The sequence below is a fragment of the Polaromonas sp. P1_F4 genome (assembly GCF_056405675.1).
The window spans coordinates 54,476-109,562 of sequence record NZ_JBFUBP010000007.1 but is presented as its reverse complement, the minus strand read 5'-3'; the positions used below and the strand labels follow the sequence as shown (position 1 = coordinate 109,562).

The window sequence follows — 55,087 nt, the reverse complement described above, 5'->3', positions numbered from 1 at the left end:
GTGATCAGCACGCCGATGCCGCGCGATTTGAGGAAGCCGATGATGCGCTGGATTTCGATCACGGCAATGGGGTCGATACCGGCAAAGGGCTCATCCAGCAGGATGAAGCGCGGCTGGGTTGCCAGCGCCCGCGCGATTTCGACCCGGCGGCGTTCACCGCCGGAAAGCGCCGGCGCCGGTGAATTGCGCAAATGATCTACCCGCAAATCCTGCAGCAGCGCGTCGAGCCGCGACTCGATGTCTGCGCGCCCAAGCGGTTTTCCGGCTTTATTGAGCTGCAGCTCCAGCACAGCACGCACGTTTTCTTCCACCGTGAGCTTGCGGAAAATCGACGCTTCCTGCGGCAGGTAGCTCAGGCCCAGGCGGGCACGCAGGTGAATCGGCATGTGCTCGACCGATTCGCCGTCAATGGAAATTTCGCCTGCATCGGCGCGCACCAGGCCCACGATCATGTAGAACGAGGTCGTTTTGCCGGCACCGTTGGGGCCCAGCAGGCCCACGACTTCGCCTTTTTGCACGGACAGCGAAACGTCCTGCACCACCTTGCGGCTGCCGTACGATTTTTGCAGACCTTGCGCAACAAGGCGACTGGGGGTCAAGGCAGGAGCGGCCGGGGCCGCTGAAGTGTCAGTCACCACATCCATCTGTGCAGGTCTTTCTAGTTCTTTTCATTGCCCAGCGTCGTGCTGGGGCGCAGAACCGGGGCGGGGCCTGCGGGCGGCGCCGCGACGGGTGTCGAGGCTGTCGCGCGGGGTGACAGCATGGCGCGAACCCGCCCCGTGGGGTTGCTGGCCGTGCGGTTTTGCGCCCCCCCATCCACGGTGAAGACGTCGGTGTTGTTGTCGTAAACGATCAGGCTGCCGGTGGTTTCGTCCACCAGGGTGGCGCCGTTGTAGCGGCGCACCACCGCCCGCTTGATGAACTTCACCAGGTCGGCACGGCTGTCATATTCAATGCGTTCGCCTTCGCCTTCGATGTATTCGTCTACGCCGTCACGCTTTTTCCGGTAAAACGCCAGCTTGCCGGGCGCCGCGACGGACACCGCCTGCTGGTAGCCCTCGGGATCCTGCATGACGTCAACGCGCTCGCCGCGCACGATGGTCGTGCCCTTGGTAATCACCACATTGCCGGTAAAAACGCTGGTTTGCTTCAGGTCGTCATAACGCAGGGCATCTGCCTCCGCGTTCATGGGTTTGTCCCGATCAGCTTTTTCGGCAGCGGCCGGGAAAGCCGACCCCAGCGCCAGGATGACCGGCAGGATGAGGGAAAAAATGGGGTGTTTCATAAGGCACGAATCTTGCTGCTTGGTGTTGGGTCATTGTAGCCACGCCAGCTGCGGGAATGGCTTACTCCGAAAAAGTAGGGGCATAAAAGCCATAAAAAAACCCGCCGTGCAAAGGGCGGGTTTTGGAAAAGCAGGCGCCGACCTGGCTTTGCCGGGCCTTACTTTTTGGCGTTGCGGGACTGCCCAACCAGGTAATCGGTAACCTGCAGCGCCCGTGCCATGGTCTGGGTCAGGGAGCCTGTGGTGTAGTAACGTCCTGCGATACCCAGTGCGGGAACGCCGTCAACCTTGTACAGGTCCTGAAGTTGCGTCGCTTTGCGTGCTTTGGTCGTCACCGAAAAGGAGTTGTACATCTCCGCAAACTTGGCCTTGTTGAGGCCCTGTTTTTCAGCCCAGGCAATCACCGCATCGGCGGTATTGAGCGGCTGTTTTTCTACGTGAATGGCGTTAAACACCTTTTTATGCAGTTCTTCGACCTTGCCCATGGCCTCGAGCACGTAATAAAGGCGCTGCTGGGGTTCAAAGTCTGGACGGAAGGACACGGGCACGCGCCTGAGCGTGACGTCTTTCGGCAACTGCTTGGCCCAGGCTTCGAGCTGGGGCTCAAAGGCGTGGCAGTGCGGGCAGCTGTACCAGAAGAACTCCACGACTTCAACCCGGCCTGCGGGTGCCTCGGTCGGAACGGGCTTGTCCAGTGTCAGGTAATCAACACCTTCCTTGAAGGCGTTGGCCTGGGCGCGTGCCGCGGTAGACAGCGTCGTGCCGCCCAAGGTAGCAGCAGCCATGGAGGCGGCAGAAAGCGAAAACTCACGGCGTTGCATCAAATTTTTCTCCTGAATGACGGTAATACTCGTACGGGTTGGTACAGCGGCCGCTGAAAAAGTTCAGTCGCCCCGCAAAGTGTCAGCGCTGGACCCTGACCAGGGCCGTTTCTATCGAGTTGTTGTCCAGGCGCTCCTTGGCTTTGTCGGCGTCTTCCTTTTTGTCGAAAGGCCCGAGGCGTACGCGGTAGACGGTGCGGCCGGCTTGTTCGCGCTCGGTCACTTTGGCCTGCATGCCCAGCAGCAACAGCTTGGCGCGTTGCTGTTCGGCGTCTTCCGGCGTGCGAAAGGCACCGGCCTGAATGAAATAGCTGAAGGGATCCGCTCCTGGAGCGGACGACAGGCCTTCGACCTTGGCCTTTGCCAGATCGCCCAGCGGATCGGCAGGCGCTGCTGGTTTGGCCACTTTGGCCGGCGCCGAAGCGGCGGCCTTGGGGGCGGGCCCGGCGGAGGGGTCGGGTACCGGAACACCAGGCACTTCAACTGCGGCCGGAGGCGGCGGCTTGGGCTGGTTCTTGCCGGCCAGCGGGGCGTTCGGGTTCCAGTCCTTGTTTTTCTTGGCTTCCGCAGCGTCGCTGTCGGGGTTGCGTGCCTGGCTCTTGTTCATGAACGGAACCGGCACCTTGGTGATGTAAACCGCCACCGCCAGCGCCGCGCCCAATCCGATCAGCGCGCCAATGATCAACCCCAGCAGGGTTCCGCCTCGTTGTGTATTCATACCTTGCCCACGTTCATTGCCTTGTCCTGAAATTCGCATGGTTTACATCTTGCGCGGGGCGCTCACGCCCAGCACTGCGAGGCCATTGTGCAACACCTGAGCGGTCGCGGCGACCAGCGCCAGGCGGGCAAGCTTCACAGCTTCGTCGTCCACCAGGATGCGCTCGGCATCGTAATAGCTGTGATAGCTTGCCGCCAGTTCCCGCAGGTAAAAAGCCACATCGTGTGGTGCAAATCCGTCAGCCGCATTGGTCAGCATGTCGGGGTACTTGGCCAGCAGCAGCATCAATGACTGCGCCTGCGGGCTCTCCAGCGCCGAGAGGTCGACAGCTTTGAGGCTTGCTTCGTCGCCACCCTGGCCGGCCCAGGTGGTGAGGATGGAGCAAATGCGCGCATGCGCGTACTGCACGTAGTACACCGGATTTTCGTTGTTCTTGGCCAGCGCCAGGTCGATGTCGAAGATGTATTCGGTGTCGGGCTTGCGGCTGAGCAGAAAGAAACGCACCGCGTCGGCGCTGGTCCATTCGATCAGGTCGCGCAGGGTGACATAGCTGCCGGCGCGCTTGGAGATCTTGACCTCTTCGCCGTTGCGCACCACGCGCACCATGGTGTGCAGGACGTAGTCGGGGTAGCCTTGCGGAATGCCTTCGCCAGCGGCCTGCAAGCCGGCGCGCACGCGGGCGATGGTGCCGTGGTGGTCCATGCCCTGAATGTTGATGGCCTTGCCGAAGCCGCGCTCCCATTTGGCGAGGTGGTAGGCCACGTCCGGTACAAAGTAGGTGTAGCTGCCGTCGCTCTTTTTCATCACGCGGTCTTTGTCGTCGCCGTAATCAGTCGACTTCAGCCACAGCGCGCCGTCCTGCTCGTAGGTCTTGCCGGCGTCCTTCAGCCTGGTCACGGCGCTGTCGACACGGCCCGAGCTGTACAGGCTGGACTCGAGGTAGTAGTTGTCGAACCTGACCGAGAAAGCCTTGAGATCCAGGTCCTGCTCGTGGCGCAGGTAGGCCACGGCGAACTGGCGGATCGAATCGATGTCTTCCACGTTGCCCGAAGCGGTGTATTCGCGGTCGTCAGACTTGACGGTCTTTTTGGCCAGGAAGTCAGCGGCGATGTCGGCGATGTAGTCGCCGTTGTAGGCCGGCTCAGGCCAGCCGGCATCACCGGGTTTGATGCCTTTGGCTCGTGCCTGCGTGCTGGTGGCCAGGGTCTGGATCTGCACGCCCGCGTCGTTGTAATAGAACTCGCGCCAGACTTTCGCGCCCTGAGTGGCGAACAGGTTGCAGATCGCATCGCCCAGCGCGGCCTGCCGGCCGTGGCCCACATGCAGAGGGCCGGTCGGGTTGGCCGAGACGAACTCGACGATCATCTTGCGTGCCGGGTCGGCCGGCTGCACGCCGAACTGCGCGCCGGCGGCCAGCACTTCGCGCACGGTCTCCTGCTTGGCGGCGGGCTTGAGGCGGATGTTGATGAAACCGGGGCCGGCGATTTCGATGGCGTCTACCCAGCGCTCAAACGCGGGCTTCTTGAGCAGGTTGGCGCGCAGGTTCTCGGCCACCTGGCGCGGGTTGAGCTTGAGCGGCTTGGCCAGTTGCATGGCAGCCGTGCAGGCGAAGTCGCCATGGGCCGCCACTTTGGGGGATTCAAAGGCAGCTTTGTCGCCTGCGCCGGGGGAAAGTTCTTCCAGCCCCGCAGCCAGGGCCGCGAGCAGGTCTTTTTTAATCGAGAGCATGGGCTGATTTTACGTTTAAGCCATGCGCCGTCCGGAGCCGGTAAATGCCCGGTCATCGAATTTGCCCGGCACGGCGTTATGTGTTGGAATTCCAGCCGGAACTCAAACCTGATTCCCCAACCCAATGGAGCCACCATGAAAAAGCTGTTATCCCTGATCGCCGCCGTTTTTGCCGTCTCGATGGCCTTGTCTCCGGTGGCTCACGCCGCGGACGCTCCAGCCAAAACCGCGCAGCAAACCAAAATGGGTGCCTGCAACAAGGACGCTGAAGGCAAGAAGGGCGACGAACGCAAGGCATTCATGAAAGAGTGTCTCAGCGCCAAGAAAGAAGCGCCAACGCAGCAAACCAAAATGAAAACCTGCAACGTCGACGCCAAGGGCAAAAAAGGCGACGAACGCAAAGCCTTCATGAAAGAGTGCCTGAGCAAGTAGCCAGTCGCATCAAACAGAACCAGCCCGCCATGGATGTTATGGCGGGCTTTTTTTGCGCCAAACTTCTTTGCGAATGCTATTAATTCAGTAGCTGCTTGCGCCCGTCCACAAAGCGCAAGCGGCACTTTTTTCTCATAAACGCACCGTCACACCTGCAGTAGCTGCTCTTGCGCCGCCTGCTTGACCGCTTGCGTCAATCGCTGTGCCGCAGCGGGTTCACGTGCCCAGTGCTGCCAGTACAGCCGCACGTCGACCGTGCTGCCCGGCAGCACCTCCTGCAGCGGCGGCTTACGGGCGCGCGCGGCCAGCAACAGGTCGGGCACCATGCCCCAGCCCATGCCAAGCTCCAGCGCAAGCTCGAACGCATCCACCGCCGGCACGAAGTGGCGCGGGTACAGCGCGTCGCGCAGCCCGAAATGCTGTTCAAGAAAAGTATCCTGCAGCGCGTCCTTGCGGTTGAAGATCACGGCAGGGCTGGCCAGCAGGCGATGGGCCAGCCGGTTCGGTGCGGCCTTGCCACCCGCCGCGGGCTCGTTCCACTGCGCCACCAGTGCGGGCGAGGCCATGCAGCGGTAACGCATCACGCCCAGCGGTTCAGCCACGCAGCCCCTCATGGCCTGCGCCAATGCAGTCACGCAGCCCGTGACATCTCCGCTTTTCAGGGCTTCGTGGGTGTGGTCCTGATCGTCCACCACGACATCGAGCAGCAGGCCGTGAGTGTGCAGGGCTGAGGCCACGCCCGGCAAGAACCACGTGCTCAGGGAGTCGGCGTTCACCGCCACGCTGAGGCTTTGCAGGCGCGCGGGCTTTCCCCCGCCCTGCAGCCCGGCCAGCAGGTCGCCTTCCATGAGGCGAACCTGCCGGGTGTGCCCGAGCAAAGCCTGGCCGGCCGACGTGGCGCGTACCTGTTTGCCGCGCACCAGGAGCCGCTGCCCCAGTGCGTTTTCAAGTGACTTGATGCGCAGGGACACGGCAGCCAGCGTCAGGCTCAGGGCCTTGGCGGCTTCGCCGAAACTGCCGTGCTCGATCACGGCGGCCAGTGCTTCGAGTTGTCGGGCGTCGAGCATGTTGTTAGGCGCCTATTAAATCAATTAATAATTGACTAAAGCTAGTTTTAGTTAATTCTATTTAACTATTATGAGCCCTGGCACACACTTGCGGCCATGAACCCGCTCACCGCCCCCGCTTTTCTGACCGGCATGGTCCTCAGTCTCTCGCTCATCATGGCCATAGGCCCGCAGAACGCCCACGTGATCCGCATGGGCCTGCTGCGCCAGCATCTCTGGCTCACCGTCGCCGTCTGTGTGCTGACCGATGTGGCCCTGATCGCCGCAGGCGTTGCTGGCCTCGCGCAACTGGGCGGTCTTTCCGACAAGCTGCTGGGCGCCATGACCGGCGCGGGCGCGCTGGTGCTGCTGGTGTATGGCGCCCAGGCCATGCGGCGTTTTCTGCAGCCTGCGCACGCGTCTGCCCGGAACCCCGATATGGCCGGCGCAGAGGCCATGCCGCGCCGCAAGGCCATCGGGCTGGCACTGGCGCTGTCGTGGCTCAACCCCCATGCATGGCTGGACACAGCCGTGGTCATCGGCACCGCATCACTGGCTTACGCCCGGCCGGACAACGCCGTGTTCGGCCTGGGCGCCATCACGGGTTCATTGCTGTGGTTTACCGGCCTGGGTGTGGCGCTGTGGTGCGTGGGGCGCAGGCTCAACACGCCAGCCATATGGCGCGCCATGGACCTATTGGTGGCGCTGATGATGTGGGGCACCGCCTTCTGGCTGGTGCATGGCCTGTTTTCAGCCTGACGCCGGCTGCAGCACTGGCGTGCGCCTAACCAAAGCCGCGGGCCAGAAAGACGGCGGCCAGCGGAATGAAGGGCAGTATGTGCGCCTGCACCATCACCAGCCGCCGCGCTTGTTTGACTTCCAGTGCATCGGGCAGGGCGCCGCTGGCGCGCAGCTCGCGGCGCCAGCGCAAAAACATCATGGTGGGCTTGATGGAAATCAGCCCGATCGCCAGGAACATGACGAGCTTGACGTACAGCAAGGGGTTGTGGGCGTACCAGGCTGCGCCCTTGCTGCCCAGAAACACGCGCGCCAGGCCGGTCAGGAACACCGCGCCGGCCGAGATGCCGTAGACCATGTCGATCTTGCCGAGTCTCTCGATCACGGCGGCGTTCAGCCACTCGGTGCGGCACAGTGCCGCCTCACTCGCCAGAAAAACCACCATGGTGAGAATCGCCAGCAGGTGGGCATAGGCCAAAAGAGATTCGAGAACCATCGTCGGGATCCTTTCCAGTCAGGGTTTTGTGGTGGTGGTGGCTGGCGACGAGCACCAGAACTCCGGTTGGCTGTAATGGTGCTTCAGAAAATCCAGCCAAAGGCGAACCCGCAGCGGCAAGTGCTTGCGTTGCGGAAATACGGCGTAAATACCGTTGGGCGGCGCGGCAAAATCCTCCAGCACCGCCACTAGCTGGCCGGCGGCAATTTCCGCCTCGACCTCCCAGGTGCTGCGCCAGGCAATGCCATAGCCTCCGAGGCACCAGTCATGCAGGACCTGGCCGTCCGAGCAGTCGAGCGGCCCGCCCGGCTTGAGGTGGATTACTTCCCCTTCGACCCGAAACGCCCAGCCCCGCGTTTGCGAGGCGTCGCTGGACAGCGTCAGGCAGTCAAATTTCGCCAGCTCGCTGGGGTGCTGGGGCGTGCCGTGGCGAGCCAGGTAGGCCGGCGTGGCGACGCACAGGCGGCGGTTGTCGGCCATGCGCACACTCACCAGCGAAGAGTCCGGCATGTCGCCGACGCGCACTGCGCAATCAAAACCCTCGCCGGCCAGGTCGACCACCCGATCGCTCAGGTTCAGCGAGATCGTGACATCGGCATGTACTTCGCGAAAGCGTGTGACCAGTGGCGCCACATGGCGGCGGCCAAAGCCGGCAGGCGCTGTGATGCGCAAGTGCCCGCTGGCCTTGACGCCGCCGGCCGACACGCTGGCTTCGGCGTTGGCAAAATCAATCAGCAGGCGTTGGCAGTCTTCAAGAAAGGCGCTGCCTTCATGTGTCAATGTGATGCGCCGGGTGGTGCGCACCAACAGCTTGACGCCCAGGCGGCCTTCCAGCGCATCAAGCCTGCGCCCCATGATGGCCGGCGCCACGCCTTCGGCGTTCGCGGCAGCGGTCAGGCTGCCGCGCGTCGCAACCGACACGAAGGATTCAAGCTGCTTGAGTTTGTCCATGCTGGATTATGTCCATGAACGTCTGAAATCAGACGTTTTTAGCATTGATTCCAACACTTCCCGCTCCAAGGCGCACGGTGCACGCGCCTTCCTGCACTTTTTTAATAACTCAGCCGGGCCACCGACCGCAAGACGTCCGGTGTGGTGGTCGGCAGGCCAAAAAACTCGAGGTAGGCCGGGATCTGCTCGAACAGCATGTCGGACCCCACTTGCACCGTACAGCCACGCGCCTTGGCCGCCGCCAGAAACGCGGTCATTTCCGACTTCATGACCACTTCGCCCACGAAGCTGGAGGCGGCGATGCGCGAGACATCCATGGGCAGCGGATCGCCTTCGTTCATGCCCATGGGCGTGGCATTGACGACGAGGTCGTAGCCTGCCGGGTCACTGGACCCGGTGGAGAGTTCCAGTGCCGCGTAGTGCTGACGCAGCCGCCCTGCCAGGGCCTGCGCTGAGTCTGCATTGACGTCGCACAATCCCAGCGCGCGCGCGCCAGCCTTGGCCAGTGAAGCGGCAATGGCCGAGCCCACGCCGCCGCTGCCGACGACCAGGGCACGTTTGCCGCGCGGATCAAAGCCCTTGCGCTGCACGCCGCGCACAAAACCTTCCCCATCGAACATGTCACCCACGAGCTTGCCGTTCGCGTCACGCTTGACGGCATTGCAGGCGCCGGCGATGCGTACCGTGGTTGTGGCTTCGTCCAGCAAATCGACTGTCGTGACCTTGTGCGGCATGGTGATCAGCGCGCCGCGGAAATTCTCCAGGCAAGACACCGACCGCAGAAAGGCCGGGTAGTCTTCGGCTTTGCAACCCATGGGCACGACCACCGCGTTCACCCCTGCCTGTTCAAAGTAGGGGTTGTAGATCATCGGCGCCTTGAACGAATGTGTCGGGTAGCCGATGTGGGCGATGAGTTCGGTATGGCCGTTGATCATGGAACTTCCAGAAATTTGCAGTTAAACCGCTGTTGAAAATAACGCCGAAGGATCAGTGCTGACGGTCATTCACCGGCAACAAAGATGCCTTTGGCGATCAATACAGGCCAGGGGTGCCACCGCCGTCCACAGCGATGGCCGTACCTTGAATGTGGCGGGCACTCTCCGAACACAGGAATATCGCAAGTGCGGCGACATCCTCGGGCGTACCCAGCCGGCTGAGTCCTTCGCGCGCGATTTGTGCCTGTCGTTCTTCTTCGACGGGCTTTCCACTTGCGGCTGCACGCTGCTGAAACAGTTGCGCTACACGGCCTGTTTCAGTCAAGCCCGGAAGAATGGCGTTGACATTGACGCCGTCCCGCTTTCCAAGCCCGGACAGGCCCTTGGTGAAGTTGTGCATCGCAGCGTTGACCGACCCACCGATCAGGAAGCCCGGGTCGGGCGTACGGGCAGCGCCGCCAATGATGTTGACAACGTGCCCGCCCGCAGTTTTCAACATCGGCCAGAACAGGCGGCACAGGTTCACGCAGCCGAAGAACTTCAATGCAAAGCCGTCATGCCATGCGTCCTCCGGAAGGTCCAGAAACGCACCGGCGCGCGTGGCACCCGCGGAATTGACCAACACGTCACAGCGCCCAAATTTTTCGGCCACCAGGGTGAACACCGCTTTGCAACCTTCTGCGCCTCGAAGATCCGCAGCACATATCTGAGGGCGGATTGCTCCGGCACTGGCAATCGCGTCCGCGGCAGTCTTCAGGTTCTCAATGGAGGATGCTGCCAAAACGGTTTGCGCACCGCGTGCGGCAAACGCAGCGGCGATGCCATGGCCAATGCCGCGGCTGGCACCACTTATAACGATGACTTTTCCAGCGAACTCCTGCGACATGGCCGCTCTCTTTCTGATGATTTACGAAACCCTTGCAGCGTTGATCGCCGAAACAGCCGCGCGCAATGCCAGAAGGTAGCTGTCTGCGCCAAAGCCGCAGATCTGCCCCTTGACGATTTCGGCGAACACCGACACATGGCGGAAAGGCTCGCGGGCGTGGATGTTCGACATGTGGAGCTCGACAACCGGCACGGTGAGGATGGCCAGCGCGTCGCGGATGCCGTAGCTGTAATGCGTCCAGGCACCGGCGTTGATCAGCACGGCATCGACCTTGTCGGTAAATGCCTGGTGGATCCGTTCGCACATGTCACATTCGCTGTTGGTCTGGAAATGTTCCACCTCGGCGCCGAGCTCCCGACCCAAAGCCTGCAGGCTGATATTGATTTCATCCAGCGTGATGGTGCCGTACTGCGCCGGGTCGCGTTTGCCGAACATGTTGTGGTTGATGCCGTGAAGCATGAGCACTTTCATGGTGATTTCTTTCCTGGTTGTTGACGTTGTTTGTCGTGGTTTGATTTGTAGGTGGGAGGGTCGAGCTGCTTAAACAACGGGCAACTCGATCACCTGGCCGGTCTGGGCGGCCTGGGCAATGGCCTCGGTGATGCGCAGGTTCAGCAGGCCGTCGCGGGCGCTGACCAGCGGCGGTGCTTCACCACGAATGACGGCGCCGAAGTGCTCCAGCTGGTGCTTGAGCGGATCGTCGCGCACCATGTCGGCCACGCTCTCGTCAAATGGCTTCCACCAGGAACGGTCTTCCGGCCTGGGGTAGGTTTTCAGGCGCATGGTCGGAACCGACAGGCTTCCGTTGGTGCCGGAAATGACGTAACAGTCTTCGTCGCCATAGCTTGGGTAGGCCTTGTTTTCCTGGGAGGTTTGCTCCCAGCTGCGCGCGCAGGCGGCGGTATCCGACAGCATGAAGCTGCCCAGCGCGCCGCTGGCAAAGCGCAGGTTGATGGCCACCGTGTCTTCCACCGGAAAGCCGCGCGTGGCGTTCGAGGAGAAAGCCTGCACGGCCACAATGTCGCCGCACAACATACGCAGGTTATGCACCTCGTGAATCATGTTCAGGAGGATGGGGCCACCGCCGATCTCGCGGCGCCATGGCGCGTCTTCATAGTAGCGGTCGGGCTTGAAGAATGCGGCGCTGCCCATCACGGCGACCAGCTTGCCGAGTTTTCCCGAATCAACGATTTCTTTCGCTTTGGCCATGATGGGGCTGTGCGCGCGATGGTGGCCGATCAGTACCTTGGCGCCCGTTTCAGCGACCGCCTTGACCAGTTGTTCACCTTCGGCAAGCGTGGGCGCGATGGGCTTTTCCAGCAGGATGGGCACACCGGCCTTGATGCACTGCAGGGCCTGCGGCACGTGCAGCTGGTTCGGCGTTGCAAGGATCACGCCGTCGGGGCGGTCCTTGCTGAGCAGCTCATCCAGCGATGGGTACAGCGGAACGCCCGCCCTGGCGGCGATAGCCTTTGCCGCCGGCGCAGGATCGACAATGGCCGAAAGGATGCAGGTTGGGCTCTCTTGAGCCACATCCATGTGGGCGAGACCGATGTAGCCGGCCCCTGCGACAGCGATGCGGATTTTGCTCATGAAGGAAAGATACCCGGAACCGGAATGAAAGAACAGGCCGGCCCGGCGCTCCGGTGCGCTGGGCCGGCCGGGGCGTGAAATCTTATTTGCGCAGTTTGGCGAGCTCTGCCTGCAGTGCGCCGACCACATCGGCACCCACGATGGCCGAGTGCTTCTCGATCACGGGCTTCATCTTCTCGCGGAATTTGGCCATTTCTGCGGGGCTGAATTCGCTGACCTGCATGCCGTTCTTCTTCAGGTTTTCGAGCGCGGTGCCGGACTGTTCACGCGAGGCCTTGCGCTGGTACGCAGCAGCTTCGGCGGCCGCATCCGAGAATATTTTTTTCTCATCATTGCTCAGGGTGTCCCACAGCTTTTTGCTGACGATGACGGTTTGCGGGTTGTACTGGTGGTTGGTCACCGCCAGGTACTTTTGCACTTCGTAGAACTTGTTCGCGTTGATGACCGTGAACGGGTTTTCATGGCCGTCAATGGCTTTTTGTTCCATCGCGGCATAAACCTCGGGAAAAGCCATGGGCGTCGGGTTGGCGCCCAGGGCGGTCACCCAGTCGATGTTGATGGCATTGGGAATCACGCGCAGTTTCAGGCCGGCAATGTCGTCCACCTTGGTGATGAGGCGCTTGCTGTTGGTGATGTTGCGAAAGCCGAGTTCCCAGTAGGCCAGCCCATGGATGTTTTTGGCATCGAGCTTGGTGAGCATCATTTTCCCGAAGGGCCCGTCCACCACGGCATCGGCTTCCTGCGAGCTTGCAAACATGAACGGAAAATCGAAAACGGCAAATTCCTTGGCCTGGCTGGCCAGGATGCCGGAATTCATCACCACCATTTCAAGCGTGCCGCCTTGCAGCGCGGAGATGTTCGGCGCGTCACCGCCCAGCACACCGCCGGGGAAGAGGTTGACCTTGATCTTGCCGCCCGATTTCGCTGCCACGGTTTCAGCGAATTTTTTCATGCCCAGCACAATCGGATGGCCATCCGGGTTCTGCGTGGCGAACTTGACGGTGCGTTCCTTGATGTCCTGGGCTGAGGCCATGCCGAAGGCCGCCAGGGCGACGGTGGCGAGGACGGATTTGATAAACAGGCGTTTCATGGTTGTCTCCGGTTTTTTGAGGGGATGAGGTGTCACGGTACGCTTTGACGTGGCTGCCGGCCGTGGCGTACCCAGCACGCCCGGCAGCGCGGAAAATTGTCAGCCGCCGTAGAACCAGCGCGCCGGAATGATGACGATTTGCGGGAAAGCCACCATCAGGAACATGATGGCGAACTGGGCCCACATGAAGGGCAACACGCCCTTGGTGACTTCGTCCATGCTCACCTTGCCCACCCCGGCCACCGTGTTCAGCACCGTGCCCACCGGCGGGGTGATCAGCCCGATGGCGTTGTTGATGATGAACAGCACGCCAAAGTACACAGGGTCAATGCCGGCGGCCTTGACGACCGGCATGAGCACCGGCGTCAGCAGCAAGATGGTGGGTGTCATGTCCAGCGCGGTTCCCACCACCATCACCAGCACCATGATTGCCAGCATCAGCAACTTCGGGCTGTCCAGAAGCGGCTGCAGCAGGGCAACCACCTGGCCTGGAATCTGCGCCACCGTGATCAGCCAGGCCGACACCATGGCCGCAGCCACCAGGAACATCACGATCGCGCTGGTCTTGGCGGCGCCTACGAACAGCGGGTAGAGCTTCCTCAGCGTGAGTTCCTTGTAGACGAGTACGGAAACCAGCGTTGCGTACACCGCGGCAACCACAGCGGCCTCGGTCGGCGTGAAGATGCCGAACTTCAGGCCGAACACCACAATCAGCGGCAGCACCAGCGCCCAGGTCGACTCCTTCAACGCCACCAGGACTTCTGCACGGCTCTTGCGCGGCGGGGCTTTCACCACTTCCTTGCGCACCAGCCACCACCAGGTGAGCCAGAGCGACAACCCCAGCAAGAGACCGGGAAAGATGCCGGCCAGGAACAATTTGGAAATTGACACATTGGCTGCCACACCGAAGATGACAAAGGCAATAGAAGGCGGGATGACCGGCGCGATGATGCCCGCCGACGCGATCAGCCCTGCGGAGCGCGCCTTGTCATGGCCGGCGGCCACCATCATGGGCAGTAAAAGCGACGCCAGCGCAGCCGCATCGGCCACTGCAGAGCCCGACAGCGCCGCCATGATGACTGCCGCCACAATCGTGACATAGCCCAGGCCGCCCTTGATGTGGCCGACCAGGGCCATGGCGAGGTTGACGATGCGGCGCGACAGGCCACCTGCGTTCATGACCTCGCCGGCGAGCATGAAAAAGGGCACGGCCAGCAGCGGAAAGCTGTCGGCGCCGTTCACGACGTTCTGTGCCAGGATCTGCGCGTCAAACATGTCGAGGTGCCACATCAGCGCCGCGCCGCACAGCAGCAATGAAAACGCGATCGGGATGCCCAGCGCCATGGCGGCAAGCAGCGATCCGAGGAATATAGCGATGGTCATGCCGGACCCCCTTCATGTGGCTGGTCTTCGGATTCCCTGATCATCATCAGCTCGCCGTCTCCGGTCTTGCCGCTGAGCAGCCTGACCAGGTCGCGCAGCAGCAACAGGCCGCCGAGCACGGCGAACACCATGCCCGAGCCGTAGAACCAGCTCATGGACACTTCCATCACGGCACTGGTGGTGGTCCAGTTGATCTTGACCTGCTCCCACGCACCGCGGAACATCAGCCAGCAGGCAAAAATCATCAGCAGGTAACCGATGCCCAGGCATATCTTCTTGCCCCTGGGGCCCAGGCGCCCCACCAGCATGTCGGTGCCCAGATGCCCGCGCTCGTTGATCGCCACCACGGCACCGAGAAAGGTCAGCCAGACGAACAGCCAGCGAGACAGCTCCTCTGACAGATTGATGCCCGAGTTGAAGCCATAGCGCAACACCACGTTGCCGAACACCAGCACCACCATCAGCGCCAGGAACAGCGCAATCACGCCATCCAGCACCCGGCAAAACCGGTTTATCCATTTGTCCATGTTGTCTCCTTTTTTATGCGTGGCCGCGCGCGCGGCCGTCCGGCGCCAAGCCTGTTGAGGATTGCCTTAACCCATAATGTACGAACTAGTTAGTTTTAATCGAATCGGTAGAAACCCGACATGCCGGCCCCCCGGCCGGCGCGATCCGGAAGTTACTTGCGCACGAAGCGCACGATCATTTCGATGATGCTGTCGCGCCGCGCCGTCATGGCGCGTCCCGACTGTGTGTCGCTCTTGAAGATTAGCCCGAAGGTGTGCTGGTTGGAGACATTGAAGAATGTCAGCGCAGAAATCGACGCATGGATGTCGATCGGGTCCAGGCCCGTACGGAATATGCCCGCCGCCACGCCGCGCTCGTAAAGCTTGCGGATGGCATCGATGGCCGGCACATTGAGCTGCTGGATGATTTTGCTTTGCGCCAGGTAGGTGCCGCGCTCCATGTTCTCGGACATCACCAGCCGGATATAGCCCGGGTTGCTGTGGTGATGGTCGAAGGTAAAGCCCACCAGGCGGCGCAGCGCATCTTCCGGCAGCAGGTCTTCCAGGTGCAGTTCCGCCTCGATGCTGCGCATGCGCCGGTACGACTCCTCCAGTACGGCGAGGTACAGCCCCTCCTTGCTGCCGAAGTAGTAATAGATCATGCGCTTGCTGGTCCGGGTGGCCGCCGCGATCTCGTCGATGCGTGCGCCGCTCAGGCCCTTCTCGGCGAATTCCGCTGTGGCCACTTCGAGGATGCCGGCCATCGTGCGCGCCGGATCGTTGGTGCGCGTGGCCGTTTGCACAACCGGGGCCCTGCTTTTGCGCGTACGCACCTTGGCCGAAGCTGCTTGCGAATGTACTGTTTCGTCCATTCGCGCAGTATAGGGGGCAGGCTGAGGTCATGTCATACCAGCGCAATGGTGATGCGTTCAATCGCAGCGCGTGTATCGGGCCGTACGCCGCGCCACCATGCAAAGGCTTCGGCCGCTTGCTCTACCAGCATGCCCACGCCATCGGCCAGCCGCCGGGTTCCCGCGTTTTGCGCCAGGCGCAAAAACGGCGTGAGCCCTTTTCCGTACGCCAGTTCGTAGGCCAGGCAGCCGGGGGCGAACACGCTTGCCGGCACCGGGGGCAGTTCGGCGCGCAGGCTTGCCGAGGTGGCATTGAACACCATGTCAAAGGTCTGCCCCGCCAGATCCTGATAGCCGCAGCCGCGGACGTTTGCCTGGGCCGCGCCCATGGCCTGCAGTTCAAGTGCCCTGGCAACCGTGCGGTTGGCAATCACCAGTTCGGCCGGGGCCTGCGCCAGAAACGGCAGCAACGCGCCCCGGGCCGCTCCGCCGGCGCCCAGCAGCAGCACGCGTTTGCCTTGCAGCTGGCAGCCCAGGTTGTGCGTGACGTCGCGCACCAGGCCAACGCCGTCGAAGTTTTCGGCAACCACGCGTGTGCCTTCAAACTTCATGGCATTGGCCGCCCCCGCGAGCTGCGCCCGTTCCGAGCGTTCGGTGGCATAGGCAAAGGCGTCGAGCTTGAATGGCGCGGTAATGTTCATGCCTTTGCCGCCCAGGGCGCGGAAGGCATCAACGGCGCCGGTGAACCCGCCTGGCGGCCCTTCGATGGCCGTGTATTCCATGTCCTGCCCGCAAGCCTGCGCGAACATGCCGTGGATCAGCGGCGATTTGCTGAACCCTATCGGGTTGCCGATGACGGCATAGCGGTCGGTCATGGCTGCGCCTCTGCATACAGCACGCCGTCGCGCTCCATCGCGTCAATGTCGGCGGCGCTATAACCAACGCTCGCGGCGATCTCGCGGTTGTGTTGGCCCATGCCGGGTGCAACGCAGGCAGGTGAGGTGTCGCACTCCGAAAACCTGAAAGGCAGGTTGGGCAGGCGGATCTTGCCCAGCACTGGGTGGTCCTGCTCAATCACCATGTTGCGCGCCTGAATTTGCGGATCGTTCAGCACTTCCTCGATGTTCTGCACCTTGGCGCAGGGCACGTCAATCGCATCCAGCGCAGCCAGGCACTCGGCCACAGTACGGCCCGCTACCCAGGCTTTCGCCAGGGCCAGTATTTCGGTACGGTTTTCGTTGCGCCCTGCGGCGCTGTGAAAGCGCGCGTCAAGCGCCAGCGCTTCGCCGCCTATCAGCAAGGCAAAACGCTTCCAGGCGTCGTCGACCTGCGCGGCAATCACGAGGTAACCGTTGCTGGCGGCAAATACGCCGTACAACGTGCTTTGCGGCATGTCGTGCCCGGTTTGCTGCGGAATTTCCTTGCCGCCCGAGAGGGTGTAACACTGCACCGCATAGTCGTGCATGGACACCAGGCAGTCGTACAGGGACAAGTCAATATGCTGGCCCCTGCCCGACTTGATGCGGCCCAGCAGTGCGGCACATACCGCCGCCACGCCATGGATGCCGGTGTACATGTCGCCCAATGAAACGCGCAGCAGCGGCGGTGCGCTGCCGGGCTCGCCGACCATGGCCATGATGCCGCTTTTGGCCTCGGCAATCAGGCCGAAGCCGGCACGGTGCGCGTCCGGGCCGGTATGGCCGTAGGCGGAGATCGAGCAGTACACCAGGCCAGGGTTGCGCCGGGACAGCTCTTCGTAGCCCAGGCCGAGTTTTTTCAATGCGCCGGGGCGGTAGTTCTCGACGAACACGTCAGCTGTGTCGGTGAGCTTGTGCATCATTTCCAGGCCGCGCGGGTCCTTGAGGTTGATGCACAAGCCCTTCTTGCCCATGTTCTGCTGCAAAAAGTAGCCGCTTTGTCCCTTGATGAAGTAAGCGTGGGCGCGTCCCGCATCCCCGTCCCTGGGCCGCTCGACCTTGATGACGTCTGCACCCATCGCTGCCAGGCAGCGCGACAAATAAGGCCCGGCCAGGAAATGGCTGTAATCGACGACGCGGATGCCCGCCAGCGGCAGCGCTTGGGTAGTTTTATTCATAAAAACCTGAATTCATCTTTGTATATCGGGCGCAAGAAGCTATGTTTTTGATAGCAAATCATTTTTCAGATGATGGCCGGCGCGGCACCATCAGGCGGTGCTCGCCCTTTTGCACCACCTGCCCGGCCTGGTTGATCAGCTCGGCTGGCAGCACCACGATGCCCCAGCCCGGCTTGCTTTTGGAGGGCCGCATGCTGGCCACACGAAATTTCACGTGCAGCGTGTCATTGATCTTGATCGGCAGCAGGAAGTCCCAGGTCCAGCCCAGCGACATGCCGGGCAGGAAGCGGTATTCGCTCTGGGTTTTCAGGCCGTCGGCAACCGACAGCCCCATCAGGCCGTGCGCAACACGGCAGCCGAAGTGCGAGGCATTGGCGTAGGCCTCATCCACATGCACCGGCGTGAAGTCGCCCGTGAGTTCGGCGTAGGCATCGATGCGCGCGGCGGTGAAGGTGTAGGACGGGCTGGTGCACTCGTCGCCGACCTGTGCGTCGTCCCAGTATTTTTCCGGCGTGGCGAACTGGATGTTGGGGTTGGGCATGAGACGCCTTTCAGGCAGTGGTGGCTCTGGGATTGACTGCCAATACAGCAGACACGCTGCCGGCACTGGCCTGGATCAGCTCGACGGCCAGGCCATCGGGCAGTTGCAGCCAGTTGCGGCCCTGGGGCAGTTGCTTCACGCCCCATGTCTGTGCCCCGGCCAGTGCGGCCTCCAGGTCTTCCACCATGATGCCCAGATGCGCCAGCCAGCCGGCGTCATTGGACGGCGGCGCCGCAAAGCCGGGCGTACTCATGAGCTGCAGGCCCCCGATCGTCCAGTACTGGTGCGGTGCATCGGCGGGTCCGTCGATCTCGCGCACATCCATGCCCAGCACCTCCAGGAAGAAGTTGATGTGCCACTGGATGTCTTTGACGCGTACCGCAACGTGTTCTACATAGGATTTTTGTTTGTGAGGGGCCATGGTGTGCTCTTTTGAATCGCGTTGACGAGGCAGTGCGCGCTCAATGCCCTTGATGCAGGCCACCAGGGCCTGGTTGACGGGTGTGGGTACGCCGCATTTCGCGCCCTGGCGCACCACCGCGCCGTTCACAAAGTCGATCTCGGTGATTGAGCCCTTCTCCAGGCTTTGCAGCATCGAGGTTTTGAACGCGTAGGGCAGGCCTTCACCCGCCTTGACCCAGGGCCGGCGCGGGTCGGTGGTGGCAAGCGTGATGCCGCTGGCTTTCGCCACTGTCATCGCTTCGGCCACGGCCGCAATGCCGCAGGCTTCAAGCTCGGGCACCTGGTACATCTCGCCATAGGTTAGACGCGTGGCGGCGCTGACGGCGCCGGTGGCCACATTGACCAGCAGCTTGTCCCAGATGGTGCCGATGATGTTGCGGCTGACGGTGGTGTCGAGCCCGGCGGCGTTGAAGGCGGCGGCAATGCGCTGCACGCGCTCCGTGATGCGGCCGTCCAGTTCGCCCAGGTGGGTGTCCTTGCCGCGCGTTCCAATCAGCACATGCCCGGCGCCAAGCTGCGTGCCGCCCGTATAGGTTTTGCCGGCAAGCACACGCTCGCGGCCCACGATGCTGCCCAGGATGTCTTCGTGTCCCAGCCCGTTTTGCAGTGACAGAACGACAGTGTCCGGCCCCAGCAGCGACAGGGCTGCCTCCATGGCCGGGCGGGTATCGAAGGACTTGACCAGCACGATCACCAGGTCCACCGCACCGGTGTCCATGGCCACGCCCGTGGCGGAGGTCGCGGCATGCACCTGCACGCAACGGTCTACACCGCCGTCGCGCAGGATCAGCCCGCGGCTGCTCAGGGCCTCGACCTGGGCAGCATTGCGGTTGATGAGCCAGACCTCGTGGCCAGCCTCCGTCAGCACGCCGCCTAGGGCACAGCCCAGCGCGCCGGCGCCCAGAACACAAATCTTCACTGCAGAACTCCTTCGTGATTCAGGAGCGAATTCTGGGTGGGTCCGACCATGTCGTCCATGCAATGAAGGCAATATCAATCATTGCGTATAACAATAGAGGTATGGAAAGAGACCTTGATCTGCTGGACATCAAGCTGCTGCGGCTGCTGGACCAGCTCTACACCACCCGCAGCGTCACCCGGTCGGCCGAGGCCCTGGGGCAAAGCCAGCCCACCGTCAGCATCTGGCTGGCGCGCCTGCGCAAGCAGCTTGGCGACCCGCTGTTTGTGCGCACGGCAGGCGGCATGCTGCCCACGCCGCGCACCGATATGCTGATTGCCACGGTGCGCGAAGTGCTGGGCGGGTTGCAGCGACTGGCCCAGTCAGAGGCTGCCTTTGACCCGTCTACGGCGCTGCGGCGCTTTCGCATCTGCATGACCGACGCCAGCCACGTCACGCTGTTGCCCCGGCTGCTGTCCCATGTGCGGGCGGTGGCGCCGGGTGTGGCGCTGGAAGCCGCGCGTATCGATACCGGCCTGGCGCATGCCCTGCAAGCAGGCGAGGCCGATCTGGCTGTCGGCTTTTTGCCCTGGCTCGACACGGGCTTCTACCAGCAGACGCTGTACGGCCAGGACTGGATTTGCCTGGCCAATACCCGGCATCCGCGGGTGGGCAGCGAATTGGGCGCCGACTGGAGCCTGGCTGTTTACCAGGCCGAGGCGCATATCGGCATCAGTTCCGGCACCGGCTACCAGCTGCTGGACAGCGCCCTGGCGTCACAAAACATCTCGCGCCGGGTGTTGCTGGAGCTCCCGGGCTTTCTGGGCCTCTCGGCCATTTTGTCCACCACCGACCTGATCGCCACGTTGCCGCGCCACATCGGCGAAACCCTGGCCCGCGCCGCTGGCCTCCAGGTGCTGCCCTGCCCGCTGGCGATTCCCGGATTTACCGTGAAGCAACACTGGCATGCCCGCTACCACCACGACCCAGCCTCCCGCTGGTTGCGCAGCGTGTGTGCCGAGTTGTTTATGAAAAGTGCCTCCAGCCCTTTATAGCCGGGCGCAAGCAGCTATATTTTTTATAGCAATTCAGCTCAGTGCGTCACCCGGTTGGCCTGAAGAGCCTGGATGGCGTCCTCGTCATAACCGAGCTCCCGCAGCAGTTCGCGCGTGTGCTCGCCCAGCCTGGGTGGGTTCAGGCGCACCCCGGGGCGCTTGCCGCCCAGGGTCAGCGGCAGCAATACGGTGGCGCTTTCTTGTCCAGCGCGGGCGCCGTCAGTCAAGGTGATGGGCGCCAGCCCGCCCGTGGCCTTGAGGTGCGGATCGTCAAACAAATCCTGCGGCCGGGTGATGGGCGCAAACGGCAATGCATGTTTTTCGAACACGGCACCCAATTCGGCCGCGCTGTGCCCAGCCAGATGTGAGCGCAGCAGGGGCATCAGCCACTCGCGCGCAAGTACGCGCTCGTTGTTGGTCAGCAGCCGCGGGTCGGCCCGCAGGTCTTGCAGCCCAAAAGCCTCGCAGAAAATGGCCCACTGCGTGTCGCTGACCACGGCCAGGAAAATCTGCTCGCCATCCCTGACCGTGAACACGTCGTAAATCGCCCAAGCCGAAATGCGGCTCGGCATGGGCGCGGCGGGCTGGCCCGTCACAGCGAACTGCATCATGTGCTGGGCGACCAGGAAAACATTGTTTTCAAACAGTGCGGCCTGCACCTCCTGGCCCTTGCCGGTTTTTTCGCGCGCGGCCAGTGCGGCCATGGCACCGATGGCGCCGAACATGCCGCCCATGATGTCGTTGACACTGCTGCCGGCGCGCAGCGGGTCACCGGCGCGGCCCGTCATGTACGCCAGGCCGCCCATCATCTGCACCACTTCGTCGAGTGCGGTGCGGTGGTCGTAGGGGCCCGGCAGAAAACCTTTGTGGCTGACATAGATCAGCCGCTCGTTGAGCTGCGAAAGGCTGGCGTAATCCAGGCCGAGCTTTTTCATGGTGCCGGGCTTGAAGTTCTCGCTGACGATGTCGGCGGTGGCAACCAGCTTGAGCACCAGCTCACGTCCCTCGGGTGTCTGCAGGTCGACGGCGATGCTTTTTTTGTTGCGGTTGAACAGGGGGAAAAATCCCGCACCGGAACCGAGCAGCTTGCGCGTGTTGTCCCCCGTGATCGGCTCGACCTTGATGACCTCGGCCCCCAGGTCGGCCAGCAGCATGCCGCAGGTCGGCCCCATGACCATATGGGTGAATTCGACGACACGCAGGCCTGCATAGGGCAGGCTTTGTTCGCCAGATACGCGGGCTTCAGGCATGCAAACTTCCTTGTACAAAATCTTTGGGGAGGCCCGCCTCTGGCGTCATGCCATAAAGCGGTTCGCCCGGCAATCCGGCTTTGAGTGGTTCGCGCGCAGCCATCAGCTTGACGAGATCCACCCCAGTGGAAACGCCCATGGCCTCAAACATGAAGACCAGGTCTTCAGTGACCACATTGCCTGACGCGCCCGGCGCATAGGGGCAGCCGCCCAGGCCACCCAGCGAAGCGTCGAAGGTCCGCACGCCTTCTTCATACGCAGCCAGGCAGTTGGCCAGGCCCAGTCCGCGTGTGTTGTGCATGTGCGCGGCGCCTGACCTGGCGCCAAGCTCGGCGCGCAGGCGCCTGAAGAGGCGGCGCACCTGCGCGGGGTTGGCATAACCCACGGTGTCCGATAAACCTGATTCATCAGCACCGGCAGTGATGCATTGCGCGGCCAGCCAGATCACATCGTCCTCCGGTACTTCGCCCTGCAGCGTGCAGCCGAAAGCGGTTGAAATGGCGGCTTCAAGTTTGACATGCGGTGCCAATTCGCGGCGCAGGCCGGCAATGGCCCGCACTTCTTCGACCATCTCTTCGCGCGTCTTGCGCACATTGGCCAGCGAATGCGCCGCGCTGGCCGACACCGGCATGGTCAGCTTGTGTACGCCGGCCTGCAGCGCTGCTTCAGCGCCGCGGCGGTTGGGCACCAGGGCCATGACCGTGAGGCCGGGCAAGGTGAGCGCATGCCGCACCACCTCCGCCACATCGGCCATTTGCGGCAGCAGTTTTGCGGGAACAAACGAACCCACTTCAATCTCGCGAAGGCCGGCCGCGTGCAGGGCTGTGATCCAGTGCAACTTGTCGGCGGTTGCCATGGTGCGCGCAACACTTTGAAGGCCGTCGCGCGGGCCGACTTCACTGATCAGCACCTGGCTGGGCTGGGGGATTTGCATCGTCTTTGGTATTCTGTAAGATAGAACTATATTCTTTCTAATGAAATGATGAAGCAGGTTGCAAGCACTGTCAAGCAGGCAATCGACACGAAAGCCCAGGAGATCGAGCCATGCCGCGCAAAGCCCAGACAGAATCCGTTGCAGACACCCATGCCGCGCCAGGCGGCGCCGCGGCAGTGGACCGTGCCCTGTCGCTGCTGTCGGCTTTCAGGGCGGGCGACGCCTCACTGGGCCTGGGCGAGTTGGCGGAGCGGACGCAGCTTTACAAGAGCACGGTGCTGCGGCTGCTGGCTTCGCTGGAGCACGCGCGACTGGTACAGAAACTCGGCGACGGCCGCTACGCGCTGGGCGCCGAAGTGGCGCGCCTGCATGGTGTTTACGCCGCCTCGTTTTCGCTGGACCGTGTGGTGCTGCCGGTGCTGCGTGAGCTGGTTGCGGCCACCGGCGAGAGCGCGGCCTACCATGTGCGCCAGGGCGAGGCCCGCCTGTGCCTGTACCGCGTGGACTCGCCGCATCCGATCCGCGACCACATCAAGGCCGGCGACCTGCTACCCGCCGACCGCGGCACGGGTGCTCGCATTTTGATAGCGTTCGGCGCAGGGCGGTTAAGGGCTCGAGACCAAAAAGACCGTCAGCTATACGCCAAAATCCGCGAACAGGGTTACTACACGGCTGTGGGCGACCGACTGGCCGAGGTGGCCGGCATTTCGGCCCCGGTGTTTGGGGCCGACGGTGCACTGGCAGGCGCGCTGACGCTGACCATGCCCGGCAATCGTTACAGCGAACGCCATGTCAAGCCCGTGCTGGAAGCAGCCCGCCGCCTGACAGGCCTGGTTTAAAGGCTTTCCCCGGTTCAGCCTTGCGCCGAAGTGGGCTCGATGCGCCACTGGATGTTGAGCGAAAACTGTTCCCCTGGGCCCAGCACACGCAAGCCGGGCTGCCCTGGCAAATGAAAGGCATCGATAGGCTGTGTGATGGGCTCAAAACAAAACGCGGGCCCTTGCGGTGGGCGGTAAACCAGGCAGAAGTGCTCCTCGGCACCGCCGTCGCGCGCAAAGTCCGGCATGCGGGCCGTGACCTGCAGGCCCTGCTCGGGCCAGGCAACGCAGGCCTTGCCGCCCCAGCCGGTGTAGCCGTTGTCGATGAGCGGGCCGTTGGCCGGCGCACCCTTGTTCAGGTCCCAGCTCGCCGGAAAGTCGGTCGTGTGCGCAACCGGCAGCGGGTCATCACCGCAGAGCCAGACGCCCGCTACCTGCGCACTGATCCGCGTTTGCGCTGTGCGGGGAAACCAGGGATGCACACCCAGACCATATGGCAGCGGCTTGACGCCCAGGTGGCGCACCTGCACCTGCTGGTCCAGCCCGCCTTCGACCAGCCGGAAGGTCTGCACGGCTTCGTAGTCGTACGGGTTGCCGTCGAAGCCGTGCGACACCAGCGTCATCACCAGGGTGTCGGCAGCCGGCTGCGAAACCTGCCACGGCTGCAGCCAGCCGTCGCCATGAATGGGATAGGGTTCGCCCGCGCGATTCGGACGCATGGCGTGGAATTGCCCCTCATGCGTGAAGCCTCCGCCGCTGATACGGTTGGACCACGGCACCATGGCAAATGAAGCGGTCTGGTAGAGATCGTCCGTTTTACCGTCCCAGGGCCGCCAGAGGTCCAGCGGCCCTTGCGCGCGGTCGAGTTGCCAGGCGGCGACGCTGCCGCCGAGCGAGGGCACCAGCCCCAGGCGCTGGCCGGAATGGCGCAGCCAGACTACAGGATGTGCGGAATCGGTCATTGAAGATCTTTCACGTGAGGGCAGGTAGATGGTGTTTTGTTCGTGATATCAGCCGCCGAACAAACCGGCAGGCAGACCCGGGCTGTCAATCGACACCGCGAAGATGCCACCGGCCAGCGGCTCTGCGGCAAGCTGTTCGGGCGTGAGTCCGGTGCGTGCCGTGCTGATAAAAAGCGTGCGCATGTCCGGCCCGCCAAAGGCGCAGTTGGTCACATGGCTTGTCGGCAGCGGCACGCGGCACAGCTCCTGTGCAGTGACCGGGTCATGGCAGCTGATGCAGGCACCGCCCCAATGGGCAATCCACAGGCGGCCGGCGGCGTCGGTGGTCATGCCGTCGGGTACGCCGTCGCCGGCCGCAAAGGCCAGCCAGAGCCGCTTGCCTGACAAGGTTCCCGCCGCGCTGTCGAAGTCATACGCATGGATGCGGCCGTTGACGGTATCGTTGAAATACAGGGTGCGTCCGTCGGCGGACCAAGTGGGGCCGTTGGTCACCGCAAAATCTTCTTCATGGCGCGTGCAGCGGCCATCAGGGTCATAGCGATACAGCGCGCCGGTGGGGGCCACGCAGTCAAAGTCCATCGTCCCCGCCCAAAAGCGGCCTTGCCTGTCGCACTTGCCATCGTTGAAGCGATTGCCCGGCAACGCAGCCTCGGGTTGGTGCAGGTAGTGTGGTTCGCCGTCTGAAGCGGGGTCAAACAGCGCGAAGCCGCGCCGCAGGGTCACGATCAGACCGGGCGCATGCGCCCGCTCGGCCAGCGCGGAAATTTCCTCGTCAAAGGCCCAGCTGCTGCGCGCGCCGGTGGCGGGGTGAAGGCGGTGCAGGCGGCAGCCAAGAATGTCCACCCAATACAGGGATTGCTCCCGCGGCGACCACAAGGTACCCTCACCCAGCAGGGCCCCCGCCGGATGGACGCAATGCACCTTGCCAGGGACCGGCATGGCCAGCCGCTGCTGATGCATGCCTGCGGGCGTGTCTGGAATCAATGTCACTAATGTCTCCGTATTGCGGGGCTGTGCGGTGGCCTCTTGACGCGGTGGATGATATCAATGCATAGTGATGTTGGAAACTTATTCTTTTTATATTAATTGATACACAACTTGCAATGTCAAACATTTCCAGCTCTGCCCCCATGCGTGCCGCTCCCGCAAGCGAGACCCTCTCCGTCTTTCCCAGTCTGAACAAGCGGTCGGTATTTGTCACCGGCGGAGGCAGCGGCATAGGCGCCGCCATCGTGACAGCCTTTGCGCAGCAGGGCGCGCGCGTTGCCTTCATTGATGTCGCGAAGGAGGCCAGTGAAGCGCTTGCGCAGGAGCTGGCGGATGCGGGGCACGCCCGCCCATGGTGGCGCGCCTGCGATGTCCGGGACGTGGCCGCGCTGCAGTCGGCAATCACCGACGCAGCAAGCGCGCTGGGCGACTTCTCGGTGCTGGTCAACAATGTTGCCAGCGATGACCGCCACAGCCTGGAGTCTGTAACGCCCGCCTACTACGACGACCGCATCGCGATCAACGAACGGCCCGCCTTCTTTGCAATCCAGTCGGTGGTGCCCGGTATGCAACGCCTCGGCGCCGGCTCCATCATTAACCTGGGCTCCACCGGCTGGCAAGGCAAGGGCGCAGGCTACCCCTGTTATGCCATCGCCAAATCCTCGGTGAACGGCCTGACGCGCGGCCTCGCGAAAACGCTGGGCCGGGACCGCATCCGCATCAACACCGTGTCGCCGGGCTGGGTCATGACCGAGCGGCAGATCAAGCTCTGGCTGGATGCCGAAGGCGAGAAGGAACTCCAGCGCAACCAGTGCCTGCCCGACAAACTGCTGCCCCACGACATCGCGCGCATGGTGCTGTTCCTGGCATCCGATGACGCCGCCATGTGCACCGCGCAGGAGTTCACGGTGGATGCCGGCTGGGTTTAACAATCCCCCCCGGGGCGCCTTCGGCGCCTCCCCCTCAGGGGGCGACACTGGCGGCCCGGCGGAGCCGGTTCCGCGGTGTCCCTGGCCTTGGTGGCGAAGATTTTTAGTCCGCTTCTAACCTGCGGCCGTAGAGGGTCAGGCTTGCCGTCTTCAGCGCTTTCATCATGACCTTGGCGGCTGGCGATGGCAGCCGGTCGGTGCGGGTAATGATGCCGAAGGCGTCCATGTGGCAGGGCATATCCAGCGGCAGCACCGAGACGATACCGTGCGCGGCGTAATACCGCGCCACATCGGCCGCGACCACGGCCACCATGTCGCTTTGCTGCAGCATGCGCGTGATGAAAAGCAGGGCTGAAGACTCCACCACGTTGATAGGTGGTGCAAGCCCATCCTCGCGGAACATCAGCTCGAACCGGTGCCGCAGGACACTGCCTGCGGGCGGCACAATCCAGGCGGCCGCCACCACGTCGCGCAAGGTGAGGCCTGACACGCCCAGCAGAGGATGCCCCGGCCTCGCCATGGCGCACACCGGCTCCTCGACCAGGGGCTCATAGCGCAAATTGGTCTTGTCATGTTCGGCAAAGAGGCGTGCCACCAGGATGTCGAGCTTGCCCTGCTCCAGCCGCTCGAGCAGCACCGGGCTGGTTTCGATGTCCAGCGAAATGCGCAGGCTCGGGTGCTCCTGTTTGACCACGGCCACCGCAGACGGCAACAAGGCCAGCCCCGGCGACGTGATGGCGCCGATGCCGACCTGGCCGAAGTGCCCGGTTTTTAGTGCGGTGAGTTCGTCGTGCGCCTGGTTCAGGCTGGCCAGTGCCATGCGCGCGTGCCGGATCATGGTTTCGCCATACCAGGTTGGCCGCATGCCGCGGGGCAAGCGCTCAAAAAGCTGTACCTCCAGAACATCTTCCAGATCCTTGAGCAACTTGGACGCCGCCGGTTGGGTCATGCTGAGAACCTGCGCTGCGCGATGAATATTGCCTTCTTCGGCCAGTGCAACCAGCAACAGCAATTGCCGTGTTTTGAGCCGCGCGCGTATGAACCAGTGGTTGTAAGTGCTCATCGGGTTTTCCAGAATGCGTAGAACGATATCTATTTTGTCAAAAAAACGATTGGATTGATATCAAAATTGATTCTAGACTGCAGCGCTATAAAGATGAAGCTCTCACTCTCATGAAATTCGGCGAACTGCAACAAAACGCCCGGCACTACATCAACGGGCGCTGGGAAACCGGCACCACCACGGGCACCAGCACCAACCCCTCGGATACCCGGGAGGTGGTCAGCGAGTACGCACGTGCCGACCGCAACCAGACCGAACTCGCGATCCGGGCCGCGGCCGAGGCATTGCCGCACTGGAGTCACAGCACCCCGCAACGCCGGGCTGATGTGCTTGACCAGATCGGCAGCGAGATCCTGGCTCGCAAGGATGAGCTTGGCATGCTGCTGGCACGGGAAGAAGGAAAAACCTTGCCTGAAGGCGTGGGCGAAGCGGCGCGGGCCGGCCAGATATTCAAGTTTTTCGCAGGCGAAGCATTGCGTGTTCAGGGGGAGACCATGGCGTCGGTCCGGCCCGGCATTCAGGTCGACGTGACGCGTGAACCTGTCGGCGTGGTGGGAATCATCGCGCCATGGAATTTCCCGTTGGCGATTCCGGCCTGGAAAATCGCGCCGGCACTGGCGTATGGGAACACGGTTATTTTCAAACCGGCCGAGCTGGTGCCCACCTGCGGTTGGGCTCTGGCCGAAATCATCAGCCGCTGCGGGCTGCCTGCGGGCGTCTTCAACCTTGTCATGGGAAGCGGCCGGGAAGTCGGGCAAACGCTGGTCGACCATCCCCTGGTCAATGCGCTGAGCTTCACGGGCTCGGTGACAACCGGCGAACGCATCCTTCAGTCGGCTTCCGCACGCCGCGCGAAAGTGCAGCTTGAAATGGGTGGCAAAAATCCCCTGGTGATACTGGCTGATGCCGATCTTGACCAGGCCGTCGAATGCGCTGTGCAAGGTTCGTACTTTTCGACCGGCCAGCGCTGCACTGCGTCAAGCCGGCTCATCGTGGAAGCGCCCGTACACGATGCATTCGTTGCGCGCCTGCGCCACCGCATTGCCGGGCTCAAGGTGGGCCACGCGCTGGAACGGGGCATCGAAATGGGCCCGGTGGTTGACCGCAGCCAGCTCGAACAGAACCAGTCGTATCTGGACATAGGGCGCAACGAAGGTGCCGAGCACGTCTGGGGCGGCGAATTGCTGGAACGCCCGACACCAGGGCATTACATGAATCCGGCGCTCTTCCTCGCCCGGCCGGAACACCGCATCGCACGCGAAGAGATTTTTGGGCCCATAGCATGTGTGTTGCAGGCCGATGATTTTGAACACGCGCTGGCCCTGGCCAACGACACGCCCTTCGGCCTCTGTGCAGGCATCTGCACAACTTCCCTCAAGCACGCCATGCATTTCAAGCGTCATGCAGAAGTTGGCATGACCATGGTGAACCTGCCTACTGCGGGTGTCGACTTCCACGTTCCGTTCGGCGGGCGCAAGGGGTCGAGTTACGGCTCACGCGAACAAGGCCGCTACGCTGCCGAGTTTTACACCACCGTCAAGACCGGTTACGTGCTAGCCTGAGCCACTGAAGATCACCAGAGAGCTGTCAGTTCCATTTCAACCAAGGAGACAAAATGAAAATCCATCGCCGCACCCTCGCCGTCGCACTCGCCTGCGCCCCCCTTGCCGGCCTGTTGCCGGTTTCAGCATGGGCACAAAAGCCCATCGTGCTGGGCTTTAGCCAGGTCGGCGCGGAGAGCGAATGGCGCACCGCCAATACCGAATCCATCAAATCGGCCGCCAAGGACGCGGGCATCGAACTCAAATTCTCCGATGCCCAGCAGAAGCAGGAAAACCAGATCAAGGCGATTCGCTCCTTCATTGCCCAAAAGGTTGACGTGATCGCGTTTTCGCCCGTGGTCGAGTCGGGCTGGGAAACCGTTTTGCGTGAAGCCAAGGCCGCCAAAATTCCGGTAGTGCTGACTGACCGCTCCGTGAACGTCAAAGACACCTCGCTGTATGTTTCCTTCATGGGCTCGGACTTTGTGGAGGAAGGCCGCAAGGCAGGCCGTTGGCTTGTCGAAAAAATGAAGGGCACAAGCGGCCAGGTCAACATCGTTGAGCTGCAGGGAACCGTGGGTTCCGCACCGGCGATTGACCGTAAAAAAGGGTTTGAAGAAATCATCAAGGCCGACCCGAAATTCAAGATCATCCGCTCGCAGACGGGTGATTTCACCCGTGCCAAAGGCAAGGAAGTGATGGAAGCCTTCCTCAAGGCCGAAGGCAAGAAGATCAATGTGCTTTTCGCGCACAACGACGACATGGCTATCGGCGCGATTCAGGCGATTGAAGAGGCTGGCATGAAGCCGGCAAAGGACATCACCATCATCTCGATCGATGCCGTCAAGGGCGCTTTCGAAGCCATGATGGCCGGCAAGCTCAACGTCTCCGTGGAGTGCAGCCCCTTGCTGGGCCCGCAGCTGATGGCGGCAGTCAAGGACATCAAGGCCGGCAAACCCGTTCAGAAACGTATCGTTACCGAAGAGGGTATTTTTCCGATGGAAGTAGCCGCCAAGGAATTCCCCAAGCGTAAATACTGATCAGCATCCGGACCAGCGCCCCGATACTGAGGCGCTCTTTCAAACCTCCAGAAGGAAACTATTTCATGAAACGTACATTTCTCCAGACCCTGCTCGCCGGCCTCGTGCTGGGAACCCTCGGTATTGCACCGTCAGCCCAGGCGCAAGACAAAGGCAGCATCGGCATTTCGATGCCCACCAAATCCTCTGCCCGCTGGATCGCCGACGGCGACAACATGGTCAAGGTGCTCAAGGAGCGCGGCTACAAAACCGACCTGCAATATGCCGATGACGACATCCCGAACCAGCTCGCCCAGATCGAGAACATGATCACCAAGGGCGCGAAGGTGCTGGTGATCGCCTCCATCGACGGCACCACACTGTCCAAGGCGTTGCAGAACGCGGCCGACAAGGGTGTCAAGGTCATCGCCTATGACCGTCTGATCAAGGGTTCGAAGAATGTGGATTACTACGCCACCTTCGACAACTTCCAGGTTGGTGTGCTGCAGGCCACCTCCATCGTCGACAAGCTGGGCCTGAAGCAGGGCAAGGGCCCTTTCAACATTGAACTCTTCGGCGGCTCCCCGGACGACAACAATGCATTTTTCTTCTACGACGGTGCCATGAGCGTGCTCAAGCCCTACATCGACAGCGGCAAGCTGGTGGTGCGCAGCAAGCAAATGGGCATGAACAAGGTCGGCACGCTGCGCTGGGACGGTGCGGTGGCCCAGGCACGCATGGACAACCTGCTCTCGGCCTACTACGGCAAGGAAAAAGTCCACGCAGTCCTGTCGCCATATGACGGCCTGTCCATCGGCATTCTGTCCTCGCTCAAAGGTGTCGGCTACTGCACGGCGCAGCAGCCTTGCCCGGTGGTCAGCGGGCAGGACGCCGAAATTCCTTCGGTCAAGTCCATCCTGAAAGGCGAGCAGTACTCGACGGTGTTCAAGGACACGCGCGAGCTGGCCAAGGTGACGGCCAACATGGTGGATGCCACCCTCTCTGGCAAGCAGCCCGAGATCAATGACACCAAGACCTACAACAACGGCGTGAAAGTGGTGCCCTCCTACCTGCTCAAACCGGTGGCTGTGGATGCCTCTAACTGGAACCAGGTTCTGATTGGCAGCGGTTACTACAAAGAGTCACAAATCAAGTAACCCCGGCTGAAGGGTGAAAGCACGACGGTCCCGTGCCGGGGAGGCGCGGGACTGTTTACGCCCATCGGTGTCAGTCGCCGTCGGAGCGATTTTTGTACCAAAGGACAGGCATTGGAAACGATTCTCGAGATGCGCGACATCCGCAAAACCTTCCCAGGGGTGGTCGCGCTGAACAAGGTCAACCTGCGCGTGCGCGCGGGTGAGATTCATGCCATCGTCGGTGAAAACGGCGCCGGAAAATCGACCTTGATGAAAGTGCTCTCGGGGGTCTATCCGCACGGCTCCTACAGCGGGGACATCGTCTACGAAGGCCAGGAGCGCCAGTTCCTCGGAATCCACGACAGCGAGCAGCTGGGCGTCATCATCATCCACCAGGAACTGGCGCTGGTGCCGCTGCTATCCATTGCCGAGAACATTTTCCTCGGCAACGAGACTGCACAGCGCGGCGTGATCGACTGGATGGCTGCGCACAGCAAGACGCAGGACCTGCTGAAAAAAGTGGGCCTCAAGGAATCGCCCGCCACGCTGATCACGGACATCGGCGTGGGCAAGCAGCAACTGGTGGAAATTGCCAAGGCCCTGTCCAGGCAGGTCAAGTTGCTGATCCTCGACGAGCCGACGGCGAGCCTCAACGAAAACGACAGCCAGGCCTTGCTGGACCTGTTGCTGGAACTCAAGGGGCAGGGCATTACCTGCATCCTTATTTCACACAAGCTCAACGAAATTTCACGCGTGGCGGACGCCATCACCATCCTGCGCGACGGCAGCACCGTCGAAACACTGGACTGCCGTGCCGAAGCCATCAGCGAAGACCGCGTCATTCGCGGCATGGTGGGCCGCGAGATGGCTGACCGATATCCGCCGCGCCAGCCGAAAATTGGCGAGACCGTGTTTGAAGTGCGCGACTGGAACGTCTACCACCCGCTGCACACGGACAGGAAATTCATCAAAGGCGTCAGCCTGCAGGTGCGGCGCGGTGAAATCGTCGGCATTGCCGGGCTGATGGGGGCGGGGCGCACGGAACTTGCCATGAGCATCTTTGGCCGTTCGTGGGGGCGCCGCATCAGCGGCCAGGTCCTTCTGAACGGCCAGCCTGTTGATGTCGGCACGGTAGAGAAAGCCGTTCGCCATGGTCTGGCCTATGTGACCGAAGACCGCAAGGGCAACGGGCTGATATTGAACGAAGACATCCAGTTCAACGTCTCGCTGGCCAACCTCAAGGGCGTTTCAAGTGCCTCCGTCATCGACAGCGGCCGCGAATACCAGGTCGCGCAGAGCTACCGCGAAAAACTCCGCATCCGGTGCTCAAGCGTCGGCCAGAAAGTCCTCAACCTCTCGGGCGGGAACCAGCAGAAAGTGGTGCTCGGGAAATGGCTGTTCACCAGTCCCGAAGTGCTCATCCTCGACGAGCCCACGCGCGGCATCGACGTGGGCGCCAAGTACGAGATTTACACCCTGATGGCCCAGCTCGCGGCAGAAGGGAAATGCATCATCATGATTTCCTCGGAAATGCCGGAATTGCTGGGCATGACGGACCGCATCTACGTCATGAACGAAGGCCGCTTCATCGCCGAGATGCCGACGGCCGAAGCCTCCCAGGAAAAGATCATGCGCGCGATCATGAAAGCAAGCTGAAATGAACAACGAGTCCTCCAACGCCACCGCGATTGCGGCAAAAACCGCCGCTGCCAGCGGCAAATCGCCGCTCGACTACCTGAAGCACAACTTCCGCGAGTACGGCATGCTGATCACGCTGGTGGCCATCATGGGCTTCTTCCAGTACATGACCGAGGGCACGCTCATGCAGCCCCTCAACCTCACCAACCTGGTCCTGCAGAACAGCTACATCGTCATCATGGCGTTGGGCATGCTGATGGTGATCGTGGCCGGGCATATCGACCTGTCGGTCGGTTCGGTGTGCGGCTTCATCGGCGCGCTGGCGGCCGTGCTGATGGTGGAGTACGGCTGGCATTTCGTGCCGGCCTCGCTGGTGTGCCTGCTCTGCGGCGCGCTGATAGGCGGGGTTCAGGGCTGGTTTGTCGCGTTCTTCCGCATCCCTTCTTTTATCGTCACGCTGGCCGGCATGCTGGTGTTCAAAGGGCTGGCGTTGGCACTGCTGCAAGGCCAGTCGGTCGGCCCCTTCCCCGATTCATTCCAGATGCTCAGCTCGGGTTTCATGCCCGACCTGCTGAGCAGCGAAGGCCTGCGCATGACTTCGCTGCTGCTGGGCGTGGCGCTGGCCGCCGTGCTCGCCGTGGCCGGCATACGCGCGCGGGCCAAGCAGCTCAAGCACGGCATCCAGGCCGAGCCCGCCGCCATTTTCTTCGTCAAAACGGCGATGTTCTCGGCGCTGCTGATCTATTTCAGCTACCTGCTGGCTTCCTACAGGGGGCTGCCGAATGTGCTGATCGTGATGGCCGCGCTGATTTTCCTGTTCCACTTCATCACGGGTCGCACCACTATCGGGCGGCGCGTCTATGCGCTGGGCGGCAACGAAAAGGCCGCCAAGCTGTCGGGCATCAAGACCGAGCGCCTGGCCTTCTATACCTTCGTGAACATGGGCGTGCTGGCGGCGCTGGCAGGCCTGGTGTTCGCCGCGCGCCTGAATACCGCGACGCCCAAGGCCGGCCTGGGCTTTGAGCTCGACGTCATCGCCGCCTGCTTTATCGGCGGGGCCTCGGCCTCGGGCGGTGTCGGCAAGGTCATGGGCGCGGTGATCGGTGCGTTTGTGATGGGCGTGATGAATAACGGCATGTCCATCCTGGGCATCGGCATCGACTACCAGCAGGTCATCAAGGGCGTGGTGTTGCTGGCCGCCGTGTTTGTCGACGTCTACAACAAGAACAAGGCATGAACCTCCTGGCCGTTCTGAAGGCGAATATCGTGGCGCGTGGCGCGAAGGCCGCTCCATGACCGTGGCCGACGCCGCCCCCGTGCTGGAGCTTGCGGGCATCCACAAACAGTTCGCGGGTATTCCGGCCTTGCAGGATGTGCGTTTGCGCCTGTATCCCGGTGAAATCCATGCCTTGATGGGGCAAAACGGCGCCGGCAAGTCCACGCTCATCAAGGTGTTGACAGGCGTGCTGGAAGCCAGCGGCGGTCAGATGCAACTTGCCGGAAAACCGGTATGGCCGGACTCTCCCCTGGCCGCGCAGCGGCTGGGTATCAGCACGGTCTACCAGGAAGTCAATCTCTGCCCCAACCTGTCGGTAGCGGAAAACATCTTTGCGGGCCGCTATCCGCGGTACGGCTTTGCGCAGGGGTCTCGCATCGATTGGACCACCGTGAACCGCCGTGCGCGCGAACTGGTCGCGCGCATGGGCCTGGACATCGACGTCACGCGCCTGTTGTCCAGCTACCCGGTCGCCGTGCAGCAACTGGTGGCCATCGCGCGCGCCATCGGCATTGAATCCAAAGTGCTGATCCTCGACGAGCCGACCTCCAGCCTCGACGATGACGAGGTGCAAAAACTCTTTGAGGTGCTGCGTCGCTTGCGTGGCGAGGGGCTGGCCATTGTTTTTGTCACTCATTTCCTCAACCAGGTGTATGCGGTGTCGGATCGCATCACCGTTCTGCGCAACGGCAGTTGGGTCGGCGAGTGGCGTGCCAGTGAACTGGGGCCGCAGGCACTGATCGCGGCCATGCTGGGCCGGGAACTGGCCGCGCAATCCGCCACCGCCGCCGTGCCTCCGGAATTTGACGATGCTGCGCCGGCGCTTTTGCAAGCTGAAGGTCTGGGCCAGGCCGGTCAGTTGCAGCCTGTGGACCTGCGCGTGCGTGCCGGCGAGGTCGTGGGCCTGGCCGGGCTGCTGGGCTCGGGCCGCACTGAACTGGCGCGCCTGCTGTTCGGCCTGGAGACGCCGGACCGCGGCATGCTCAGAATCGACGGCGAGGCGGTCACGTTTTCCAATCCCGCCGAGGCGATCCGGCAGGGCCTCGCCCTATGTCCCGAGGAGCGCAAGACCGATGGCATCGTGGCCGAGCTCTCAGTCCGGGAAAACATCGTACTGGCGCTGCAGGCCCGCATGGGCATGCGCCGTTTTTTATCGCGTGCCGAACAAACCGCATTGGCCGAACGCTTTGTCCAGGCGATGGGTATCAAGACCGCGAGTGTGGACACCCCCATAGGCCTGCTGTCGGGCGGCAACCAGCAAAAGGCCATGATCGCGCGCTGGCTCGCGACCGAGCCGCGCCTGCTGATCCTGGACGAACCCACGCGCGGCGTCGACGTGGCCGCGAAGCAGGAAATCATGGAGCAGATCCTGCGCCTGGCTGAGGCTGGCATGGCGGTGATTTTCATCTCTTCTGAAATGAGCGAGGTGGTTCGTGTGGCGCACCGCATCGTGGTGCTGCGTGACCGCCGCAAGGTGGGTGAGTTGCCGGCAGGCAGCAGCGAAGACACCGTCTATGAACTGATTGCGGCTGAACATGCCTGAAGAGAAACACCACCCCTCGCCTCTGGCCACTGCCATGAGGCACCGCCTGGCCTGGCCGCTCATCACGCTGTTCCTGCTGCTGGCTGTGAACACAGTGTTTAACGCCAGTTTCCTGCACGTCGAGTGGCGTGACGGTCATTTGTACGGCAGCCTGATCGATATTCTCAACCGTGCCGCGCCGCTGGTGCTGGTGTCGCTCGGCATGACGTTGGTGATCGCCACCCGCGGCATCGACATTTCCGTGGGCGCCGTGGTGGCCATTGCTGCCGCAGTGGCCGCCTGGATGATTGGCGGGTCGGTGGCAGGGAGCGTGAGCCGTTTCCCGATGCCGCTGGCAATTCTGGCGGCATTGGCCATCGCGCTGCTGTGCGGACTGTGGAACGGGCTGCTGGTCGCCAGGGTAGGCATGCAGCCCATCATCGCCACACTGATCCTCATGGTGGCGGGTCGCGGCATCGCGCAGCTGATCACCGGCGGGCAGATCATCACCATCTACTACGCGCCATTTTTCTTCCTGGGCAGCGGTTACCTGCTGGGCCTGCCGTTCTCGCTCTCTATCGTGGCCGTGGTCTTTGCGCTGCTGTACCTGGCGGTGACGCGCACCGCCCTCGGGCTGTTCATACAGGCTGTGGGCATTAATCCAACCGCAGCACGCGTCGCGGGCGTGCAGGCCAGGCGCCTGATGGTTGCCGCCTACGGCTTCTGTGGCTTGTGCGCGGGCATTGCGGGCTTGCTGATCAGCTCCAACGTCAAAAGCGCCGATGGCAACAACGCGGGTCAGTTGCTCGAGCTGGATGCCATCCTGGCCGTGACGCTGGGCGGCACCGCCCTCACCGGTGGGCGGTTCAGCCTCGTGGGCAGCGTGATCGGCGCGCTGATCATCCAGACGCTGACTTATGCCATTTACTCGCTGGGTGTGCCGCCTGAGATCAACCTGGTGGTCAAAGCTGTGGTGGTATTTGTGGTCATGCTGCTGCAATCGGCTGAATTCCGGGCCGAGATCGGTATCTGGATGCGGCGGCCGGCCGCGCGGGGGATGCGGCCATGAACACAACCGTCACCCGGCCTCCCGTAGAGGCCGCCTCCAGCCAACGGGCACCTGCTGCGCCGGCTTCAGGTTTTAATCCCAAATACCTGCCGCTGGCGGCCACCATATCGCTGTTCGTTGCCATGGCCACCATGGGTTCGGTGCTCTACAGCGGGTTCTTTTCGGCTCAGGTGTTTCTCAACCTGCTGATTGACAACGCCTTTCTGGTCATCATCGCCGTGGGCATGACGTTTGTCATCCTGTCGGGCGGCATTGACCTGTCCGTCGGCTCCGTGGTCGCACTCACCACCATGGTGTCTGCCGCGCTGGTGGAGCACCATGGCTGGAGTCCGGCCGCGGTGATTCCGCTGGTGCTCCTCATGGGCACGGCGTTCGGCGCCTTCATGGGTTTTCTGATTGAGCGTTTTCGCCTGCAGCCTTTCATCGTGACGCTGGCCGGCATGTTTCTGGCGCGCGGCCTGTGTTACCTGATCAGCGTCGATTCCATCAGCATCACCAACGAGTTTTACTCGGAGGTTTCGCAGCTGCGCATTCCCTTGTGGGAAGACGCCTCGCTCTCGATCAGTGCCGTGATCGCCATCGCGGTGCTGCTGGCGGCGGTGTTCATTGCACACTGCACTCCCTTTGGCCGCGCGGTGTATGCCGTCGGCGGCAATGAGCAATCGGCACTGCTGATGGGCTTGCCGGTGCGCCGCACGCTGGTGGGGGTTTACACGCTGTCGGGCTTTTGCTCGGCGCTGGCCGGTGTGGTCTTCACCTTCTACATGCTTTCGGGCTACGGCTTGCACGCCACCGGCATGGAGCTTGACGCCATTGCCGCCGTGGTCATTGGCGGCACCTTGCTCAGCGGCGGCGTGGGTTATGTGGCCGGCACCCTGTTCGGGGTGTTGATGCTCGGAATCATCCAGACCCTGATCTCTTTTGACGGCACTTTGAGCTCCTGGTGGACGCGCATTGTCGTCGGCGTGTTGCTGTTTGTTTTTTGCCTCCTGCAACGGCTGCTGGCAAATCGCACACCCAAATCTTCCTGAAACCTTAATGGCCAGACCATCATGACAAGCACCAAACGAAAACTACGTTCCACCGAGTGGTTCGGCACGGCCGACAAAAACGGCTTTATGTACCGCAGCTGGATGAAGAACCAGGGCATTCCCGACCATGAGTTCGACGGCCGCCCCATCATCGGCATCTGCAATACCTGGTCGGAGCTCACGCCTTGCAATGCCCACTTCCGCAAGATTGCCGAGCATGTGAAGCGCGGCATCTCAGAGGCGGGCGGCTTTCCGGTCGAGTTTCCGGTGTTCTCGAACGGCGAGTCGAACCTGCGTCCCACCGCCATGCTCACACGCAACCTTGCCAGCATGGACGTGGAAGAAGCGATTCGCGGCAACCCGATTGACGCCGTGGTGCTGCTCACCGGCTGCGACAAGACCACGCCCGCCTTGCTGATGGGTGCGGCGAGCTGCGACATTCCGGCCATTGTGGTGACCGGCGGGCCCATGCTCAACGGCAAGCTTGAAGGCAAAAACATCGGCTCGGGCACGGCGGTGTGGCAACTTCACGAGTCGTTAAAAGCGGGCGAAATCCAGCTGCACCAGTTCCTGGCAGCCGAGGGCGGCATGTCGCGTTCGGCCGGCACTTGCAACACCATGGGCACGGCCTCCACCATGGCCTGCATGGCCGAAGCGCTGGGTACTTCGCTGCCGCACAACGCCGCCATTCCCGCGGTGGATGCACGCCGCTATGTGCTGGCGCAGATGTCGGGCGCGCGGGCCGTCGAGATGGCGCGCGAGGGCCTCACGCTGTCGAAAATCCTCACACGCGAAGCCTTCGAAAATGCGATCCGCGTCAATGCCGCCATTGGCGGCTCCACCAATGCAGTGATTCACCTCAAGGCGATCGCGGGCCGCATTGGTGTGCAGCTGGACCTGGAAGACTGGACACGGATTGGCCGCAACGCGCCCACCCTCGTTGACCTGCAGCCTTCCGGCCGTTTTCTGATGGAAGAGTTTTACTACGCCGGCGGCCTGCCCGCCGTGTTGCGCCGGCTGGGTGAAAACAGCTTGCTGCCGCATCCCCATGCGCTCACCGTCAATGGCAAATCGATATGGGACAACGTGCGCGAGGCGCCGCAGTACAACGACGAGGTGATCCGCCCCCTCGACAACCCCTTGATCGCCGACGGCGGCATCTGCATCCTGCGCGGCAACCTGGCGCCGCGCGGTGCCGTGCTCAAGCCCTCCGCGGCCTCGCCCGAACTGCTCAAGCACCGCGGCCGCGCGGTCGTCTTCGAGAACCTCGAGCACTACAAGGAGCGCATCGTCGACGAGAACCTTGACATCGATGCCAGCTGCGTGATGGTGATGAAGAACTGCGGCCCCAAGGGCTACCCCGGCATGGCCGAAGTCGGCAACATGGGCCTGCCACCCAAGCTGCTGCGCCAGGGCGTCAAGGACATGGTGCGCATCTCGGACGCACGCATGAGCGGCACCGCTTACGGCACCGTGGTGCTGCATGTGGCGCCAGAAGCAGCGGCCGGCGGGCCGCTGGCCGCGGTACGCGACGGCGACTGGATCGAGCTCGACTGCGATGCGGGCCGCCTGCACCTGGACATCAGCGATGCCGAGCTGGCTGAGCGCCTTGCCGCCCTGCAGAAGGCCCCTGCAGGCATGCGCGGCGGCTACCAGCGCCTGTATGTCGACCACGTGCTGCAGGCCGACGAGGGCTGTGATTTCGATTTTCTGGTCGGCTGCCGCGGCTCCGAAGTTCCACGGCACTCCCATTAAACCGCGCAAGCAGTGAACTACTGAACTTTCTTCAACCTGATCCAGCCACATGAACACGCTCCGCCAGCCGCGTTACCGCGGTATCTTCCCCGTTGCCCCCACCACCTTCACCGAAACCGGCGAGCTTGATCTTGAAAGCCAGAAGCGCTGCATCGACTTCATGATCGACGCCGGCTCCGACGGCATCTGCATCCTGGCCAACTTCTCCGAGCAATTCGTGCTTTCGGACGAAGAACGTGAAACCCTGACCCGCACCGTCCTCGAACATGTGGCCGGCCGCGTGCCGGTGATCGTGACCACCACCCACTACGGCACCAAGGTTTGCGCCGAACGCAGCCGCCGCGCGCAGGACATGGGCGCCGCCATGCTGATGGTCATGCCGCCGTATCACGGGGCCACCTTTCGCGTGAGCGAGCCGCAGATTTACGAGTTTTATGCGCGGCTGTCGGACGCGGTCAATATTCCCATCATGATCCAGGATGCGCCCGCCAGCGGCACTGTGCTTTCAGCCTGCTTCCTCGCGCGTATGGCCCGTGAGATTGAACACGTCGCCTATTTCAAGATCGAAACCGCCGGTGCAGCATCCAAACTGCGCGAACTGATCCGTTTGGGAGGCGACGCGGTGGAAGGGCCCTGGGACGGCGAAGAGGCCATCACACTGCTGCCCGACCTTGATGCCGGTGCCACCGGCTCCATGACCGGCGGCGGCTACCCCGATGGTATTCGTCCGATCATCGAGGCGCACCGCGCTGGTGATCACGACAAGGCCTATGCCCTCTACCAGCAATGGCTGCCGCTGATCAATTACGAGAATCGCCAGGCAGGGCTGCTGGCCGCCAAGACCTTGATGAAGGAAGGCGGCGTGATCGCCTGCGAGGCGCCGCGTCATCCTTTTCCGGCCATGCACCCGGACACGCGCACTGGGCTGCTGGCGACCGCCAGGCGGCTTGATCCGCTTGTGCTGCGCTGGGGGCGGTAAGCAGGGCACACCGCAGGGGGTAGTGCCCCGCACATTGCTCCTTTTTTGATAGCTCCTTGCGCCCGCCAGTTAACGGCTTAAGGCGCTTTTATGTCTTGGGCGGTGTTCCGGAGCCGATCTGGCGCGCGAGATGCACCTGGTGCAGCGTTATTTTCCGCACCTCGGTCTGGCTGGTTTCGATATGGGCGCGCAGCAGCATGGCGGCCTGGTCGCCGCGCTTGGCACGCACTGCCTTGAGAATCTTGGCGTGCTCTTCATAGGTGGCCTCAATGCGCGGCTGCTTGATGAAATCAAGCCGGCGAATGATGCGAATGCGGTCGGTCACGTCGCGGTGCACACGCGCCATCTCGGCATTGCCGGAAGCCGCCACCAGCGCGCAATGAAAAGCTTCGTCCCACTGGGCGACCCGAACATGATCGGTGCTGCGCTCGCCCACCGGAACCAGCCAGATGGCCGCCAGTTCATCGAGCAGCGCCGTGTCAATCGTCTGGCTACCGGCGCACAGCCGCTGCACGGCCGTGGTTTCCAGCACCATGCGCAGGTCGTAGAGCTGTTCAAACTTGTCGAAATCAAAGGGCAGCACACGCCAGCCACTGCGAAACAGCACCTCGACGAAGCCTTCCTGCTGCAAGCGAAACAGGGCCTGGCGCACGGGCGTGCGCGAGACGCCCAGGCGCTCGCTGATTTCGGTTTCGGTGAAGCGGTCGCCCGGCACCAGCTTGAACTCGGATACGTCGCGCTTGAGCTCTTCGTATACTTCGTCGGCCCGCGAACGATGGGCGAGCGCGACGGCAAGGCTCGCGGGATGGCTGGAGGCAAAGTGCATGGTGAAACTCTAGCAGTGTTCGGGCCGTGCCGGCAGCGCCGCCAGCAATTCGCCGCTGGTGGCGGTCCAGCCGACGATGGCGCCCTGGGCGCGCATCATCGCCACGGCCGCCGACTTGAAGGCCGGGAAATAACTTTCAGTGCAGTCCTCCAGCAGCATGCTGTCGTAACCGCGATCGTTGGCTTCTCGCATGGAGGTCTGCACGCAGACCTCCGTGGTCACGCCCATGAACAGCAGGTGCGTGATACCGGCATGCTGCAGCTGCTCGTGCAGGCTGGTGGCGTAGAAGGCGCCTTTGCCGGGCTTGTCGATGGCGATCTCGCCGGGCAGTGGCGCCAGCTCGGGGATGATCTGGTTTCCCGGTTCACCGGCTATCAGGATGCGGCCCATCGCTCCCATGTCGCCGATACGCAGGGTCGGGTTGCCGCGGCTGCGCTTGGCGGGCGGGCAATCGGCCAGGTCGGCCCTGTGCGCCTCGCGGGTGTGCACCACAAGCCCGCCCGCGCGGCGCCAGGCCTCCAGCACGGCCTTGCAGGCCGGCACGATGGCCTGCAACAGAGAGACGTCATTGCCCAGCGTTTCACCGAAGCCGCCGGGCTCGATGAAGTCGCGCTGCATGTCGATGATGACCAGCGCGGTGTGCGCCAGCTCGAACTCGTAGGCGAAAGGAGCCGCTGCGATTTTCATAGGAGTGCTCCTTCGTGGGCAACCGCGGAACCGGCTTTGCCGGGCCGCTGGTGTGCCTTGCAGGCCGCATCAGCGTCAGAGTCGCTGACTCTTCGCACCGTCCAAGCCTGCGCAGGCAGGCTTGGAGCAGCGGTACTCAGCCCCCTTGCGGGGGGGGCGGCTGCAGGCCGCTTCGGGGGGGAACTCATCGTCCCCCGCCCATGTGCGCACCCAGCACCTGCCGCTGGGCCCCGGAGGCCGCGGTCTCGAAGACGATGCGCCCCTCGCTCATCACCACGATGCGGTCGGCCAGTTCAAGCAGTTCGTCCAGATCTTCGCTGACCAGCAGCACGGCCGCGCCCTGCTGCGCCACGCCCCGCAGGCGGGTGTGGATTTCCTTCACGGCGGCGAAGTCCAGGCCGAACACCGGGTTGGCGGCGATCAGCACCTTGATCTCGCCATGCAGCTCGCGCGCCAGCACGGCACGCTGCACGTTGCCGCCAGAGAGGCTGCGAATGGGTGCGTTCTCCCCCTGCGTCTTGATGCCATAGCCCTTGATCCATTCGCGCGCGCGGCTGCGCCAGAGCCCGAATCGCAAGCGTCCCGCGGCGCATAGCGGCGGCCGGTCGAAGTCGCGCAGCGCCATGTTTTCGGCCACGCTGAAGTCACCCACACAGGCATTGCGCAGCGGCTCCTCAGGCAGGCTGCGCACCTTCAGGCGGTGGTTCTCGCCCCGCGTGGCGGCGTAAGGCTGACCGTCCACCCGCACCACGCCGGCGGCGTGCGCCCGCTGGCCGACCAGCGCTTCAACGAGCTCGCGCTGGCCGTTGCCGGACACGCCGGCGACGCCGAGAATCTCGCCCGCGAGCACCGACAGGCTCAGGTTGCGCACCGCCAGCGTGCCGCGGTCGCCCATGACCTGCAGGCCGTGAACATCAAGGGATGCGGTTTGTGCCGCAACATCGACAGCCCGCACGGCGCTGGTGGCAGGCACCTTGGGTTCCGTGGCCTGGTTTTCGGGGTGGGCCGCGGCCGCATCACCCACCATGGCCTGCGCGAGCCGCGCCGGGTCGGTCGCCGGCACCGAAGTGACGTGTACCGCTTTGCCGCGGCGCAAGACGGTCACGTCGTCGGCATAGGCCATGACTTCGCGGAACTTGTGGGTGATGATGAGCACCGTGCAGTGGCCGGCACGTGCGAAGTCGCGCACATGGCCCAGCACTTCGTCGGCCTCCTGCGGCGTCAGCACCGAAGTCGGCTCGTCCAGGATCAGCAGGCGCGGCTTGAGATAGAGCTGCTTGAGCAGTTCGAGCTTTTGTTTCTCGCCGGCGGCCATGTCCAGCGGACGCGTGTCCAGGTCCAGCCTGAAGGGCGTGGTTTGCACAAAGGCCTCCAGCTCCGCGCGTTTTTGCGTCCAGTCGATCAGCGCCGGCGTCTTGCCGCCGGCCAGCAGCAGGTTTTCGGCGACCGTCATGCCGGGCGCCAGCGTGAAATGCTGGTAGACCATGCCAATGCCCAACGCGCGAGCCACCACCGGATTGGCGATCGCCTGCTCACGGCCGTCGATGACGATGCTGCCTTCCGAGGGCCGCTGGAATCCCGCCACGCACTTGACCAGCGTGCTTTTGCCCGCGCCGTTTTCACCGAGAAGCGCATGCACGGTTCCCGGCGCCACCTTCATGTTGACACCGTCGAGTGCCGTGAAGCTGCCGAACCGCATGCTCATGCGGTAGATGTCCAGCGCCAGCGCGCCGGTGGCGGGCGGCAGGCTGCCGATGGTGGTGCCTGGACTCATGGCGTGGCCAGTGCGGCCAGCACCGCCGCCGATGAAGCATGCGCGCCGAACACGCCGCCCTGCATGGTGATCATCTTCAGCGCTGCCTCATGGTTGCCGCGGTCGGTGGCGGCGGTGCAGTCCGACAGCAACAGGCATTCGAAGCCGCGGTCGTTGGCGTCGCGCATGGTGGTGTGCACGCAAACGTCGGTGGTGATGCCGGTGAGAATCAGGTTCTCGATGCCGCGCGTTCGCAGCACCATCTCCAGGTCGGTGGCGTAGAACGAGCCTTTGCCGGGCTTGTCGATCACCACCTCGCCGGGCAGCGGTGCCAATTCGGGAATGATCTCCCAGCCCGGTTCGCCGCGCACCAGGATGCGCCCGCAAGGGCCGTCGTCGCCGATGCCCGCGCCGTGGGCGCCGATACGGCGCGAGCGCCAGCGCTTGTTGGCCGGCAGGTCCGACAGGTCGGGCCGGTGGCCTTCGCGCGTGTGGATCACGTGGTAGCCCGCGGCACGCATGCCGGCCATCAGGGCCCTGAGCGGTTCAATCGGCGCGCGCGTCAGCGAGATGTCATAGCCCATCTTGTCCACGTAGCCGCCTTCACCGCAGAAGTCGGTCTGCATGTCGATAACGATAAGCGCGGTGTTGCCGGGCCGCAGGTCGCCGTTGTACGGCCATGGGTAGGGGTTGGCGTTGACGAAGCGTTCCATCTGGATGTTTTCCTTGTCAGTGCTTGCAGTCACTAGCGGGTGGCGGAAAGCTCGCCCGGGCTGCCACTCACGGTGCTGCCCGGCCGGCAGGTGATGACCAGGATCAGCAGGGTGAGCACATAGGGAACAATGTTGAAAAGGTGATATCCCCAGTTGATGCCGACGGACTGCAGGGCCGGGCCGATGGCGCCGGCGCCGCCGAACAGCAGCGAGGCGTACACGCAGCGCAGGGGGCTCCAGCGCGCGAAGATCACCAGCGCCACCGCGATCAGGCCCTGGCCACTGGAGATGCCTTCGTTCCAGCTGCCGGGATAAAACAGGGTGAGCGAAGCGCCGCCCAGACCGGCAACCAGGCCGCCGGCGGCGGTCGCGGCAATGCGGATGGCGGACACCGAGTAACCGAGCGAGCGCGCGGCGTTGGCCGAATCCCCCGCCATGCGTACCATCAGGCCAGCGCGTGTGTTGGCAAAGGCCCACCACAAGGCCACGGCCAGCGCCAGCCCGATCGGCACCAGCACATTGATCTGCAGTGCCGAGCGGACGGCGGCCGAGCTGCTCCAGCCGCCCAGAGCGATGGCGGGCAGTTGCGGCGCCTGCGGCTGGATCAGCGGCTTGCCCAGGTAGAAGGCCAGGCCCGTGCCCAGCAGCATCAATGCAATGCCGGTGGCAATGTCGTTGACCCGCGGTAGCGAGCAGAGAACGCCATGCAGTGCGGCCAGCAGCGCGCCGGTGGCCGCCGCCGCCAGCACACCGACCCAAGGCGAGCCCGAGAGCCAGGAGGCGCCGAAGGCCGACATGGCCGACAGCACCAGCACGCCCTCCAGCCCCAGGTTGATGCGGCCGGATTTTTCGGTGATGCATTCGCCCAGGCTGACAAAGAGGAAGGGCGCGCCGACGCGCAGCGCGCCGCCGACGATACCGGCGAAAAAGATCAGGAGCTGGTCGGCGGTCATGGCTTTTCCTCCGGCAAAGGAATCGGGCTCGGCTCCGAAGGGCCAAAGCGGCTGATACGCTCAAAAAAAGTTTTCCAGTCCACATCGCGCAGGGCCTCGCTGGCCAGGATCAGCACAAAGGCGATGCCCTGCAGCACCAGCACCGAGGCATCGGGCAGGCCCAGGCGGCGCTGCAGCAGGCTGCCGGCCGCGCCAAAGCCGCCGAACAGGATGGCCACCGGGATGATGGCCACGGGATGCTGGCGTGCGATGAAAGCCACCAGGATGCCGGCGTAGCCGTAGCCCGCGATCAGGGCGGCGTTGGCATTGGTGTGCACGGCCGCGACCTCGATGGCGCCGGCCAGGCCGGCGCAGGCCCCGCCCAGCGCACAGGCCAGCAGGATCAGCCTGGAGGCCGGTAGCCCGACGAGTTGCGCCGCACGCGGGTTGCCGCCGACCACGCGCACCGCGAAGCCCGAGGGCGTCATTCGAAACCACAGGCCCGCCGCCAGGCAGGCCAGCACGCCGATCACCAGCCCCCAGTGCACGTCGGAGCCGGCGATGCCGCCAATGAGCAGGCCTTCGGCCAGCGAAAAAGTCGACGGCTTGTTGAGGCTGGACGGGTCGCGCAGCGGTCCTTCGACCAGGTGCTTGAACAGGCCGACGGCCACATAGGCCAGCAGCAGGCTGCTGATGGTTTCGTTGATGCCACGGTATTGCCGCAGCCAGCCCGCCAATCCAATCCACAAGGCACCGGCCAACGCGGCGGCGAGGCAGACCATCACCGTGCCCGCCATGTTCGCGGGCAGGGGCAGGCTTTGCGCGAGGCCGGCGCAGGCCAGTCCGCCCAGCACCACCGCGCCCTCGCCGCCTATGACTGTCAAGCCCGCGCGCGCCGGAACGGCGACACACAGGGCCGTGAGCATCAGCGGTGCGGCGCGCTGCAGCGTGTTCTGCCAGGAATACCAGTCACCGAACGCGCCCTTGAACAGCAGCAGCCAAACCTCCAGCGGGCTCACACCGGCGAACCAGACGAAAACGCCGAACAGGCCCAGCGCCGCGATGATGGCGCCTGCCGGCAACAGGAAGTTGGCGAGGGAGTGGCGCATGGGAATGGCGTTAGCGACCGACGCGCCTGTTCAGGGCCACCGCGGAACCGGCTTTGCCGGGCCGCCGGTGGCGCCCCCTTGAGGGGGAAGCGCCGCAGGCGCTTCGGGGGTGTTCGTCAAACACTGCCGATGACCCCTTCAACCAAGTAGTTCATCTTCTCGAGCTCAAGGTCGGTCTGCTTGAAGACCTTGCCGGCAGGCACGATGGTGCCGCCCTTGTTGTCCTTGAGCGGACCCTTGAAGATGTCGAAGCTGCCCGCCATCATCTGCGCCTTGACACCGTCGGCCTGCTTTTTCGCCGCCTCGGTCACGGTGGGTCCGTAGGCCGACATCTTCACGTAGCCGTCCTTCAGGCCGCCGCGTATGAAGTTGGGGTGCGGCTTGCCGCTGCGTGCCGCTTCCACAAAGGTGGTGTAGGCCGTGAGCCAATTCCATTCGGCGCCGGTCAGGTAAGCGTTAGGCGCGAGCTTGGCCTGACTGGCGTGGTAGCCGCAAACCATCTTGCCGCGTTTGGCGGCGGTCTCGACAATGACTTTCGGGCCGTCCACATGCATGGTGAACACGTCCACACCCTGGTCGGCCAGGCTGTTGGTGGCCTCGGCTTCTTTGACCGGCATGGACCAGTCGCCGGTGAAGATCACGCTGGTCGTGATGCCGGGCTTGACCGAACGCGCGCCCATGGTGAAGGCATTGATGTTGCGCAGCACTTGCGGGATCGGCTTGGCGGCGATGAAACCGATCTTGTTGCTCTTGGTCATGTGGCCGGCGATCATGCCGTTGAGGTATTGGCACTCATCGATGTAACCAAAAAAGCTGGCGGTGTTTTTCGGGTGCTTGCCTTCCGTCCACATGCCGCCGCAATGCGCAAAACGCGCTGCGGGAAACTTGGCCGCCACCGCCAGCATGTGCGGATCGAAGTAGCCGAAGGAGGTGGGAAACACCAGGCTGGCGCCGTCCTGCGCGATCATGCCGGTCATGGTTTTCTGCACGGCCGCGGTTTCGGGCACGTTTTCTTCTTCCACCACCTTGATGCCCGGCATCTTCTTGAGCTCGGCCGCCGCTTGCGCCTGGGCCTGGTTGTAGCCGTAGTCGTCGCGCGGGCCGACGTAGATCACGCCCACGGTTAGGGGTTTTTGCGCGAAGGCAAACGGGCCGGTGGCCGCGGCGCCGAGCGCGGCCAGGGTCTTGATCGAATCGCGGCGATTGAGGAAGTTGCTCATGGTCAATGCTCCAGGGGTTATGAGGTCAAGGAAATGAAACTCAGGCAAGAAGGCTCACGTGCGCGGCGACCACGCGCCAGCCCTCGGGCGTGCGCATCCAGGTCTGGCTCTGCCGGCCGGTTCTGGCGCTGCCGGCGCGCTGGAATTCAGTATTGGCGGTCGCCATGTCGCGGCCATAGGTTGTGATCACGGTTTTCAGCAACCGCCGCTCCAGGCCCTGCGACGGCCGTCCCGCCCGGAAGGCCTGGATGTCGGCGTAGCCGTAAAGGTTTTCCGTCGCGCCGTAGCGCAGGGTGTGCGGGCTGTTCCAGAACAGCTCGTCCAGCACGTCCACCTTGTTGTTGACCAGCGCATCCTCATAACGCGCAAACACCGCCGTGACTTCGGCCAGGACGTCGGGGAGGTTGATGGCAAGGCCGGGGTTCATGCTTGTGTCACCAGTGTGGCGGGCCGGATATGGGCGGCGCCGGCGTCGCCGAGCACCTGCGCGGCCCGCAAGGCCAGGTCTTCGCGCCAGGGCGCGGCGATGACCTGCACGCCTATCGGCATGCCGCCGGCTGCCGGCCACATGGGCGCGGTGACCACGGGGCAGCCGGAAAAAGAGATGGGCTGGGTGAGCAGGCCCATCGCGGCGCGGCAGGGCTGGCGCACGCCGTTGATGTCCAGCCACTCGGTGCCGATGACCGTGGCGCCGACCGGTGTGGCAGGCGTGAGCAGCACGTCCCAGTCCTGAAACAGGGCGTTGACCTTGTCGCGGTAGCTGCGGCGAAAGCGCTGTGCGCGCACATACCAATCAGCGGGCTGCAGCGCGCCGGCGATGAAACGGTCCACCGACAGCGGTTCGAATTCGTCGGCACGCGTGCGCAGGTCGCCCAGGTGCAGGCTGCCGCCTTCGCTCGCGGTGATGATGAAGGCCGCCGCGCGCGCCAGTGCAGCATCCGGCCACACCACGTCGGCTTGCGCACCCAGGGTGCGGGCGGCCAGCGCCACCACCTCGCGCGCTTCGGGCCCGGCATTGTCGTGAAAGTACCCGCCCAGCACACCGATGCGCAGGCCACCCGCACCCTTGCCCAGGACTGGAGAGACCGGCTGTACGCGTAGCGCATGGCTGCCCGGGTCCAGCGGGTCGGGCTGCTGCAGCGCATCGTAGGCCAGCGCCAGCCCGCCCAGGCTGCCGGCGAGCGGCCCCAGGTGGTCGATGCTGTGCACAAAGGGATAACTGCCGCGGCGCGACAGCCGGCCAAACGTCGGCTTCAGGCCCCAGACACCGCACAGCGACGACGGCACGCGAATGGAACCGTTGGTGTCCGAGCCCAGGGTGACAGGAACCTGCCCGGCCGCGACCGCCGCGCCACAGCCGCCCGACGAACCGCCGGCGATGCGCGTCAGGTCGTGCGGGTTGCGGCAGGGGCCGTAGTGTGTGTTTTCCGTGGTGAAACCGTAGGCGTATTCGTCCATGTTCAGCGCGCCGACGAGCACGGCGCCGGCCGCCTTCATCTGCGTGACGAGGACCGCATCGGCCGAAGCCGCGGGCAGGCCGCGGTTGATTTTTGAGCCGGCCAGTGTGGTCAGCCCTTCGATGTCGAACAGGTTCTTGACCGCGTACGGCACGCCAGCCAGCGGTCCCAGGGCTTCGCCGCGCGCCCGCTGCGCGTCCACCGCGTCGGCCTCGGCGCGGGCCCGGGTGCGGGTTGTTTCGGTGAAGGCATTGACCCGGCCGTCCGTGCTGTCAATGCATGCCAGGCTGGCATCGAGCAGTTCGCGCGCGCTGACCTGCCCTGCCGCAACGGCGGCGGCCATGGCGGACGCATCAAACACCATGCTTTTCATGACTGCTCGCGCCCGCCGTCGCTGGATGGGAAAACCGCCGGGCAGTAAATTTCGGCCGGCTCGTCGTGCGGGGCCAGCGGCGCCGCGTCCAGCAGCGCGGCCATGACGGCGGTGCGCTGCAGGTGGGCGGCCACGCGTGCCGCGCGGTCCGGCGGCAGCGGCAGGTCCAGCACCGCGCCGGCGCTTGCGACATAACTTGCAATGCTTGCTTCGTCCATCATGGCTGCAGCTTTCTCAACGCCTGACTTCGCGCTGGAAGATTTCCAGGCTGAGCTTCTTGGTGCGGATGAAGCTGGCTTCGGACAGCGTCTCTACCGTGCGCGGGCGCGCATCGCCATAAGGCAGGATTTCGGCCACGCGCGTCGGGCGCTTGGTCAGCAGCAGCACCTGGTCGGCCAGGTACACGGCTTCTTCCAGGTCGTGCGACACCAGCAGCATGGTGGTGCCGGTCTGCATGAACACTTCCTGCAGCTTTTCGCGGATGAACAGCGTCATCTCGAAGTCCAGCGCCGAAAACGGCTCGTCCAGAAACAGCACCTCGGGGTTGGGCGCCAGCGCCCGCATGATGGAAGCCGTCTGTTGCTGCCCGCCCGACAGCTCATAGGGGTAGCGGTTCAGGTCGAACTTCACGTCGAAGGAGGCCACGAGTTCGGCCATGCGCCTGTCGACTTCGGCCTTGGATCTGCCTTCGAGCTTGAGCGGATAGGCGATGTTGTCGATGGTGCGCATCCACGGGAACATGGCTTCGCGGTAGTTCTGGAAGACGTAGCCGATCTTGGTGTCCTTGAGCGATTTCCCGTCAAACAGGATTTCACCGGCGTCGATGGGAATCAGGCCTGCGATCATGTTGATCAGCGTGGACTTGCCGCAGCCGTTGGGCCCGAACACCGAGACGATCTTGTGCTTGGGGATGTCCAGGTTGAAGTCTTCATACAGCGGCCAACCGGCGAAGTACTTGGTCAGGCCGCGTATGGTGATGTGCGTGCCGGCCGGGCCGGGCTGGAACTCACGCACCGGAACATCGGCGAAGACGGGGGCGTTGATTACAGCGGACATGTCCAACTCCAGTGGGGTTCACCGTTGATAAAGCAGCGAGCAGGCGCTCCCTTCAAGCAGGAGCCGCGGAACCGGCTTTGCCGGGCCGCAGGCGCAGCGGCCCCCTCGGGGGGCAGAGAGCTACACGCAGTGAGCGAACGTGGGGGCGACATCATCTTCCGCTCCAATGCACGATGCGGCGCTCGGCGATGAGAAACAAAATATTCAGCGCATAACCCAGGGCGCCGGCAGCCAGGATGGACGCGTACATGTCCTTCACGTTCATGACCTGCTGCGAGTTGATGATGCGGTTGCCCAGGCCGGTGTCGGCGCCGATGAACATCTCGGCGACGATCACGATGACGAGTGCCATGGACACCGCTGAACGCAGGCCGACAAAGCTCGGCTGCAGGCTTTCCCAGATCAACACGTCCTTGAACACTTGCCAGCGCGAGGCGCCCATGACCCTGGCCGCCATGACACGCTGCTTGCGCGCGTTGATCACGCCGTAAGCGCTGTTGAACACCACGATCAGCAGCGCGCCGAAGGCGGCAATCGCGACCTTGTTGATGTCCGACACGCCGAAAATCATCAGGAACAGCGGGATCAGCGCCGAAGACGGTGTGGAGCGAAAGAAGTCGATCAGGAATTCCACGCTGCGGTAGGCTTTTTCATTGCTGCCCAGCAACACGCCCAGCGGCATGCCGACCGCGGCGGCGATCATGAAGGCCTGCACCGTGCGCCATACGGTGACCGCAAAGTCCTTGAGCAGCGGTCCGCCGGCCAGGCCGCTGAGCAGCGCGCCCAGCGCATCGATGGGTGGCGGCAGCAGGATGGCCTTGATGAAGCCCAGGCGCACGGCCAGGTCCCAGATGATGAAGAGCGCCACCGGGCCGATGAAGGGCAGGGCCTTGTCCAGCGCCGGCTTGCGCTGCACGACGGCCGCCGGTGCGGCCGGAGGCGTCCAGGGTTTGGCGGGCGTTGCCGTCACGGGAGAGGTGGTACTCATGGTGTTCAACCCTTGTAGAGCATGGAGTCCACGATGAGGCGCGAGCTGAAGATGCCTTTTTCGGAGAACAGGTCAAAGAACTTCTGGAAATGCGCCACGTCGGCCGGGGTGAACTCGTTGTACATGGTGTAGGCAGCCAGAGGCACCTCGCCGGTGAGCGGGCCTTCGATGGCGGTGTAGCCCTTGAGGTACTGGCGCGCCTCGACCGACTTGCTGCGCACGTACGCCACGCCCTTGCCGTAAGCGGCGACGAACTTCTTCGCAGCATCCGGGTTCTTCTTGATGAAGTCCGACGAGAGCGAAGCCGAGCCGCCGAACCACGGCGCCATCGGGTCGCCCAGCACATAGCGCGCAATCACGCCGGCTTCCAGCACGCGGGTGGTGCCGTTCATACGGCCTATGGTGCCGGTGGGCTCCAGCGTGTAGGCGCCGTCGATCTGGCCGGCGGCGAGTGCGGCCACATGCTGGCCGATGGGTAACTCGACCACGGTCGCGCCGGTGGCGCCGCCGCGTTCCAGCACGGTCTTGGCCAGCGTCACGTTCTGGATGCCGGGGCCGGAGCCGATGCGCTTGCCCTTGAGGTCGGCCATGACCTTGGCCGGGCTGGCCGCCGGCACGATGACCTCGTCGAGCACGTTCTTCACGTTGCTGGGGTTGGAGCAGAAAATCTTGAAGGTGCCGGGCTGGGCGATCTCGCCGATGGCGATGTTGGCCGAGCCGGTGCCGTTGGCGGTGCCGTCGGCGCGGCCCGAGAGCACCGCCTCCATCACCTGCTGCGCACCGGCGAACTTCAGCGGCTCCACGTCCAGGCCGGCCTCCTTGAAATAGCCCAGTTCGATGGCCGAGTAGAACGGCAGGCCGGCGGCGATGGGCCAGTAGCCGATGCGTATCTTGGGACCGCCCTGCGCATGCAGGAAGGCCGGCATGCCCAGCAAGCCCAGTGTGGCGCCGGCGGCCGTGGCCTTGAGCAGCGAGCGGCGTGCCGGGCCGTGGGGGGCGGATGACGGTGTGGGAACGGGCTTCATGAAATGCTCCTGCTGGTGATGGGTAAACGGTGGATGAACGGGTTGGTAAAGGGTGATGAAAGCTTCAGGCCGGTGCGCTGGACTTCAGTGATTCGAGGTAGGCGCGCCAGCCACCCAGATGCGTGATGTCCTCGGCGCCTTGCAGCGCGTGCGCCTCGCAAACAAAACCCTGGACGCTGCCGCCGCCCTCCAGCGCCAGCGTGCCTATGCCCAGGGGCGCGGGGATCAGCGCAACGAAAGAGCCGTAGTGCTGCACCGGCATCTCCCAGATTTCCAGCGCGATGCCTGCACCTTCATTGGCCGCCACGCGCAGTAGCCCCGGCTTGGGCGGCACCGTGCCCGGTAGGGCGTAAAAGCGGTAGTCTGGCGCGGTGCGTGCCGGGCCCACCAGCGTGGCGCCGCGCGAGGTCAGCTGGCTGTTCAGCGGCATGCCGGAAAGATGTGCGCCCACCACGGCCAGCCTGACTGTGGCTGCCGGCTGGATGCCTGGCAACGCTGCGGGCGCGGGCAGCGCTTCGTTCAACGCGCCCTGCGGCAAACCGCTGGCGTGGTGGTAGCGCTGTCCGAGTTCGGCCAGCTGCCAGTCGCTGCCCGCCAGCCCCACCAGCGTGATGCCGAAAGGCAGGCCGTCGGGACGCAGGCTGCTGGGCACGGAAAGGGCCGCGTAGTCCAGCAGGTTGACGAAGTTGGTGTAGGTGCCCAGGTGGCGGTTCAGCGTGACGGGGTCGCGCTGCATGGCCTGCAGCGTGTAGTGCGTGGGCGCGGTCGGCAGCAACAGCACATCGATGTCATGCCACATCGCGGCCGCCTGCTGGCCCAGTGCGCGCAGCTTCGTTTGGGCCGCGTACAGGTCGGCGGCGCTGTATTGGCGGCCTGCGCCGATGATGCTGCGGACCGGTTCGATCACTGCGTCTTCATGGGCGTCGAAAAAATCGCGTACGGCGGTGTAGCGTTCAGCCACCAGCGCGCTTTCATAGAGCAGCGCGGCCGCCTCGGCCAGCGGCGCGAAATTGATGGGCACCGGCACGCCGCCCAGGGCCTGCATGCGGGTGACAGCTTCGCCGAAAGCCTGCTCGGCCAGCGCGTCGCCGCAGAAGCCCAGTGTTGAAGGCACACCGAAACGAAAGCCTGCGGGCAAGGCGGTGTCGGCCATCGCCAGCACGCGCGAGTAGGGATCCAGCGGGTCGTAACCCATGGCCGCTTCGAGCACGCGAGCAGCGGTGGCCACGGTGCGCGCGAAGATGGACACGCAGTCCACGCTCTGCGCAGCCGGCACCACGCCGCGCGCGCTGATCAGGCCTTTGGAAGGTTTCATGCCCACGATGTTGTTCAGGCCTGCGGGCACGCGCCCAGAGCCCGCCGTGTCGGTGCCCAGCGCGAAGTCCGCCTGCCCGGTCGCCACCACATAGGCGGAGCCGGAACTGGACCCGCCTGATATATAGGCCGGGTTGATCGCGTTAGGGACGGCGCCATAGGGGGAGCGCGTGCCGTTGAGGCCGCAGGCGAACTGGTCCAGGTTGGTCTTGCCCAGCAGTTGCGCACCCGCATCGAGCAGCTTTTGCACCACGGCGGCGTGCGCCGTCGGCGTGTAGGCGAAAGCGGGGCAGGCGGCGGTGGTCGGCAGGCCCGCTACATCAATATTGTCTTTGGCCGCAAATGAGAGCCCGGCCAGCGCGCCGCCGCTGCCGGTCGGGAAAGACGATGTCCTGGTAATCCAGGCCTCGGGAGCCCAGCCGGCATCCGCGCCTGCAGGTGCCATCACCTGCCCGGGCGAGGCGGACGATTCGGGAGAGATCGGCAGTGAAGAGGTGTGCACCAATTGAAGGCATCCATACTTGTGTACAAGATGAGATGCAAGAGCTATGCCAATCCGTAGAACCGTCCCCCCGACCACTGACGGTGGCCGGAAAGCACTTTAATGTCTGCTTGTCACCCGATTAGGGGTATGAATGTCATGGATAAAGCGATTCTTGGGTAATTAATCGCGCTTGATGTATCAAATACAGTAGAGGCTTATGGAAAAGTCCCGCTCCAACCCACAGCCCAAGCTTCGTGCCGTGCTGTTTGACGCCTACGGCACGCTGTTTGACGTGTACAGCGTGGGCCTGCTGGCGGAGCAGTTCTTTCCGGGCAAAGGCGAAGCGCTGGGCGTGCTGTGGCGCGACAAGCAGATTGAGTACACGCGTCTGGTGTCCCTCAGCAGCGGTGGGGCGCATTACCGGCCGTTCTGGGACCTCACGCGCGCTGGCCTGCGTTATGCGTGCAAGCGTCTGGGGCTGGATTTGAATGCCGCCCGTGAGGAGCAGCTCATGAACCAGTACCGCCACCTGTCGGCGTTTCCGGAAAACCGCGAGGTGCTGCAGGCGCTGAAGGCGCGTGGCATCACCACCGGCATCCTGTCCAACGGCGACCCCTCCATGCTGGATGTGGCCGTCAAGTCGGCCGGGCTGGAAGGCCTGCTGGACCACATCATCAGCGTGGACAGCATCCGCAAATACAAGACCGCGCCCGAAGCCTATGCGCTCGGGC

Annotated in this window: 55 protein-coding genes and 1 pseudogene (2 of these 56 cut by a window edge); 16 read left to right on the top strand and 40 right to left on the bottom strand. The window is 63.5% G+C overall.

Annotated elements, in window-relative coordinates; all coding sequences use genetic code 11:
• From lptB to argS, 5 genes are all read right to left on the bottom strand, one after another.
• Nucleotides 1-644: the 5' portion of an LPS export ABC transporter ATP-binding protein gene (gene lptB / locus AC1DYQ_RS15370; RefSeq protein WP_477687481.1), read on the bottom strand. 148 nt of this gene lie to the left of the window's left edge; only the first 644 of its 792 coding nucleotides appear in the window; the start codon lies at nt 642-644; its stop codon lies beyond the left edge, outside the window.
• A 14-nt stretch (nt 645-658) separates the two neighbouring features.
• Entirely contained in the window at nt 659-1,285 is a 627-nt protein-coding gene (gene lptA / locus AC1DYQ_RS15365; RefSeq protein ID WP_477687480.1) for a lipopolysaccharide transport periplasmic protein LptA, read from the bottom strand.
• A gap of 158 nt (nt 1,286-1,443) precedes the next feature.
• Entirely contained in the window at nt 1,444-2,106 is a 663-nt protein-coding gene (locus tag AC1DYQ_RS15360; RefSeq protein ID WP_477687479.1) for a thiol:disulfide interchange protein DsbA/DsbL, read from the bottom strand.
• Nucleotides 2,107-2,188: 82 nt separating this feature from the next.
• Nucleotides 2,189-2,824, bottom strand: a complete 636-nt coding sequence (locus tag AC1DYQ_RS15355; protein WP_477687478.1) for an SPOR domain-containing protein — start codon at nt 2,822-2,824, stop codon at nt 2,189-2,191.
• A gap of 42 nt (nt 2,825-2,866) precedes the next feature.
• Nucleotides 2,867-4,552 carry an arginine--tRNA ligase gene (gene argS, locus AC1DYQ_RS15350; protein ID WP_477687477.1) on the bottom strand — a complete coding sequence of 562 codons (1,686 nt, stop codon included), beginning with the start codon at nt 4,550-4,552 and terminating at the stop codon, nt 2,867-2,869.
• 135 nt (nt 4,553-4,687) lie between these two features.
• Here argS and AC1DYQ_RS15345 point away from each other — a divergent pair, with 135 nt between their 5' ends.
• Nucleotides 4,688-4,984 (top strand): PsiF family protein, encoded by a 297-nt coding sequence (locus AC1DYQ_RS15345; RefSeq protein ID WP_457282371.1) that lies wholly within the window; start codon nt 4,688-4,690, stop codon nt 4,982-4,984.
• A 146-nt stretch (nt 4,985-5,130) separates the two neighbouring features.
• Here AC1DYQ_RS15345 and AC1DYQ_RS15340 read toward each other — a convergent pair whose 3' ends face one another.
• Entirely contained in the window at nt 5,131-6,051 is a 921-nt protein-coding gene (locus AC1DYQ_RS15340; protein WP_477687476.1) for an HTH-type transcriptional regulator ArgP, read from the bottom strand.
• A 96-nt stretch (nt 6,052-6,147) separates the two neighbouring features.
• Here AC1DYQ_RS15340 and AC1DYQ_RS15335 point away from each other — a divergent pair, with 96 nt between their 5' ends.
• The gene (locus tag AC1DYQ_RS15335) at nt 6,148-6,789 is read left to right on the top strand and encodes a LysE/ArgO family amino acid transporter (RefSeq protein WP_477687475.1); all 642 of its coding nucleotides are present in this window, start codon (nt 6,148-6,150) and stop codon (nt 6,787-6,789) included.
• A 25-nt stretch (nt 6,790-6,814) separates the two neighbouring features.
• Here AC1DYQ_RS15335 and AC1DYQ_RS15330 read toward each other — a convergent pair whose 3' ends face one another.
• The 15 genes and pseudogenes from AC1DYQ_RS15330 to AC1DYQ_RS15260 form a co-directional block, all read right to left on the bottom strand.
• Nucleotides 6,815-7,264: a DUF2214 family protein gene (locus AC1DYQ_RS15330; RefSeq protein WP_457282368.1), complete on the bottom strand. Its 450-nt coding sequence runs from the start codon at nt 7,262-7,264 to the stop codon at nt 6,815-6,817.
• An 18-nt stretch (nt 7,265-7,282) separates the two neighbouring features.
• A complete protein-coding gene (locus AC1DYQ_RS15325) occupies nt 7,283-8,215 on the bottom strand; it encodes a LysR family transcriptional regulator (RefSeq protein ID WP_477687474.1) in 933 nt (310 codons plus the stop codon).
• A gap of 101 nt (nt 8,216-8,316) precedes the next feature.
• Nucleotides 8,317-9,150 (bottom strand): shikimate dehydrogenase family protein, encoded by an 834-nt coding sequence (locus AC1DYQ_RS15320; RefSeq protein WP_477687473.1) that lies wholly within the window; start codon nt 9,148-9,150, stop codon nt 8,317-8,319.
• A 97-nt stretch (nt 9,151-9,247) separates the two neighbouring features.
• Nucleotides 9,248-10,036 (bottom strand): SDR family oxidoreductase, encoded by a 789-nt coding sequence (locus AC1DYQ_RS15315; RefSeq protein ID WP_477687472.1) that lies wholly within the window; start codon nt 10,034-10,036, stop codon nt 9,248-9,250.
• A 21-nt stretch (nt 10,037-10,057) separates the two neighbouring features.
• A complete protein-coding gene (gene aroQ / locus AC1DYQ_RS15310) occupies nt 10,058-10,507 on the bottom strand; it encodes a type II 3-dehydroquinate dehydratase (protein ID WP_477687471.1) in 450 nt (149 codons plus the stop codon).
• Nucleotides 10,508-10,576: 69 nt separating this feature from the next.
• On the bottom strand, nt 10,577-11,629 hold the full coding sequence (locus tag AC1DYQ_RS15305; protein WP_477687470.1) for a Gfo/Idh/MocA family protein: 1,053 nt from the start codon (nt 11,627-11,629) through the stop codon (nt 10,577-10,579).
• 82 nt (nt 11,630-11,711) lie between these two features.
• A complete protein-coding gene (locus AC1DYQ_RS15300) occupies nt 11,712-12,719 on the bottom strand; it encodes a TRAP transporter substrate-binding protein (RefSeq protein ID WP_457282362.1) in 1,008 nt (335 codons plus the stop codon).
• 99 nt (nt 12,720-12,818) lie between these two features.
• A complete protein-coding gene (locus tag AC1DYQ_RS15295) occupies nt 12,819-14,102 on the bottom strand; it encodes a TRAP transporter large permease subunit (protein WP_457282361.1) in 1,284 nt (427 codons plus the stop codon).
• Nucleotides 14,099-14,629, bottom strand: coding sequence for a TRAP transporter small permease (locus tag AC1DYQ_RS15290; RefSeq protein WP_477687469.1), 531 nt, complete (start codon nt 14,627-14,629; stop codon nt 14,099-14,101). Before AC1DYQ_RS15290 ends, AC1DYQ_RS15295 begins: the two co-directional genes overlap by 4 nt.
• 152 nt (nt 14,630-14,781) lie before the next feature.
• Entirely contained in the window at nt 14,782-15,480 is a 699-nt protein-coding gene (locus AC1DYQ_RS15285) for a TetR family transcriptional regulator (RefSeq protein ID WP_477687468.1), read from the bottom strand.
• Nucleotides 15,481-15,512: 32 nt separating this feature from the next.
• Nucleotides 15,513-16,334 carry a shikimate dehydrogenase gene (gene aroE / locus AC1DYQ_RS15280; protein ID WP_477687467.1) on the bottom strand — a complete coding sequence of 274 codons (822 nt, stop codon included), beginning with the start codon at nt 16,332-16,334 and terminating at the stop codon, nt 15,513-15,515.
• The gene (locus tag AC1DYQ_RS15275) at nt 16,331-17,554 is read right to left on the bottom strand and encodes a CaiB/BaiF CoA transferase family protein (protein WP_477687466.1); all 1,224 of its coding nucleotides are present in this window, start codon (nt 17,552-17,554) and stop codon (nt 16,331-16,333) included. The genes aroE and AC1DYQ_RS15275 overlap by 4 nt, the downstream gene beginning before the upstream one ends.
• A gap of 58 nt (nt 17,555-17,612) precedes the next feature.
• On the bottom strand, nt 17,613-18,095 hold the full coding sequence (locus tag AC1DYQ_RS15270; protein WP_477666919.1) for a MaoC family dehydratase: 483 nt from the start codon (nt 18,093-18,095) through the stop codon (nt 17,613-17,615).
• A 10-nt stretch (nt 18,096-18,105) separates the two neighbouring features.
• Entirely contained in the window at nt 18,106-18,516 is a 411-nt protein-coding gene (locus AC1DYQ_RS15265) for a VOC family protein (RefSeq protein ID WP_477687594.1), read from the bottom strand.
• A gap of 18 nt (nt 18,517-18,534) precedes the next feature.
• A pseudogene (locus AC1DYQ_RS15260) lies at nt 18,535-19,476 on the bottom strand (ketopantoate reductase family protein); the annotation flags it as partial.
• A gap of 101 nt (nt 19,477-19,577) precedes the next feature.
• Here AC1DYQ_RS15260 and AC1DYQ_RS15255 point away from each other — a divergent pair.
• Nucleotides 19,578-20,510: a LysR family transcriptional regulator gene (locus AC1DYQ_RS15255; protein WP_477687465.1), complete on the top strand. Its 933-nt coding sequence runs from the start codon at nt 19,578-19,580 to the stop codon at nt 20,508-20,510.
• Nucleotides 20,511-20,548: 38 nt separating this feature from the next.
• Here the strand turns inward: AC1DYQ_RS15255 and AC1DYQ_RS15250 are convergent, their stop codons facing one another.
• Nucleotides 20,549-21,760: a CaiB/BaiF CoA transferase family protein gene (locus AC1DYQ_RS15250; protein ID WP_477687464.1), complete on the bottom strand. Its 1,212-nt coding sequence runs from the start codon at nt 21,758-21,760 to the stop codon at nt 20,549-20,551.
• Nucleotides 21,753-22,694 carry a hydroxymethylglutaryl-CoA lyase gene (locus AC1DYQ_RS15245; protein ID WP_477687463.1) on the bottom strand — a complete coding sequence of 314 codons (942 nt, stop codon included), beginning with the start codon at nt 22,692-22,694 and terminating at the stop codon, nt 21,753-21,755. Before AC1DYQ_RS15245 ends, AC1DYQ_RS15250 begins: the two co-directional genes overlap by 8 nt.
• A gap of 110 nt (nt 22,695-22,804) precedes the next feature.
• Here AC1DYQ_RS15245 and AC1DYQ_RS15240 point away from each other — a divergent pair, with 110 nt between their 5' ends.
• The gene (locus tag AC1DYQ_RS15240) at nt 22,805-23,533 is read left to right on the top strand and encodes an IclR family transcriptional regulator (RefSeq protein ID WP_477687462.1); all 729 of its coding nucleotides are present in this window, start codon (nt 22,805-22,807) and stop codon (nt 23,531-23,533) included.
• A 14-nt stretch (nt 23,534-23,547) separates the two neighbouring features.
• On the opposite strand, the gene AC1DYQ_RS15235 is transcribed toward AC1DYQ_RS15240, so the two are convergent.
• Both AC1DYQ_RS15235 and AC1DYQ_RS15230 read right to left on the bottom strand, forming a co-directional pair.
• A complete protein-coding gene (locus AC1DYQ_RS15235) occupies nt 23,548-24,474 on the bottom strand; it encodes an aldose 1-epimerase (protein WP_477687461.1) in 927 nt (308 codons plus the stop codon).
• A gap of 48 nt (nt 24,475-24,522) precedes the next feature.
• Nucleotides 24,523-25,434: an SMP-30/gluconolactonase/LRE family protein gene (locus AC1DYQ_RS15230; protein WP_477687593.1), complete on the bottom strand. Its 912-nt coding sequence runs from the start codon at nt 25,432-25,434 to the stop codon at nt 24,523-24,525.
• Nucleotides 25,435-25,604: 170 nt separating this feature from the next.
• On the opposite strand from AC1DYQ_RS15230, the gene AC1DYQ_RS15225 reads away from it, so the two are divergent.
• Complete coding sequence (locus AC1DYQ_RS15225) at nt 25,605-26,390, top strand: SDR family NAD(P)-dependent oxidoreductase (protein ID WP_477666913.1); 786 nt, start codon at nt 25,605-25,607, stop codon at nt 26,388-26,390.
• Between the two features lie 103 nt (nt 26,391-26,493).
• On the opposite strand, the gene AC1DYQ_RS15220 is transcribed toward AC1DYQ_RS15225, so the two are convergent.
• The gene (locus AC1DYQ_RS15220; RefSeq protein WP_477647164.1) at nt 26,494-27,453 is read right to left on the bottom strand and encodes a LysR family transcriptional regulator; all 960 of its coding nucleotides are present in this window, start codon (nt 27,451-27,453) and stop codon (nt 26,494-26,496) included.
• A 110-nt stretch (nt 27,454-27,563) separates the two neighbouring features.
• Here AC1DYQ_RS15220 and AC1DYQ_RS15215 point away from each other — a divergent pair, with 110 nt between their 5' ends.
• The 10 genes from AC1DYQ_RS15215 to AC1DYQ_RS15170 all read left to right on the top strand — a co-directional run bounded on the left by AC1DYQ_RS15215 (nt 27,564) and on the right by AC1DYQ_RS15170 (nt 40,419).
• Entirely contained in the window at nt 27,564-29,015 is a 1,452-nt protein-coding gene (locus tag AC1DYQ_RS15215) for an aldehyde dehydrogenase family protein (protein WP_477647163.1), read from the top strand.
• Between the two features lie 53 nt (nt 29,016-29,068).
• Nucleotides 29,069-30,034: an ABC transporter substrate-binding protein gene (locus tag AC1DYQ_RS15210; protein ID WP_477647162.1), complete on the top strand. Its 966-nt coding sequence runs from the start codon at nt 29,069-29,071 to the stop codon at nt 30,032-30,034.
• Nucleotides 30,035-30,099: 65 nt separating this feature from the next.
• Nucleotides 30,100-31,170, top strand: a complete 1,071-nt coding sequence (chvE, locus tag AC1DYQ_RS15205; protein WP_477687460.1) for a multiple monosaccharide ABC transporter substrate-binding protein — start codon at nt 30,100-30,102, stop codon at nt 31,168-31,170.
• Nucleotides 31,171-31,299: 129 nt separating this feature from the next.
• Nucleotides 31,300-32,805 carry a multiple monosaccharide ABC transporter ATP-binding protein gene (gene mmsA / locus AC1DYQ_RS15200; RefSeq protein WP_457282452.1) on the top strand — a complete coding sequence of 502 codons (1,506 nt, stop codon included), beginning with the start codon at nt 31,300-31,302 and terminating at the stop codon, nt 32,803-32,805.
• A 1-nt stretch (nt 32,806) separates the two neighbouring features.
• A complete protein-coding gene (mmsB, locus tag AC1DYQ_RS15195; RefSeq protein WP_457282345.1) occupies nt 32,807-34,024 on the top strand; it encodes a multiple monosaccharide ABC transporter permease in 1,218 nt (405 codons plus the stop codon).
• A 55-nt stretch (nt 34,025-34,079) separates the two neighbouring features.
• On the top strand, nt 34,080-35,606 hold the full coding sequence (locus AC1DYQ_RS15190) for a sugar ABC transporter ATP-binding protein (RefSeq protein ID WP_477687459.1): 1,527 nt from the start codon (nt 34,080-34,082) through the stop codon (nt 35,604-35,606).
• The gene (locus tag AC1DYQ_RS15185; protein ID WP_477666911.1) at nt 35,599-36,654 is read left to right on the top strand and encodes an ABC transporter permease; all 1,056 of its coding nucleotides are present in this window, start codon (nt 35,599-35,601) and stop codon (nt 36,652-36,654) included. Before AC1DYQ_RS15190 ends, AC1DYQ_RS15185 begins: the two co-directional genes overlap by 8 nt.
• Complete coding sequence (gene yjfF / locus AC1DYQ_RS15180; RefSeq protein WP_457282342.1) at nt 36,651-37,685, top strand: galactofuranose ABC transporter, permease protein YjfF; 1,035 nt, start codon at nt 36,651-36,653, stop codon at nt 37,683-37,685. Before AC1DYQ_RS15185 ends, yjfF begins: the two co-directional genes overlap by 4 nt.
• A gap of 21 nt (nt 37,686-37,706) precedes the next feature.
• Nucleotides 37,707-39,440 (top strand): IlvD/Edd family dehydratase, encoded by a 1,734-nt coding sequence (locus tag AC1DYQ_RS15175; RefSeq protein WP_477687458.1) that lies wholly within the window; start codon nt 37,707-37,709, stop codon nt 39,438-39,440.
• 49 nt (nt 39,441-39,489) lie between these two features.
• Nucleotides 39,490-40,419, top strand: coding sequence for a dihydrodipicolinate synthase family protein (locus AC1DYQ_RS15170; protein WP_477687457.1), 930 nt, complete (start codon nt 39,490-39,492; stop codon nt 40,417-40,419).
• An 88-nt stretch (nt 40,420-40,507) separates the two neighbouring features.
• On the opposite strand, the gene AC1DYQ_RS15165 is transcribed toward AC1DYQ_RS15170, so the two are convergent.
• From AC1DYQ_RS15165 to atzF, 14 genes are all read right to left on the bottom strand, one after another.
• A complete protein-coding gene (locus AC1DYQ_RS15165; RefSeq protein ID WP_477687456.1) occupies nt 40,508-41,245 on the bottom strand; it encodes a GntR family transcriptional regulator in 738 nt (245 codons plus the stop codon).
• Nucleotides 41,246-41,254: 9 nt separating this feature from the next.
• Entirely contained in the window at nt 41,255-41,932 is a 678-nt protein-coding gene (locus AC1DYQ_RS15160) for a cysteine hydrolase family protein (RefSeq protein WP_477687455.1), read from the bottom strand.
• Between the two features lie 184 nt (nt 41,933-42,116).
• A complete protein-coding gene (locus AC1DYQ_RS15155) occupies nt 42,117-43,706 on the bottom strand; it encodes an ABC transporter ATP-binding protein (protein ID WP_477687454.1) in 1,590 nt (529 codons plus the stop codon).
• On the bottom strand, nt 43,703-44,398 hold the full coding sequence (biuH, locus tag AC1DYQ_RS15150) for a biuret amidohydrolase (RefSeq protein WP_477687592.1): 696 nt from the start codon (nt 44,396-44,398) through the stop codon (nt 43,703-43,705). Before biuH ends, AC1DYQ_RS15155 begins: the two co-directional genes overlap by 4 nt.
• Before the next feature lie 32 nt (nt 44,399-44,430).
• The gene (locus AC1DYQ_RS15145; protein ID WP_477687453.1) at nt 44,431-45,351 is read right to left on the bottom strand and encodes an ABC transporter permease; all 921 of its coding nucleotides are present in this window, start codon (nt 45,349-45,351) and stop codon (nt 44,431-44,433) included.
• On the bottom strand, nt 45,348-46,439 hold the full coding sequence (locus AC1DYQ_RS15140; protein WP_477687452.1) for an ABC transporter permease: 1,092 nt from the start codon (nt 46,437-46,439) through the stop codon (nt 45,348-45,350). Before AC1DYQ_RS15140 ends, AC1DYQ_RS15145 begins: the two co-directional genes overlap by 4 nt.
• Nucleotides 46,440-46,555: 116 nt before the next feature.
• On the bottom strand, nt 46,556-47,659 hold the full coding sequence (locus tag AC1DYQ_RS15135) for a BMP family ABC transporter substrate-binding protein (RefSeq protein ID WP_477687451.1): 1,104 nt from the start codon (nt 47,657-47,659) through the stop codon (nt 46,556-46,558).
• Nucleotides 47,660-47,699: 40 nt separating this feature from the next.
• Nucleotides 47,700-48,086 carry an oxalurate catabolism protein HpxZ gene (hpxZ, locus tag AC1DYQ_RS15130; protein WP_477687450.1) on the bottom strand — a complete coding sequence of 129 codons (387 nt, stop codon included), beginning with the start codon at nt 48,084-48,086 and terminating at the stop codon, nt 47,700-47,702.
• Nucleotides 48,083-49,480 carry an AtzE family amidohydrolase gene (locus tag AC1DYQ_RS15125; RefSeq protein ID WP_477687591.1) on the bottom strand — a complete coding sequence of 466 codons (1,398 nt, stop codon included), beginning with the start codon at nt 49,478-49,480 and terminating at the stop codon, nt 48,083-48,085. The genes hpxZ and AC1DYQ_RS15125 overlap by 4 nt, the downstream gene beginning before the upstream one ends.
• Nucleotides 49,481-49,485: 5 nt before the next feature.
• A complete protein-coding gene (locus AC1DYQ_RS15120) occupies nt 49,486-49,710 on the bottom strand; it encodes an AtzG-like protein (RefSeq protein WP_477687449.1) in 225 nt (74 codons plus the stop codon).
• Nucleotides 49,711-49,723: 13 nt separating this feature from the next.
• Nucleotides 49,724-50,545, bottom strand: a complete 822-nt coding sequence (locus AC1DYQ_RS15115) for an ABC transporter ATP-binding protein (protein WP_477656435.1) — start codon at nt 50,543-50,545, stop codon at nt 49,724-49,726.
• A 151-nt stretch (nt 50,546-50,696) separates the two neighbouring features.
• The gene (locus AC1DYQ_RS15110) at nt 50,697-51,533 is read right to left on the bottom strand and encodes an ABC transporter permease (RefSeq protein ID WP_477687448.1); all 837 of its coding nucleotides are present in this window, start codon (nt 51,531-51,533) and stop codon (nt 50,697-50,699) included.
• A 5-nt stretch (nt 51,534-51,538) separates the two neighbouring features.
• Nucleotides 51,539-52,558, bottom strand: coding sequence for an ABC transporter substrate-binding protein (locus AC1DYQ_RS15105; RefSeq protein WP_477687447.1), 1,020 nt, complete (start codon nt 52,556-52,558; stop codon nt 51,539-51,541).
• Between the two features lie 64 nt (nt 52,559-52,622).
• A complete protein-coding gene (gene atzF / locus AC1DYQ_RS15100) occupies nt 52,623-54,317 on the bottom strand; it encodes an allophanate hydrolase (RefSeq protein WP_477687590.1) in 1,695 nt (564 codons plus the stop codon).
• 256 nt (nt 54,318-54,573) lie between these two features.
• Here atzF and AC1DYQ_RS15095 point away from each other — a divergent pair, with 256 nt between their 5' ends.
• Nucleotides 54,574-55,087, top strand: the 5' portion of a protein-coding gene (locus AC1DYQ_RS15095) for a haloacid dehalogenase type II (RefSeq protein WP_477687446.1). The gene runs 194 nt beyond the window's last position; the window shows 514 of its 708 coding nt (coding positions 1-514); the start codon lies at nt 54,574-54,576; its stop codon lies beyond the right edge, outside the window.

Excerpts from the sequence above, each read along its gene's own strand:
- atzF (WP_477687590.1), bottom strand. The coding sequence starts at position 54,317 with ATGGCACCTGCAGGCGCGGATGCCGGCTGGGCTCCCGAGGCCTGGATT.
- AC1DYQ_RS15305 (WP_477687470.1), bottom strand. The coding sequence starts at position 11,629 with ATGAGCAAAATCCGCATCGCTGTCGCAGGGGCCGGCTACATCGGTCTC.
- AC1DYQ_RS15235 (WP_477687461.1), bottom strand. The coding sequence starts at position 24,474 with ATGACCGATTCCGCACATCCTGTAGTCTGGCTGCGCCATTCCGGCCAG.
- AC1DYQ_RS15315 (WP_477687472.1), bottom strand. The coding sequence starts at position 10,036 with ATGTCGCAGGAGTTCGCTGGAAAAGTCATCGTTATAAGTGGTGCCAGC.
- AC1DYQ_RS15120 (WP_477687449.1), bottom strand. The coding sequence starts at position 49,710 with ATGATGGACGAAGCAAGCATTGCAAGTTATGTCGCAAGCGCCGGCGCG.
- hpxZ (WP_477687450.1), bottom strand. The coding sequence starts at position 48,086 with ATGAACCCCGGCCTTGCCATCAACCTCCCCGACGTCCTGGCCGAAGTC.
- AC1DYQ_RS15355 (WP_477687478.1), bottom strand. The coding sequence starts at position 2,824 with ATGAATACACAACGAGGCGGAACCCTGCTGGGGTTGATCATTGGCGCG.
- AC1DYQ_RS15250 (WP_477687464.1), bottom strand. The coding sequence starts at position 21,760 with ATGCCTGAAGCCCGCGTATCTGGCGAACAAAGCCTGCCCTATGCAGGC.
- aroQ (WP_477687471.1), bottom strand. The coding sequence starts at position 10,507 with ATGAAAGTGCTCATGCTTCACGGCATCAACCACAACATGTTCGGCAAA.
- lptA (WP_477687480.1), bottom strand. The coding sequence starts at position 1,285 with ATGAAACACCCCATTTTTTCCCTCATCCTGCCGGTCATCCTGGCGCTG.
- AC1DYQ_RS15190 (WP_477687459.1), top strand. The coding sequence starts at position 34,080 with ATGACCGTGGCCGACGCCGCCCCCGTGCTGGAGCTTGCGGGCATCCAC.
- AC1DYQ_RS15275 (WP_477687466.1), bottom strand. The coding sequence starts at position 17,554 with ATGAATAAAACTACCCAAGCGCTGCCGCTGGCGGGCATCCGCGTCGTC.
- AC1DYQ_RS15230 (WP_477687593.1), bottom strand. The coding sequence starts at position 25,434 with ATGCATCAGCAGCGGCTGGCCATGCCGGTCCCTGGCAAGGTGCATTGC.
- AC1DYQ_RS15125 (WP_477687591.1), bottom strand. The coding sequence starts at position 49,480 with ATGGTGTTTGATGCGTCCGCCATGGCCGCCGCCGTTGCGGCAGGGCAG.
- AC1DYQ_RS15285 (WP_477687468.1), bottom strand. The coding sequence starts at position 15,480 with ATGGACGAAACAGTACATTCGCAAGCAGCTTCGGCCAAGGTGCGTACG.
- AC1DYQ_RS15165 (WP_477687456.1), bottom strand. The coding sequence starts at position 41,245 with ATGCACTTTGCCTCCAGCCATCCCGCGAGCCTTGCCGTCGCGCTCGCC.
- AC1DYQ_RS15175 (WP_477687458.1), top strand. The coding sequence starts at position 37,707 with ATGACAAGCACCAAACGAAAACTACGTTCCACCGAGTGGTTCGGCACG.
- AC1DYQ_RS15185 (WP_477666911.1), top strand. The coding sequence starts at position 35,599 with ATGCCTGAAGAGAAACACCACCCCTCGCCTCTGGCCACTGCCATGAGG.
- AC1DYQ_RS15360 (WP_477687479.1), bottom strand. The coding sequence starts at position 2,106 with ATGCAACGCCGTGAGTTTTCGCTTTCTGCCGCCTCCATGGCTGCTGCT.
- AC1DYQ_RS15110 (WP_477687448.1), bottom strand. The coding sequence starts at position 51,533 with ATGAGTACCACCTCTCCCGTGACGGCAACGCCCGCCAAACCCTGGACG.
- AC1DYQ_RS15170 (WP_477687457.1), top strand. The coding sequence starts at position 39,490 with ATGAACACGCTCCGCCAGCCGCGTTACCGCGGTATCTTCCCCGTTGCC.
- yjfF (WP_457282342.1), top strand. The coding sequence starts at position 36,651 with ATGAACACAACCGTCACCCGGCCTCCCGTAGAGGCCGCCTCCAGCCAA.
- AC1DYQ_RS15335 (WP_477687475.1), top strand. The coding sequence starts at position 6,148 with ATGAACCCGCTCACCGCCCCCGCTTTTCTGACCGGCATGGTCCTCAGT.
- chvE (WP_477687460.1), top strand. The coding sequence starts at position 30,100 with ATGAAACGTACATTTCTCCAGACCCTGCTCGCCGGCCTCGTGCTGGGA.
- AC1DYQ_RS15245 (WP_477687463.1), bottom strand. The coding sequence starts at position 22,694 with ATGCAAATCCCCCAGCCCAGCCAGGTGCTGATCAGTGAAGTCGGCCCG.
- AC1DYQ_RS15160 (WP_477687455.1), bottom strand. The coding sequence starts at position 41,932 with ATGAAAATCGCAGCGGCTCCTTTCGCCTACGAGTTCGAGCTGGCGCAC.
- mmsB (WP_457282345.1), top strand. The coding sequence starts at position 32,807 with ATGAACAACGAGTCCTCCAACGCCACCGCGATTGCGGCAAAAACCGCC.
- AC1DYQ_RS15295 (WP_457282361.1), bottom strand. The coding sequence starts at position 14,102 with ATGACCATCGCTATATTCCTCGGATCGCTGCTTGCCGCCATGGCGCTG.
- AC1DYQ_RS15300 (WP_457282362.1), bottom strand. The coding sequence starts at position 12,719 with ATGAAACGCCTGTTTATCAAATCCGTCCTCGCCACCGTCGCCCTGGCG.
- AC1DYQ_RS15115 (WP_477656435.1), bottom strand. The coding sequence starts at position 50,545 with ATGTCCGCTGTAATCAACGCCCCCGTCTTCGCCGATGTTCCGGTGCGT.
- mmsA (WP_457282452.1), top strand. The coding sequence starts at position 31,300 with ATGCGCGACATCCGCAAAACCTTCCCAGGGGTGGTCGCGCTGAACAAG.
- AC1DYQ_RS15345 (WP_457282371.1), top strand. The coding sequence starts at position 4,688 with ATGAAAAAGCTGTTATCCCTGATCGCCGCCGTTTTTGCCGTCTCGATG.
- AC1DYQ_RS15135 (WP_477687451.1), bottom strand. The coding sequence starts at position 47,659 with ATGAGCAACTTCCTCAATCGCCGCGATTCGATCAAGACCCTGGCCGCG.
- AC1DYQ_RS15290 (WP_477687469.1), bottom strand. The coding sequence starts at position 14,629 with ATGGACAAATGGATAAACCGGTTTTGCCGGGTGCTGGATGGCGTGATT.
- AC1DYQ_RS15105 (WP_477687447.1), bottom strand. The coding sequence starts at position 52,558 with ATGAAGCCCGTTCCCACACCGTCATCCGCCCCCCACGGCCCGGCACGC.
- AC1DYQ_RS15145 (WP_477687453.1), bottom strand. The coding sequence starts at position 45,351 with ATGACCGCCGACCAGCTCCTGATCTTTTTCGCCGGTATCGTCGGCGGC.
- AC1DYQ_RS15220 (WP_477647164.1), bottom strand. The coding sequence starts at position 27,453 with ATGAGCACTTACAACCACTGGTTCATACGCGCGCGGCTCAAAACACGG.
- aroE (WP_477687467.1), bottom strand. The coding sequence starts at position 16,334 with ATGACCGACCGCTATGCCGTCATCGGCAACCCGATAGGGTTCAGCAAA.
- AC1DYQ_RS15340 (WP_477687476.1), bottom strand. The coding sequence starts at position 6,051 with ATGCTCGACGCCCGACAACTCGAAGCACTGGCCGCCGTGATCGAGCAC.
- AC1DYQ_RS15155 (WP_477687454.1), bottom strand. The coding sequence starts at position 43,706 with ATGAGTCCAGGCACCACCATCGGCAGCCTGCCGCCCGCCACCGGCGCG.
- AC1DYQ_RS15240 (WP_477687462.1), top strand. The coding sequence starts at position 22,805 with ATGCCGCGCAAAGCCCAGACAGAATCCGTTGCAGACACCCATGCCGCG.
- AC1DYQ_RS15270 (WP_477666919.1), bottom strand. The coding sequence starts at position 18,095 with ATGCCCAACCCCAACATCCAGTTCGCCACGCCGGAAAAATACTGGGAC.
- AC1DYQ_RS15330 (WP_457282368.1), bottom strand. The coding sequence starts at position 7,264 with ATGGTTCTCGAATCTCTTTTGGCCTATGCCCACCTGCTGGCGATTCTC.
- AC1DYQ_RS15215 (WP_477647163.1), top strand. The coding sequence starts at position 27,564 with ATGAAATTCGGCGAACTGCAACAAAACGCCCGGCACTACATCAACGGG.
- AC1DYQ_RS15140 (WP_477687452.1), bottom strand. The coding sequence starts at position 46,439 with ATGCGCCACTCCCTCGCCAACTTCCTGTTGCCGGCAGGCGCCATCATC.
- AC1DYQ_RS15320 (WP_477687473.1), bottom strand. The coding sequence starts at position 9,150 with ATGATCAACGGCCATACCGAACTCATCGCCCACATCGGCTACCCGACA.
- AC1DYQ_RS15210 (WP_477647162.1), top strand. The coding sequence starts at position 29,069 with ATGAAAATCCATCGCCGCACCCTCGCCGTCGCACTCGCCTGCGCCCCC.
- AC1DYQ_RS15265 (WP_477687594.1), bottom strand. The coding sequence starts at position 18,516 with ATGGCCCCTCACAAACAAAAATCCTATGTAGAACACGTTGCGGTACGC.
- argS (WP_477687477.1), bottom strand. The coding sequence starts at position 4,552 with ATGCTCTCGATTAAAAAAGACCTGCTCGCGGCCCTGGCTGCGGGGCTG.
- AC1DYQ_RS15325 (WP_477687474.1), bottom strand. The coding sequence starts at position 8,215 with ATGGACAAACTCAAGCAGCTTGAATCCTTCGTGTCGGTTGCGACGCGC.
- AC1DYQ_RS15225 (WP_477666913.1), top strand. The coding sequence starts at position 25,605 with ATGCGTGCCGCTCCCGCAAGCGAGACCCTCTCCGTCTTTCCCAGTCTG.
- AC1DYQ_RS15255 (WP_477687465.1), top strand. The coding sequence starts at position 19,578 with ATGGAAAGAGACCTTGATCTGCTGGACATCAAGCTGCTGCGGCTGCTG.
- biuH (WP_477687592.1), bottom strand. The coding sequence starts at position 44,398 with ATGGAACGCTTCGTCAACGCCAACCCCTACCCATGGCCGTACAACGGC.